A 57,671-nucleotide genomic window follows, 5' to 3' on the forward strand; every position below is an offset into this window, starting at 1 on the left:
TGGCTGCCGTTGCCGTATACCGGCAGCGGCTTACCGGCCAGCGCATTGATAATGGTGAGGGGAATCAGTTTTTCCGGGAAATGGTAAGGCCCGTAGTTGTTGGAACAGTTGGTGACCACCACTGGCAGTCCGTAGGTGCGCAGCCACGCGCGCACCAGATGGTCGCTGCTGGCTTTGGTCGCCGAATAAGGGCTGCTCGGGGCGTACGGCGTGGTTTCGGTAAAGAAATCTTCCGTGCCGTGCAGATCGCCAAACACCTCGTCAGTGGAGATGTGGTGCAGGATGAAGCCCTTCTTGCGCTCATCCGTCATGCCGTTCCAGTAATGGCGCGTCGCCTCCAGCAGCTGGTAGGTGCCGACAATGTTGGTTTCGATAAAGGCGATTGGCCCGTCAATCGAGCGGTCCACGTGACTCTCTGCCGCCAGATGCATGATGCAGTCCGGCTGGTACTGCGCCAGCACGCGATCCAGCGCGGCGCGGTCGCAGATATCGACCTGCTCAAAAGCAAAGCGCGCATCCTGCTCGACCGGTGCCAGCGACGCCAGATTGCCGGCATAGCTCAGCTTATCCACCACCACCACCCGGTGGTCGGTATTGGCAATCAGGAAGCGCACCAGCGCGGAGCCAATAAAACCGGCGCCGCCGGTGACTAAAAACTGTTTCATCGCCAGACTCCTTTGGTATCCACAATCCACGACTGCGTCACCTGTTCAGGGGTGACGGCGCGGAACTGCGCATGATCGACCAGCATCACCAGAATGTCGGCGTGTTGCAGGGCATCAGCCAGCGACACCAGCGTAGCGCGTTCGGCGAGCTGCGGCGGAATATCCGCCACATGCGGCTCGACCACCCAGGTGCGGCCGCTGTGCCAGCCCGCAATACGCTGCGCCACCGACATCGCCGGGCTTTCACGCAGGTCATCGATATTAGGTTTAAATGCCAGACCGAAGCAGGCGATGGTCACGTCCGTGGCACGCTTGCCGCTGGCCGTCAGGCACTCGGCCAGCGCCTGTTTAACCTGATCCAGCACCCAGCCCGGCTTGGCATCGTTAACCTCACGCGCGGTCCGGATCAGCCGTGCCTGCTGCGGGTTTTGCGCCACGATAAACCACGGGTCGACCGCAATGCAGTGGCCGCCAACGCCCGGTCCCGGCTGCAGGATATTGACGCGCGGATGGCGGTTCGCCAGCGCAATCAGTTCCCACACGTTGATCCCCTGTTCGGCGCAGATCAGCGACAGTTCGTTGGCAAAGGCGATGTTCACATCGCGGAAACTGTTTTCCGTCAGCTTGCACATCTCTGCGGTGCGCGCGTTAGTTTCCACACACTCGCCGCGCAGGAAAATGCGATACAGCTCGCTGGCGCGCGCCGAACAGGCCGGCGTCATGCCGCCAATCACCCGGTCATTTTCCAGCAGCTCGACCATCACTTTCCCCGGCAGCACGCGCTCCGGGCAGTAAGCGATAAACACGTCAGGCTGCTCGCCATGCTGCGGGAAGCGCAGATCCGGGCGCGCCGCCGCCAGCCATTGCGCCATCTGTTCAGTAGCGCCCACCGGCGAGGTTGATTCGAGGATCACCAGATCGCCGGCCTTCAGCACCGGCGCAATCGACAGCGCAGCCGCCTGTACGTAGCTGAGATCCGGCTGATGATCGCCGACAAACGGCGTCGGCACGGCAATCAGAAAGGCGTCGGCAGCTGCAGGCTGGGTGGTGGCGCGCAGGTTGCCGTTGTGCACCGCTGCACGTACTACGTCGCCCAGCTCAGGCTCGACGATATGAATTTCGCCGCGATTAATGGTTTCCACCGCGCGCGCATTGATATCCACGCCGATGACCTGTTTCCCGTGCGAAGCAAAAACGGCTGCCGTCGGCAGCCCAATGTAGCCCAGTCCGATAACGGAAATGGTTGAAAAACGCATAGTTAAACTCTGTGTTGTTTAAGTGCCTGCAGGATGCGCGCGCAGGCATGGCCGTCGCCATACGGATTGTGCGCGCGGCTCATCGCCTGCCACGCCTCGTCGTCCTGCAATAGCAGGCTGACTTCAGCAACAATTTTATCCACGTCGGTGCCGACCAGCTTCACCGTACCGGCCGCGACCGCTTCCGGCCGCTCGGTGGTTTCGCGCATCACCAGCACCGGTTTGCCCAGCGACGGCGCCTCTTCCTGGATGCCACCGGAATCGGTAAGAATCAGCCAGGCGCGATTCATCAGCCAGACAAACGGCAGGTACTCCTGCGGCTCAATCAGAATGATATTGTTGATACCGCTCAGAATTCGGTTCACCGGCTCGCTGACGTTAGGGTTGAGGTGCACCGGATAGACAATTTGCAGCTGCGGATGCTGACGCGCCAGCTGCGCCAGCGCGCTGCAGATGCGTTCAAAGCCTTCACCAAAGCTTTCGCGCCGATGGCCGGTAACCAGAATCAGCTTTTTACCGGCCTCAAGGAACGGGTAACGTGCCGCCAGGCGGGCATTGAGATCGGCATCATCCAGCACGCGATCGCGTACCCACAGCAGCGCATCGATCACCGTATTGCCGGTGACGAAAATGCGCGCATCGGGCAGATTTTCGCGCAGCAGGTTTTGCCGCGAATTTTCTGTCGGCGTGAAGTGATAGCTGGCGAGATGACCGGTCAGGGTGCGGTTGGCCTCCTCCGGCCACGGCGACATCAGGTTACCGGTCCGCAGACCCGCCTCAACGTGGCCCACCGGAATCTGGTGGTAAAACGCGGCCAGGCTGGCGGCAAAAGTGGTGGTGGTATCGCCGTGCACCAGCACGACATCCGGCTGGAAGTCTGCCAGCACGGTCTTCATACCCTGCAAAATGCGGCTGGTGATCTCGGTCAGCCCCTGTTCGGGCCGCATAATATTGAGGTCATAGTCGGGCTGCAGCCGGAACAGGCGCAGGACCTGGTCAAGCATTTCACGATGCTGTGCCGTCACGCACAGGCGCGATTCGAAGGCAGCATCCTGCGCCAGTGCCTGCACCAGCGGAGCCATTTTGATCGCTTCAGGGCGCGTGCCAAATACAGTCAGAACTTTCACGCGGATTCTCTTAGTGACGGTTGGCGAATGTTGCACGCGGACGACGCACCAGCGCTACGCCGGCACCCACCAGCGCACCGATCGCGCCCCACATCACCATCATAAACAGGCGACGTGGGCTATCGCGGCTGACCGGCTCTTCCGGCGTGCGCAGGTAACGGTAGGTCTGGAACGGTTTATCCAGGCGCGGCCCGGCCTGCAGTGTGTTGAGCATCGCCCTGTTTTGATCATAGCTTAAATCGTAAGCAGGTCCGCTGGCTTGCAGGGTATCCAGCTGCGCCTGCAGCATCTGCTGCCCCAGCAGGAAGCGATCGCTATCCGGCAGCGCTTCACCGCTGACCGGCGCGCGGTTCTCTTTAATGCCCTGCTGGCTGGCCACTTTCAGCGCCTGCTCGATGCGCTGGCGACGGCGATCAAACACTGCCTGTGCCACTTCCTGCTGACGACTGACCTGCGCCTGCAGCTGCACGCTGCGCGCCTGCCACGCACCTTTGAGCTCATCGTTGAGATGGCGCGCGGCGCGTTCGCTGGCATAGGCAATGTACTGCCGCAGCAGATTGTTGGCGTCGCCGGCGGTCTCCGCGATCAGCTTAATGTTATCCAGCGTATTGTGAGTGGTATCAGCCGGGGTGAACTGAATGTTGGTGATCAGATCGTCGAGCAGCGCGGCATCATTATGCGCATTACCGCTTTTGCGGCTCTTATAGTAATCAGTCTGCAGCCAGAAATCGCGACGCGTATCCCACGACGCCAGCTGCATGGTGAACTCCTGATAGACCTCATCCATCACCGTCGGCGCTGGCGTATTCAGGCTGACGGTCTCGTTGCGCACATCCAGATTATTGAGGAACTGCTGCTGCACAAAGAATGCGCCCAGCATATTCACCGTCGGCCGATCGGTCACCGCCGTGGCGCTCCAGGATTGCTTCATTAACATGGAAGCCAGCCACGCCAGCAGCGCAAACAGCAGCGCCAGGCCAATAATCCAGCCTTTGCCGCGCCACAGCGTGCAGCCGAGGCCGCGTACATCCAGTTCGTTCTCCACAACGACAGAGGTCATAACAAAAGTGTCCTTATCCGGGTACTTATCTGGGTAATTATTTTTTCTCTTCGCCGCTGCTTTGCCAGCGACGTTTGATACGACGGATTTTGCGCGCGACGCGCCATGCATGTTTCAGGCAATAACCGTAAAGGAGGAAAGCAGCGAGGAACAGCGCCAGCATGACCCACTCAGGAATAAATGCCAGATATTCGCCCAGCACGCCGATCCCGGCCAGCAGCGCGGCGGCCACGGTAATCAATAAAAAGGCCTGGCGGGAGGTAAAACCGGCCCGCATGATCAGATGATGGATATGCTGACGATCGGCCGAGAACGGGCTCATGCCCTTGCGCAGGCGACGATACATGATCGCCACCATGTCCATCAGCGGAATAGCAATCAGCCACAGGGCGGTAACTGGCGTGATGGGATGGCTGAGGCCCTGCGTCGTTTCCAGCAGAATCCAGATGATGGTGAAGCCGATCATGGTACTGCCGGCATCACCCATAAAGACTTTATAACGCCGGCCTAAAAAGCCGAGATTAAGCAGAATGTAGGGAATGGTGGCGGCGATCATCGCGAAGCACCACATCGCCAGGCTGGTCTGTCCGTCAAAATAGAGGATGATGCCCATCGCGGCGAAGGTGACGCAGGATAAGCCACCCAGTAGACCATCAATACCGTCCACCATATTGAAAGCATTGATCGCTGCCCATACCGCGAACAGCGTCAGCACATAGCCGAAAGGCCCGACGATTAGCTCGACCGGACCAATGATAAACCCCAGGCTCAGTAAATAGAGTTTTGCCCCGACCATCATCACGATGGCAATCGCCGCCTGAACCACGGCACGGATTTTGACGCTGATATCAAAGCGGTCATCGAGCGCGCCGACCAGCACCAGTACCCCGGCGCAGAAGAGGTACAATACGGCGTGCGGCAGGTAATAATTTGAGATGGCAAAGGCGAAGCAAATCCCCGCATACACGGAGATACCGCCGACTAACGGAATGGCGCCATGGTGTCGTTTTCTGGAATTCGGCGTGTCCACAAGCCCAATTTTTTTAGCCGCTTTACGAGCAAAAAACAGGAACGCTAAAGAAAAAAGAAAAACTAAACCAAGCTCAGTACTCATAGTGAGTAAATTCACGTTAACGCTCTCAGCTAAAATCATGGACAACAATAAGCAATTTTCCCGCCATTGCTGTATATCCCTGGTCTGAATTCTGTCGCAGCGCGTGCGTTTGCTGAAAAAACCGCCGCTTTGCTGCCTCAGTCAATATGTCTGCTTCCTGACAGGCATAATCCTAATGCCCACAAATGAAAAACGCCACGTTAAGACGTGGCGTTAGTCATAAATCCTGGCAATTTGTGCCGTTAGCCGGCTGGCTCAGGCCGTTACCGGCGGCAACAGATTACGAGCGTTTCATCATATCGAAGAATTCGTCGTTGGTTTTGGTCATTGCCAGTTTATTGATGAGGAACTCCATCGCGTCGATTTCACCCATCGGATGGATGATTTTGCGCAGGATCCACATCTTCTGCAGCTCTTCCTGAGAGGTGAGCAGCTCTTCTTTACGCGTACCGGAACGGTTGTAATCGATAGCCGGGAACACGCGCTTCTCAGCGATTTTACGTGACAGGTGCAGTTCCATGTTACCTGTACCTTTAAACTCTTCGTAAATCACTTCGTCCATCTTCGAACCGGTATCAACCAGCGCGGTGGCGATGATGGTCAGGCTGCCGCCCTCTTCCACGTTACGTGCCGCACCGAAGAAACGCTTCGGACGATGCAGGGCGTTGGCGTCAACACCACCGGTCAGGACTTTACCCGACGCCGGCACTACGGTGTTGTAGGCGCGCGCCAGACGGGTGATGGAGTCCAGCAGGATGATAACGTCTTTTTTGTGCTCGACCAGGCGCTTAGCCTTCTCGATCACCATCTCTGCAACCTGCACGTGACGCGAGGCCGGTTCGTCAAAGGTAGACGCGATAACTTCGCCTTTCACCAGACGCTGCATTTCGGTTACTTCTTCCGGACGCTCGTCAATCAGCAGCACCATCAGCACGCAGTCAGGATAGTTGTACGCGATGCTCTGCGCGATGTTCTGCAGCAGCATGGTTTTACCGGCTTTCGGCGGTGCGACGATCAGACCACGCTGACCACGACCGATTGGCGATGCCAGATCCAGCACGCGCGCCGTCAGGTCTTCGGTCGAACCGTTACCACGCTCCATGCGCAGACGGTTGTTCGCGTGCAGCGGCGTCAGGTTTTCAAACAGAATCTTGCTACGGGCGTTTTCTGGCTTGTCATAGTTAACTTCGTTAACTTTCAGCAGCGCAAAATAGCGTTCACCTTCTTTCGGTGGGCGGATTTTGCCAGAAATGGTGTCACCAGTGCGGAGGTTGAAGCGGCGGATTTGGCTGGGAGAAACGTAGATATCATCGGGACCGGCGAGGTAGGAGCTGTCTCCGGAGCGGAGGAAACCAAATCCATCCTGCAGTATCTCCAGCACACCATCACCGAAGATGTCTTCGCCGCTCTTCGCGTGTTGTTTCAGGATGGCGAAAATAATGTCCTGTTTGCGCATACGCGCCAGGTTTTCCAGCCCCATATTTTCGCCGAGAGTAATCAGCTCAGAAACCGGCGTATTCTTTAATTCGGTAAGATTCATAGTGATGGGTTCTTAAACTCGGGGTAATTCTCGAAATGTTTGTCGTGAATGGTATGGCAAAAATTCCATGCCTGTTAATGGCTCTTTTTCAACGCTGCTCGACGGTTATCGTCAGATGTGGCGATAGGAAGCGAGGAGACGGTCGAAAGGTGATGCCGAATGTGCTAGCCGTCAGATTGCCAAACCACGAAAACGTTCAATGCGAGCTGGGTCTGACAAGGGAAAACTTTAGATGCAAACTACAAGGTAAGTGCGTAATGCAGTGAGGTCAACTTAACACGCCTGAAGGGAGACGTCCAGCAGTGGCGAAAAAATTCACCACTGCCGAACAAACACCGCGCCGGGCTTAGGCCAGGTTAGCGTTCAGGAACTCTTTCAGCTGACCTTTAGACAGCGCACCCACTTTGGTCGCCGCCACTTCGCCGTTCTTGAACAGCAGCAGGGTCGGGATACCGCGAATACCGTATTTTGGCGCAGTACCTGGGTTTTCATCAATGTTCAGCTTGGCGATGGTAAGCTTACCGTCGTACTCTTCTGCGACTTCGTCGAGAATCGGGGCGATCATTTTGCAAGGACCACACCATTCAGCCCAGAAATCTACCAGCGTCACACCGTCGGCTTTCAGCACGTCAGTGTCGAAACTGTCATCGGTCAGGTGAACGATTTTATCGCTGCTCATGTTTAACTCCAAAGATTATGCCTGGCGAATTGGCGTAAAATATACCAACGTAGGTTGACTTTATTTCATCGGATACGCTTTCGTAAAGCGATAGTAAGCTGATATTCTACCACACTATGAGCAAAACACACTTAACAGAACAGAAGTTTTCCGACTTCGCCCTGCACCCACAGGTAGTGGAAGCCCTTGATAAGAAAGGCTTTCATAACTGCACGCCGATTCAGGCGCTCGCGTTGCCTTTTGCGCTTTCAGGGCGTGATGTCGCGGGTCAGGCGCAAACCGGTACCGGCAAAACGATGGCGTTCCTGACGTCAACGTTTCATTATCTTCTTTCTCATCCTGCTGCTGAAGGCCGCCAGGTTAATCAGCCACGCGCGCTGATCATGGCACCGACGCGTGAGCTTGCGGTGCAGATTCATGCCGATGCCGAGCCGCTGGCGCAGGCCACCGGTCTGAAGCTGGGCCTGGCCTATGGCGGCGACGGCTATGACAAGCAACTGAAAGTGCTGGCAGACGGCGTCGATATTCTGGTGGGCACCACCGGACGCCTGATTGACTACGCCAAACAAAATCACATCAACCTCGGCGCCATTCAGGTCGTGGTACTGGATGAAGCGGATCGCATGTTCGATCTCGGCTTCATTAAAGACATTCGCTGGCTGTTCCGCCGCATGCCGCCGGCCACCCAGCGCCTGAGTATGCTGTTCTCGGCCACGCTTTCTTATCGCGTACGTGAACTGGCGTTCGAGCACATGAACAACGCCGAATACGTTGAAGTTGAGCCCGAGCAGAAAACCGGCCATCGTATTAAAGAAGAGCTGTTCTACCCTTCGAACGAAGAGAAGATGCGTCTGCTGCAAACCCTGCTGGAAGAAGAGTGGCCGGATCGCGCCATCGTCTTCGCCAACACCAAGCACCGCTGTGAAGATATCTGGGGCCACCTGGCTGCCGATGGTCACCGCGTAGGCCTGCTGACCGGCGACGTGGCGCAGAAAAAACGCCTGCGCATTCTGGACGACTTCACCAAAGGTGATGTGGATATCCTCGTTGCCACCGACGTCGCCGCGCGCGGCCTGCACATCCCGGCAGTTACGCACGTCTTCAACTACGACCTGCCGGACGATCGCGAAGATTACGTGCACCGCATTGGCCGTACCGGTCGTGCTGGCGCCAGCGGTCACTCCATCAGCCTGGCCTGTGAAGAGTACGCGCTCAACCTGCCGGCGATTGAAGAGTACATCGGTCACGGTATTCCGGTGAGCAAGTACAACAGCGACGCCCTGCTGAGCGACCTGCCGCCACCGAAACGCCTGCAGCGTAACCGCTCGGGCAACGGTCCACGTCGCGGTGGCAACAACAGCAACCGTCGCGGCGGTGCCCCGCGCAACAACAACCGTAAACGTTCGGGTTAAGCACACATGCTAAGCGCATCGTCACTTTATGCTGCGATTGATTTAGGTTCTAACAGCTTTCATATGTTGGTGGTGCGCGAAGTGTCCGGCAGTATTCAGACCGTCGCGCGAATTAAACGCAAGGTGCGTCTGGCGGCAGGTCTTGATGCGGCCAACCATCTCTCGGCTGAGGCGATGCAGCGCGGCTGGCAGTGCCTGCGTCTGTTCTCCGAGCAGTTGCAGGACATTCCCCCGGAACAAATCCGCGTGGTGGCAACCGCCACGCTGCGCATTGCCAGCAACGCGCAGGATTTCCTGACTCAGGCGGAACAGATTCTCGGCTGCGCGGTGAACGTCATCAGCGGTGAGGAAGAAGCGCGCCTGATCTATCAGGGTGTTGCGCACACAACCGGCGGCTCTGACCAGCGGCTGGTGGTCGATATCGGCGGCGGCAGCACCGAGCTGGTGACCGGCGAAGGTGCGCACGCCACGACGCTGTTTAGCCTGTCGATGGGCTGTGTGACCTGGCTGGAGCGCTTCTTCAGCGATCGTCATCTCGCCAAAGAGAACTTTGCCCAGGCCGAACAGGCCGCACGTGAAATGATTCGTCCGATTGCGCCGGCACTGCGAGAGAAAGGCTGGCAGATTTGCGTGGGCGCGTCCGGCACCGTTCAGGCGCTGCAGGAGATCATGGTGGCGCAGGGCATGGATGAGCGCATCACCCTGAGCAAACTGCAGCAGCTTAAGCAGCGTGCCATCCAGTGCGGCAAGCTGGAGGAGCTGGAGATTGAAGGGCTGACGCTGGAGCGTGCGCTGGTGTTTCCCAGCGGCCTGTCGATTCTGATCGCCATTTTCCACGAGCTGAGCATTGAGAGCATGACGCTGGCCGGCGGCGCACTGCGCGAAGGGCTGGTGTACGGCATGCTGCATCTGCCGATTGACCGCGATATTCGCAGCCGCACGCTGCAGAACGTTCAGCGTCGTTTCGCCATTGATGTTGAGCAGGCGGGCCGCGTGCGCCAGCTGGCAGAGAGCTTTTTCCGTCAGGTGAGCAGCAGCTGGAAGCTGGATCAGCGATGTCGCGATTTACTCCTCAGCGCCTGTTCAATCCACGAAATTGGCCTGAGCGTCGATTTCCGCCAGGCACCGCAGCACGCCGCGTATCTGATTCGCCATCTCGATCTTCCTGGTTTCACCCCCGCGCAGAAAAAAATGCTGGCCTGCCTGCTGCAGAACCAGAGCGGCAGCATTGATCTGGCGCTGCTGACGCAGCAAAACGCCGTGCCGCCGCGCATGGCGGAGCGGCTGAGCCGTCTGCTGCGGCTGGCAATCATCTTCTCCAGCCGGCGGCGCGACGACACGCTGCCAGCGGTGCGTCTGCAGGCGGATGATGATGCGCTGCATCTGACGCTGCCGGCAGGCTGGCTGGCTGCGCATCCGCTGCGCGCCGAGCTGCTGGAGCAGGAGAGCCATTACCAGTCGTATGTGCACTGGCTGCTGACGATTTCCTGATCGAACCTGCTGCTGCTGCGTTGAAAAGCTCCCGGCAACTGCGCTTTTACGCGAGTAAACTTCGCTTTGCCGGGCGCTTTGCCTCTGCGGCGCGCGCAACAGATTTCGCCACAGGCCAGGCTTGCGGCTGTGACGAAACCATTACCCCTTCTTCGCATTCTCCAGCATCGCACGTAAGCCGGCGACGCGCGTTTGCCCGGTTTTCACCCGCTCTTCAGCGCTGATCACCTTTTTCTCACGCTCCCACGCCACATCATCCTGCGGCAGTTCCAGCAGGAAGCGGCTTGGTTCCGGACGCACCAGCTCGCCGTACTGACGGCGCTCGCGGCACAGGGTAAAAGTCAGCTCTTTCTGCGCGCGGGTGATGCCCACGTAGGCCAGGCGACGCTCCTCTTCGATATTGTTCTCATCGATACTGCTCTGATGCGGCAGCAGCCCCTCTTCCATGCCCACCAGATAGACATAGGGGAACTCCAGGCCTTTCGAGGCGTGCAGCGTCATCAGCTGGACCTGATCGAGCTCTTCGTCGCTCTCGCCGCGCTCCATCATGTCGCGCAGGGTAAAACGCGTCACCACCTGCGCCAGCGTCATCGGCTCGTTAAGTTCGTCGCCCTCCAGCATTTCGGTCATCCACTGAAACAGCGTATTGACGTTCTTCATGCGCATTTCCGCCGCTTTCGGGCTGGGCGAGGTTTCGAACAGCCAGCTTTCGTAGTCGATGCCGCGAATCAGGTCGCGCACCGCATTCACCGGTTCACGCTCGGTGAGCTGAACGATGTCATTCAGCCAGTGGGTAAAGCGCTGCAGATGCTCCAGCCCGCGCCCGGAAAGCGTCTGTTCCAGCCCCATATCAAAGCTGGCGTTAAACAGGCTTTTGTTGCGCAGATTGGCCCACTCACCCAGCTTCTGCAGCGTCGCGGGGCCGATCTCGCGGCGTGGCGTGTTCACGATGCGCAGAAACGCGCTGTCATCTTCCGGATTGGTCAGCACGCGCAGATAGGCCAGCAAGTCCTTGATTTCCGGCCGCGAGAAAAACGACGTGCCGCCGGAGATGCGATAAGGAATACGGTTCTGCATCAGCAGCTTTTCAAACACGCGCGACTGATGGTTACCGCGATAAAGAATCGCGTAATCTTTGTACTGGGTTTTATTAATAAAGTGATGGGCAATCAGCTCGCCCGCCACGCGCTCGGCTTCGTGATCTTCGTTGTTGGCGCTCAGCACTTTCAGCTCGCTGCCCTCGCCCAGCTCAGAGAACAGCCGCTTTTCAAACACGTGCGGATTGTTGGCGATGAGGATATTGGCGCATTTAAGAATACGCTGCGTCGAGCGGTAGTTCTGCTCCAGCTTCACCACTTCCAGCGCCGGAAAATCCTCTTTCAGCAGCACCAGGTTCTGCGGCCGCGCGCCGCGCCACGAGTAGATAGACTGATCGTCATCGCCGACCACGGTAAAGCGCGCCCGGGCACCGACCAGCAACTTCACCAGCTCATACTGGCTGGTGTTGGTGTCCTGATACTCATCCACCAGCAGATAGCGGATGCGCTGTTGCCAGCGTTCGCGCACCTCCTGATTCCGCTGCAGCAGCAGGGTCGGCAGCAGAATCAGATCGTCGAAATCCAGCACGTTACAGGCTTTCAGATGCTGATCGTACAGCGCGTAGCAATGGGCAAAAATCTGGTCGCGCTGTGATTTGGCGAGGCCGGCCGCGCCCTGCGGATCAACGAGGTCGTTTTTCCAGTTGGAGATGGTGGAAATCAGCTGCTGCAACAGGGTCTTATCTTCTTCCAGCCACTGTTTGGTCAGGTCCTTAAGCAGCGCCAGCTGATCCTGATCGTCGAACAGCGAGAAGGTCGATTTCATGCCCAGCGCCTTGTATTCGCGCTTGATGATCTCCAGGCCCAGGGTGTGGAAGGTTGAGATCATCAGGCCGCGCGCCTCTTTGCGTCCCAGCGTTTGCGCCACACGTTCTTTCATCTCGCGCGACGCCTTGTTGGTGAAGGTCACCGCCGCGATATGGCGCGCCTGATAGCCGCATTCACGGATCAGATGGGCGATTTTATTGGTAATCACGCGGGTTTTACCGGAACCCGCACCGGCCAGCACCAGACAGGGACCGGTGACAAATTCGACAGCACGTTGTTGGCCGGGATTAAGACGCATAACGTAATTTCACTCAACAATTCGTTTAACAGGGACGATCCCCTAAATAGTTCGAATTGCAGGAAGGCGGCAAGTGGGTGAGTCTCCGGGAGCTTACAATAGTAAGTGACCGGAGCGAACACACGCAGCCAACGCATCTGCAATTTGAAGTATGACGGGGATATAATGCGTCGCACATTATACATAACGGGAACACCATCATGGCGAAAACCGCGGCGGCTTTACATATCCTGGTGAAACAGGAAGCGCAGGCGAAAGCGCTGCTGGCGCAGCTGGAAAAAGGCGCGAACTTTCAGCAACTGGCAAAAAAACACTCGACCTGCCCGTCCGGGCGTAACGGGGGCGATCTGGGGGAGTTTCGCAAAGGGCAGATGGTGCCGGCGTTTGATAAAGCGGTGTTCACCTGCCCGCTGCTGCAACCTTACGGACCGGTGAAAACCGCTTTTGGCTACCACATCATCAAAGTGCTGTGGCGTAACTGATCACTTTTTGCTTTTCATCTGCTGGAGTACGTTGCTGCACTGATTGTCATCGGTGTCGCTCGGTGAAATCAGCGCCAGCAGTGCGGCCGCCGGCGCGACCACCGCCCCCAGCGCGACGGCTGCGGCACCGCGCGCCAGCAGCGGACCGGCTTTGACTCCGGCATCCGGATTTTTGAAGGTGCCGCGCACATACAGCGGCGAACGCAGCGTAATGATACGAATGCCCTTGCTCTCCGGATTGATCGACAGATCCAGTCGCTCATTAGCAAAGTTAGCGTTGCCGGTAACGTTGATCACCGCGTTCTCGGTATCGAACACGAACAGCCGCGGCGTCGCCAGTCCCTGTCTAATATTCAGGTCGGTCGCGGCACAGTTGATGCGCACCTCATCGTCGCCAAACAGTTTACCCACCACATAGTTACCGACGTTCAGCCCGGCGATTTCCATCAGGCTGCGGCTGATCAGGCCATCGTTCATCAACAGTTTCAGCTCACCGTTGCTGGTGCCCAGCAGGTCGGCCACCGAATTGCCGGTGCCGGTCAGGCTGGCATCCCCGTTGAGCTGGCCGAGACTACGCTGCATGGCGGTGACATCCGGGAACAGCTGACGCAGTTGCAGCTTGCGCGCATGCAGGTCGGCGCGGCCGCGCATCGGTGAGCGATCGCCCTCCAGATGGATGGTCGAATTAATGCTGCCGCCGGCCATGCCGAAGCGCAGCGGATCCAGCAGCAGGTCGCCATTTTTCAGCTGCAGATGGGTATAGAGATCGCTGAGCGGCAGCTTGCTGCTGTGCTCGATACGCTTGCCGCTGAACTTCACGTCAGCGTCCATCACATCCCAGTTTTTGGTATCGAACTTGTCATGTGGCAACACGCGATCCGCCGGCTGGGTGCTGGCCTCACCGCGCTGCGCTTTGGCCTGCGCCGTTTTTTCACTGCCCTTGCCGGAGTTAACCCCAATCAGCGGCCCAAGGTCCGCCATACGCAGCTGGTTCGATGTCAGCTCGCCGCTCAGCGTCGGACGCGGTTTACCCTGACGGTAGCTGAGCGAACCGTGGATATCGCTGTCACCAATATGACCGTTGAATTTTTCGTAGCGGAACAGCGGCCCTTTCTCTTCATTGAAACGCGCAATCAAGTGGCCGTCAGTTTCATACGGTGGCGTGTCCGGCAGCAGCACGCCGGTTAAGCCGTACAGATTTGCCAGCGTGTCACCGGAGAAGCGCAGCCGCACATCCAGCCCGCCGAGATTGAGCGGATCCTGCAGGGTGCCATCCACGCGCACACGTGTGGTGCCATTGCGTACGTCGAGCTGCAACGGGAACGGCGTGGTTTTGCTGCGCAGCGACAACATACCGCCAATCTTACCGTCACCATCGAGTTTCTGGTTGTTGTAGGTCCCGCTTGCCTGCCAGCCAAACACAAAATCGCCGGCCCCTTTTTGCTGGTCGTTACCGCCCGCGACCTGCGCGTACGGCACCGGTTTGCCCAGCGGATTGATCTTCACCGTGACATCGGCTTTGTTGATGGCGTCGCGATAGCGCAGCTGTCCCTGATCGAACAGGATATTATCAAGGCGGAATGACCATGCCGAAGGCGGCGCGTTGGGGTCGCTGTTTTCGCTGCTGGCGAGGTTGAAGGTCCAGTTATTTTTCTTATCGGCGGTCTGCACCAGTCGCGCATCCGGCTGCTGCATCTTAATCCACGGCAGGTAAATCTCTTTGTGCAGCAGCGCCAGCGGCGCCAGCGTGGCTTCCACCCGCTGCAAATGCACCATTGTCACTTCCGGCACGCTGGGCGGATTACCGAGCATGACATCGTCAGCGTGCACCTGCGGCCACGGCACCCAGCTGCGCCAGCCTGGCTCTTCGCGATTGCGCACCCAGGCCACACCAAGATCGCCGCGAATAGCGAACGGTCGGTTCAGTTCTGCCGAGACTTTCTGGTTGATGGTTGGCTTCAGGCGGTTCCAGTCAAAGGTGGCGATAATCACCACGACCACCACAACCAGCAACAATAAAATCCCGACCACCCAGCTAATTATTTTTCCTGTACGCGACATTTTGCCTCCTCCTTGCCCTTCCACGTCTCCTTAAAGATAGTCGAGACGCGGCAGAACGGAATTACGGAAGCTCAAGTACCAGGTTTTCCAGCTGGTTAAACGGCAGCGGACGTGAAAAATAATAGCCCTGTGCGGCCAGGGCGGGCGAGTTGCGTACCTGCTGCCACTCCTCCTCGTTTTCCACCCCTTCGACGATCACGCCGTTACAGTAACGATTGATCAGCGCCAGCAGCATGGAGAACAGCGAGCGGCCCTCATCACTGGCGCGCAACAGCATAAACAGCTCGCGCGAAAGCTTGATGTAGTCGTAGCGCAGTTCGGTCAGCGCGGAGAAGTTGGCCATGCCGGACCCAAAGTCATCCAGCCACAGCGGGCCCAGCTCCGGCATCTGCGCCACCATCTCTTCCTGCGGCAGCGCGTGGTGCTCGGTCAGTTCGAAGCGCACCCACGGCAGTTGAACGATCAGCGCGCGCACGGGCGCATGCTGCTGAATGGCCAGTAACGTGGGTCCATCAATATTGACGGAGGCCACCAGCTGACGCTGGCTGAAGAAGGAAGCCCACTGTAATAACAGTTCAAGCTGCTCCTGGACGATGTCGAGACGCTGGGTAATGGTCAGCGCCTCGAAATAGTCTTCGGGTGACACGTTTTGCTCAGGTGCGGCGGGATGCACCACGGCGGTAAGCAGTTCAATAGCCAGTAAGCGGCCAGAAACCTGGTAAATCGGCTGGAAAGTGTAGCACCGTTGGCACTGCTGCCAGTAGAGACGGGTTTCCTGTTGTTGCTCAAGTTCGGGAGAAAAAGGCAGCCGATGACTCAAATTCTTCATCACCATGGTGTTTTCCTGGTTGGTATTGAGTGCCTGCAAATAGCATCTCAGTGGCAAGTATCGGCTCTCCCCTGGATAACTTTATTGGTCTGCGCAGCCACACGAGCTGTTGAGTCTAGCAGCGTGTCTGCGGCTTAATCGGCAAAACAACCCCCGGTTTGGCCGCTAAATCGGTGCAGAAGCGCGGTTTTACGCCTTAAGGCAAATTAAAACAGCGTTTTAAAAAGCATTGACGACTGCCATACCAGACGCGAGACTAGAGCGCAGCATTCACTACAGGCCAAACACCATGACGCAGAAAACCATCGCCATTATTGGCGAATGCATGATTGAGCTGTCCGAAAAAGGTGAGAACATCAAACGCGGCTTTGGCGGCGATACGCTGAATACCGCGGTCTATCTGGCACGGCAGAGCGATCCCAGCCAGCTGCGTGTGGAGTATGTCACCGCGCTGGGCACCGACAGCTTCAGCGACCAGATGATCGCGGCCTGGCAGCAGGAGCAGGTGCACACGCAGCTGGTGCAGCGCCTGCCGGACAAAATGCCCGGGCTTTACTTCATCGAAACCGATGCCCACGGCGAGCGCACCTTTTGGTACTGGCGCAGCGATGCTGCCGCGCGCTTCTGGCTGGATAGCCCGCAGGCCGGGGCCATCTGTCAGCAGCTGGCGCATTACGACTATCTCTACCTGAGCGGCATCAGCCTGGCGATCCTACCTCAGGCCAGCCGCGAAAAGCTGATGGCGCTGCTCAGTGCCTGCCGGCAAAACGGTGGCACCGTGATTTTTGACAACAACTACCGGCCGCGTCTGTGGGCGGATAGCGCCAGTGCGCAGCAGGCGTATGCGGCGATGCTACGCCACACCGATATCGCCTTCCTGACGCTGGATGATGAACACCTGCTGTGGGGCGAACAGCCGCTGGCGGACGTGATTGCGCGCACGCGCACCGCCGGCGTGCAGGAGATTGTGATTAAACGTGGTGCCGACTCCTGCCTGGTGGCGCGCGGCGACGATCCGCTGCGGGATGTTGCGGCCATCAAACTGGCTCCGGCGCAGATTGTCGATACCACCGCCGCAGGTGACTCCTTCAGCGCCGGTTATCTGGCGGTGCGCCTCGCGGGTGGCAGCGTGGAGCAGGCCGCAGCGCGCGGCCATCTCACCGCCAGTACGGTGATCCAGCATCGCGGCGCGATTATTCCGCCCAGCGCGATGCCAAAAACCGTTTAACACCGCACACGATTGTCGCGCCGCGCTGCCTGCTGCGCGTCGCGACAATTTTCCCTCTGCCCTGACGGCAAATTGATTATTACGCTGAAAAATATCACCGCGAAAATTTGGCTTAATGACGCAGATTCGCCGGGCAATTTTTATTAATGACGCATCCCATCCAGCCTCCTCTCTGCCTGACGCTCACCACTTAAATGCCGCTAATCAGACTGATTTAAATTCAATGCATTACGATGATAAACCCGACCGCCAGGCATAGTCCGAAACTGGCGACGCCGGCGGTTTTCGGCTGGACGATCGCGCGAAAAAAGACCATGTTTTAATCAACCACAGCAGGAAGCTGTCAGGTCGACCGCGAACACAATAACGACAACATGACTCGCTCAGGACAGATTTATGCACACAGAAATTATCAATATCTGGCCGCACGGCGACGCGCCAGGCGCGAGTGACTCGCGCGCTCAGCCGCAGATCGTCGATTTGGCCAGAGAGTTCGAACCTTACGACCGCGCCGCCACCGGCGTGCGCTGTCCGGAGATGGCGATCTGGCATCCGGAAACCTCAAACGGTATCACCCTGCTGGTGGCACCGGGCGGCGGGTATCAGCGCGTACTGATCGACCGCGAAGGCAGCGCCCTCGCCACCTTTTTCACCTCGATGGGTTACACCCTGGCGGTAATGACCTATCGCCTGCCGTACGACGGCCATCATGAAGGACCGGATGCGCCGCTGGCCGATGCCCAGCGTGCGGTGCGCGTGCTGCGCGAGCGCTCACAGCGCGGCCTGAACGGTAAGTACATCGTGATGATGGGCTTTTCCGCCGGCGGGCACGTGGCCGCCAGCCTTGGCACCCGCTTTGGCGAAAAAATCTATCCGCTGCAGGATCAGGCCGACAGCCTGTCACCGCGGCCTGATGCGATGGTGCTGCTCTATCCGGTCATCAGCATGCGCGACGGTCTGGCGCATGAAAGTTCACGCACCCGCCTGCTGGGCGCGTGGCCGGATCAGAAAAGCATTGATGCTTATTCGCTGGAGACGCGCGTGCACGGCCAGACGCCGCCGACGCTGCTGATCCACGCCGCTGACGATGAGACGGTTTCCGTTAATAACAGCATGGTGTTTTTTAGTGCCCTGCGTGAGCACAAGGTGCCGGCGGAAATTCACTTTTATCAGAAAGGCGGCCACGGCTTTGGGATTCGTGGCGTGGCGGATCTGCCGCTGGCCAGCTGGCCGATGCTGGTGACCGAATGGCTGCGCGCAAAGACCTGATGCCCCTGCTACGTTGAACCGCAGCGCCGCTGGCGGCGCGCGTTCATCCCGGTCGCTTACGTAAGCTCCTGAGGATGAACACCCGTGCCGCCTTGCTGCAGCGCACCTTATTGCGGGGATTCATGCGCCCTGTGTCATGACGAGGGTTGAGCCGGATCGGTCGCGCTCGCGCTGCCATTATTTTCGGGTTTAGCCTCATCCGGGGTAGCGGCGGCGGCGGGCGCATCCGGAACCTTCATCACCTTGTCCCAGCTGTCCTGCAGCATCCTGACGTTGGTTTCGGGCTCGCCCTGCGGCTGAATCAGCACCATGGTCAGCTCCTGCGTTAACTGCTGGCGCAACTCCTGGTTGAGCTGGTCGCGCGTTAACTCACTGAGAAACGCCTGACGCAGTTTCTGGTACTGCTCCGGCGCGATATCCACCACGGAATTCTGCTGCGAGCGCAGACGTTGCCCCATCAGAATATCGGTGTCGGTGCGCGCGTAGGTGGCAAACAGTTTGTTCAGTTCCAGCAGCTTTTGCGCCATCAGCGCATCAAACTCCTCCTGCGGCAGACCTTTGTCACGCACGGTGGCCAGTTCACGCGCCACCTGGTTCAGGTTCTGCGCCAGCGACGCGTTAGGCGAATCCATGTTAATGGCGCACTGCGCACGCTGATACAGCACGCGACAGTCGAAGCCAACCTGCACGTTTTGCGCTTTGCTGTCGGCCAGCGCGCGCTGGACGTGCCAGAACAGCGCTTCGCGCGCCAGATCGCTCTGCCAGTAGCGCTGCAGATTCTGCGAGTCGCGGATTGGCTGCCATGGCGTATCCCACACCAGCGACAGGCGATCCTGCATCATGCCGCCGTTAACCAGGTTGATTGGCTGATGCGGCAGCGGCGACAGCGTGGGCAGCGCCGCGGGTGCCACCCGTTTGCCTTGCAGTGGCGAGAACGCTTTGTTGATCTGCTCCGCCATGCTGCGGCTATCCACGTTGCCCACCACGTACAGCGTCATGCCGTCCGGCGTGTACCACTGCTGGTAAAACGCATTAAGCTGCGCGATATCCACCGGCGCACGCGGCTGTTCGCCCGGATCATGCGCCAGCATGGTCGACCCTTTCAGGCGATAGCGCCACCACACATCCTGCGTATTGGGCGGCCAGGTCGCGATGGGATCGGTGGCGGTCAGTGCGGTCGACACCACCTGCTCATTGATGGTCATTTTACCGGCGGTGGCCGCCAGCCAGCTGAGCGCCTCTTTCAGCAGCTCCGGCCGGTTGTTCGGCAGGCTGAGATTGTATTGGGTGAAATCATAAGACGAGATGGCCGGCGGCAGCGGTCGCTGCGGATCCATCGCCTGTTGCCACAGTGCGCGCTGCTGATTGGTATCCAGCGCGGTGTTATGCACCATCGCCAGACGCGGTAAAAGATGGCTGAACCCTGTTTGCTGGGCGCTTTCCACCAGCGAACCGGTATTAACTATCAGGCGCAGCTCGATGCGATCGCTCGGACGTTGTGGTGTGGTCAGCAGCTGCCAGCTGAAACCATTGTCCAGTTTGCCTTCCTGCCAGGCGGGATCAGGCTGAAGTGTTTCGGCGTGGACGCCGAAGCCAGATGCCGCAAGCAGCCATCCGCCAACCAAAAGCCGAATTCTGGTGCCCTGCATGTGAACCCCTACTCAAACAGATAAACGCTCGTGCGCGCCATAGGCGGCCGCTTTTCAGCGAACCACGGCGGCAGGCTGCCGCCACGTTTATTCAACGACAGACTCTTTGACCACAGGAAGGCCAGGATGTCGCGCGACGAGGAAAAAAATCGGGAAAAAAATCAATGGGGTTATTATGCAAATGCCCGCTGTCAGGGCAAGCGACAGCGGGCATTTCACGACAAATTAACGCAAATAGAGGGTTACGCGCTGGTCTGTGAAGCGTTATTGACCTTTTTCGCTGAAGAAAGCGTCGCTTTCATCTGCGCTTCATCGAGCTGGCCGACCCACTTCGCCACCACCACAGTCGCCACACCGTTACCCACCAGGTTGGTGAGCGCACGGGCTTCCGACATGAAGCGGTCAATGCCGAGAATCAGCGCCAGACCGGCCACCGGCAGATGTCCCACCGCCGACAGCGTTGCCGCCAGCACGATAAAGCCACTGCCGGTCACCCCTGCCGCGCCTTTGGAGGAGAGCAGCAGCACCACTAACAGCGTGATCTGGTGGAAGACATCCATGTGGGCGTTGGTCGCCTGAGCGATAAACACCGCCGCCATGGTCAGGTAAATCGACGTGCCATCGAGGTTGAACGAGTAGCCAGTTGGAATCACCAGCCCGACCACCGATTTCTTACAGCCCAGCTTCTCCATCTTATCCAGCATGCGCGGCAGCGCCGACTCGGAAGAAGATGTACCCAGTACAATCAGCAGCTCTTCTTTGATGTAGGCAACAAACTTAAAGATGTTGAAGCCGGCCCAGCGGGCAATAATGCCCAGCACAATCACCACGAACAGTACGCAGGTGATGTAGAAGCAGATAATCAGCTGACCGAGCTGCACCAGCGATCCGACGCCATATTTACCGATGGTGAACGCCATGGCGCCGAACGCACCAATCGGCGCCAGACGCATGATCATGTTGATCACGCCAAAAATCACCTTCGAGAAGCTCTCGATGACGTTGAACATCACGGTGCCGGCGTTACCGAGGCGATGCAGCGCAAAGCCGAACAGGATAGCGAACAGCAGCACCTGCAGGATGTTACCGCTGGCGAAGGCACCGACCACGCTGTTCGGGATCACGTCCAGCAGGAAGGCAATCACGCCCTGCTGCTCAGCCTGCTGCGCGTAGACCGCAACCGCTTTGGCATCCAGCGTCGCCGGATCGACGTTCATTCCCGCGCCCGGCTGGATCACGTTGACCACCACCAGACCGATAATCAGCGCGATGGTGCTGACAATTTCGAAATAGAGCAGCGCTACTGCGCCGGTCCGTCCAACTGCTTTCATGCTCTCCATGCCGGCAATACCGGTCACCACCGTACAGAAAATCACGGGGGCGATGATCATCTTGATCAGCTTAACGAAGCCATCGCCAAGCGGCTTCATTTGCGCGCCTAACTCAGGGTAGTAGTGGCCTAACAGGACGCCGATGCCGATGGCAACCAGCACCTGAAAGTAGAGGCTTTTGAACAGTTTCATAACAGGTGTCCAGGTATAGACGGCATTCACCGCCATTGTTATGGAGAAACGCATGCGGCAAGCCGCCTGGAAGCGTATGACCTTACCGATGGCGAGGAAAATAACACTCTGTTAACAGGATTAGTATACCCTTACATTCCTTACAAAAGTTACAAAACTCTAACTATGAACTGAAACGCTTCAGCACCCCATAACGGTGCAATTCTGCAAGGAAAATCAATAAATAAGGTGATTATTCAGACGGTGACGAGCTGGCCAGCCAGCGCTGGTTAAACACCGATAACGGCAGGGCTTCAGCATATAAGTAGCCCTGCCCAATGGTAATTCCGCGCGCCAGCAGCCAGTCGCGCTGCTCGGCAGTTTCGACGCCTTCGGCTATCACGTCGAGGTGGATGATATCGGCAATCGCCGCCACGATGCGCACCATGGTGTCATCATCCGGCAGCGCGGCGACAAAACTGCGATCCATTTTTAGCTTATTAACCGGCAGCGCTTTGAACTGATGCAGGTAGTTGAGGTTGGAGTAGCCCATGCCGAAATCATCCAGCGCGACCGCCACCCCGGTTTGCTGCAGCGAGCGCAGCAGCGCCATCGCCTGTTCAGCATCGCCAATCTGCGCGGTTTCGGTGATCTCCAGCACGAAGTTACCCGGCGCAATGCGATGGCGCTCCAGTAGCCCCTGCAGATGGCTCACCACGCTGGCATCGCGCAGCTGTACTGCGGAGATATTCACGCTAAGCGGAAGATTGATGCCGTGGCGCTGCCAGCCAGCGATAATGCGGCACGCCTCTTCAAATACCCAGCGGCCGAGCGCGGAGATGACGCCAATCTCTTCGGCACTGGCGATGAACTCTTCAGATAAACCATAGCTGCCGTCCGGCATTCGCATGCGCAGCAGCGCTTCTGCGCCGGCCAGCTCGCCGGTGGCCATATTGATTTGCGGCTGCAGATAGAGCGCAAACTGGCCATCCTGCAGACCCTGCAGGATGTCGTGCTCCTGGGTTAAGCGCTTCTGCGCCCGCTCGGTCAGCGCCGGGTCAAAGAACAGAATCTGGTTTTTACCCTGATGGCGCGCCGACATCATCGCCGACGTGGCACGCGCCAGCTGTTCGCCAGCGGACACGCTGTTGTCATCATGCAGCGCCAGGCCAATGCTGGCGTTGGGGCGCAGCTGCAGCTGATACAGGTTCACCGGCTGATTGATGCGTAGCATCAGGTTGCGCGCCAGCCGCATGGCGCGAAACGGGTTGTGCGCACGCTTCATCAATAGCGCAAAGTCGCTCGGTCCGGTCTGTGCCAGCAGCGTATGGTCATCAATGGTGCTGCGGATTTTTTCCACCAGCGTCAGCATCAGCGTATCGCGCTGCTCATCGCTCAGGACGCCATTGGCTTCCTGCAGGGTTTCGATGCGGATCACCATCAGCCCCCACGGCTGCTGGCTGTGGCGATGGCGGATGTGCTGATCAAGCAGCGCCAGAAACAGCGCGCGGTTGGGCAAATCGGTCACCGCGAAATGGGTGGTCAGCCGGCTCATCTCATCGTGAATCGACTCCAGCACCTGCTGATTGCGGTTGTAGCTGCGAATCAGCATGCCGATCTCATCGTCGCGATGATTGTGCGGCAGCGCCAGCTTATGAGTGAGAATGGCGGGCGGCGGCAGCTCCTGCAGCTCACGCGAAATATTACGCAGCGGATGCACGATCAGCCGGTTGATACACCAGCTGATCGCCACGGACAGAATCAGCGCCAGCAGCAGATAGGTGGTGATCATGGTGGATAGCGTGCTGAGCAGGAACTGATAAACGCGCGACGAATCAGCCTGCAGCACCAGATAGGCAATCGGCTTCGGCAGCCCGCTGCGCTCGACCGAATAGAGCGGCAGCGTAATCTGCACCGGCAGTTCGAACAGCCGGGCGACAAAGCGCGGCACCGGTTTCTCCGGCGCGAAGTCGGCGTGCAGCGCCTGGAAGGCGTTCGGCAGCACCACATCGGCGCGCGACAGAATGCCCGCCGGCTTAAGGGTATTCAGAATGCGTTCGGCCTGCGGGATATCGGCTTTGAGCACCGCTTCGGACAGCGGCTGACGCACGGTATGCGCGACGTTCTCCATCTGCTGGGCGTAATCCACCCTGCGCTGCTGCACAAAATGGAATAACTGGATGACGATAAAAATACAGATGGTGACCAGCGCCACGGCGGACACGGTGGCCATCTGCTTTATCGTTAACGAACGACTGACGCGCAACAAAACCTCTCCTGGCCGCCGGGGGCCGTGACAGTTGCCGGAATGCGCAGCAAGTATATCCCAGGTCAGCATTTTTTTGCGCCGGGATAAAGGCGAAAATCACGCAACTGCCCCGCTTTGCGCGCGGTTTCAGCATTTTGTCAGCCATTAGCGGCGCAGAGACAAAACGGTGCGCGCCAGCCCGCACCGTTTGCCGCTCAGGTTTTACTGCGGATAGGCTACCCAGTCGCCGCCGTTAAGGCGAATCCACGGTTTGCCCTGATACATCATCACGACGGCGTTATCATTTTCCGACACCACTGGCGTCTGCGGCAGGTTATCCGCCAGCACCGACATGTTGACATTCGGTGCGTTAAACACCTGACCGTCCACCACCCGCGACACCAGCTCGGAAATCGCCAGCAGGCTGACAGGTGTATCGATGGTCAGCGGCTGGCCCTGATGCGGCGCTTTCATGCCAACAAATTTAATGCCAACCGGCACGTGGGTGATGCCCGGGCTCGGAATGTCGCGCAGCCCGGACATCTGCATTTTATCCCCCTGCAGTGCCGCACCGTGCTCCGGCACCACCAGCACCATCACCCGGCGTCCCGACTTCTCCAGATTGGTCAGGAAGCTATCGAGCTGGTCGAACAGCACCCGTGCGCGCGGCTGCCACTCGGCGGTGCGGGTGCTGCCCAGCTCGCGCGTACCGTCGTGCAGCGGAATCAGGTTGTAGAAGGTGGCGCTGCGCGCATCGCTGCTTTTGCTGCGGTCATCAAGCCAGCGCTGCATCAGCTGCCCGTCGTTGTACACCGGCGAACCATCAAAAGACGTCAGCTCCGGCGCAATCCCGGCCTGCGACATCAGCGGCGCCTGCATGTTGCCGTCCTCGCGCAGCTCTTTCAGGTAGTTACCGAACACGCCGGTATGGTCCATCATCAGCTGCTGCTTAAAGCCCAGCTTCGCCAGATTATCAAACAGATAGCAGCGCTGGTCGGTGGCTTTATACAGGTTACTGTGTGAGGTCTGGCCGCAGCTGGCGCGCAGCAGGCGAATACCGGCCGGGCCGCTGTAGCCGGTGGCGGAGTTATAGTTGTTCAGCACGATATCAAAGTGCTTCCACAGCGGATGGTCACGCAGCTGCGCCACATCAATGTCCGACCACGCCAGCGAACAGATGTTGATCACCAGAATATCGAACGGCTGCGAATCGGCGGGCAGCGCATCCGGGAAATGCGTAACGCGCTGGCGTTCGCTGTCGTAAAAGCGATTCAGCCACGCGGTGAGGTTGGCGCTGGTGGGCGGCGCGCTTTGATCGAGTCCCGCCGCGGCCGGGCTGGCGGCCGGTTTGTCATTCAGCGCCACCGGCGGTGCGGCGGCTTTGCTGGGCAGCAGGCTGACCGCCGGGCCGGCGAGCGTCAGCACGTTCAGCCAGATCAGCGCCAGTGACACCAGCACGGTGACGCGAATCCACTGCGCCACGAACAGGTAAATCACCAGCAGCACAAAGGCCGCGCCGATCATCTCCCAGTTAATAAAGCGCTGCAGCAAATCCAGCAGATAGGCCGGCGAGAATCCCGCCACCTGGCTGCCCTGGCTGAGCAGCGAGTTCAGACCCGGCAGCCAGGTATCGTGCCAGAACAGCGCGAAGCCAATCGGCAGCGAAACCCACTGGCGCAGACGATGCAGCCGCGCTGACGGCAGCGGAAACAGCAGCCACGCCAGAAACACCAGATTACTCAGTGCATGGAAGTTGAGATAGCCGTACCACAACAGACCAAATTTGATCAGAAAGTAAAAGTTCCAGCCGCCGAGGCCGCGCCAGCGCGCCGCGTGCAGCGTCGAAGGTGTGTTATCCATGTTTATCCGTTTTGGTCGATTGGCGTTGCCACTGCCCTTCCGATTTGAGGGCGCGGGCAGGTAACAGGCGCATCAGCAGGCTGGTGCTGCGCTGCGGCAGCCAGCGTCGCCACAGCGATTTCAGGAACAGCAAAATCAGTAACAGCAGGATCGCCACCTGCACACCATCCATCAGCGTCATACGTGCGGCTCCCCGAGGTCGATGATGATCGGCTGCGGCGTCTGAGGGCCGCGCGGCGCGGCCGCTGCCGGCGCAGCAGGTTGCGCAGCGGCCGGTACCGTGAGCGGTTCGAACTGCGACACCGGCGTCAGCTGCCGCACTTTATTCACCTCCGACAAAATCTGATTGTCGGCAAACCACACCATGCGGTTGCTGAACAGCTCGTCGTGCGGCAGGGAAAATATCGATTTCAGGGCAATGTCCAGGTCGTTAAAGCGGCAGGAAGAGAGGAATAAATAGAGCCGATCGTCAACCAGCGTCACCAAATCGCCAAAACGACGCGGTTTACATAGCGTCAGTACCTGCGGCGGCGACAGCTGCGGCACCGGGCGCAGCGCCACCATCAGCCCTTTGTCGTTTTCCGGCAGCAGCGTATTGTTCATCAACTGCTGTACCGCCGCACAGAAACGCTCCAGCGGCAAATAGCCTTTCTGCTGCAGCGGCTGTAGCGCCTGCACCAGCGCCGGCAGATCGGCCGGCACGTGGCGGGTAAACTGCTGGCCCTGCACGCCTTCCAGTGCAGTCAGCAAGCGCGACAGCGGCGCCGCCGTCGGGACAATGCTGTTAACGCCGCACGCCAGCAGCAAACGCTCATCGCTGTAGCGCAGGCTGGTGCCAAGTTCCCGCACCACGATTTTCAGCGCGTTGCCGCGCGATCGTCGCAAACCATGGACCATGCTCGCCAGAGTCGGCACATCCTGATTATGGGCCAGGCTAAAGATGACCGTGGCGGCGTTGGCCTGCTGCGCGCGCGCATACACGCTCTCGTTATCGCTGAACAGTTGCCACTGCGCGGAAAGCGGCGGCGCCCCTTCCAGCACATCCTGCTGGGCCAGAAACTGGTTTTCATCATTGAGGCTCAGCGGCTGTGACGCGGCAGCTTCAGCCTGCGCAATAAACTGATTATCGATACAGTTCAGGCGGATAGCGCGGTCGGCCAGCAATTTATCGGCGGAGTACCACCAGTTAATTCGATATTGCCAGCTATCCTGCTGAAATTCTAAATGGGCGACACCATCAAGCTGACGAAAATAACGCTGCAGATGATTTCGCAGGGGAATAATTGCAGTTCCGCAGGTGATCATTAGCAGCGTCATTTGTTTTTTTAACAGAACCCGGCGCAAGCCTTTTAACCACACGGTCAGTTCATCCGGGGATAATTTGCTCCACAGCGCCGCCTGACTATAAAACATGACCAGACCGCTACGTTTATTCATTACGCGCGCCATATCGCTGGCCAGATGTTGCAGGCTGGCTTTATTGGCAGGCAGCGAAAATAAGGGAATACGCGCCGGACCGCCGGGCGGATCGGGCGTTAACAGCGCCTGCGGGGGTTCATCCGCGCTCACCAGCGTGGCCGCCTTTTGCTGGCTAACCACCTGACGTAACAGCGTTCGTGCGTCTTCGGGCCGCTGGCAGGTTATCCAGTAAAATCCCGGCGACTGCAGGGCGATTAATTCCTGTTGTACCTGCTGCAGGCCAAGCGTATAAAGATTTTTCATATTAGCGTCGCGATCTGTACAATCCAGGCTAGTTTAATATAGACGGCAACGATTGGAACTGCTGAAATAAAAAAAGCTGCGCACGCGCCAGACTGTTTGAACTTTGCCGGGCCAGAAATCGCTGGCTGCGGTTTTATACGCGACAAGAAAAATATCACCCCTCTTTATCCGTTGTCGTTTCTTTGGTGGCAAAAAAGTAATGAAAACTGAAAATGCTTTTTCACTGATCGCTGTCGGCAGCGAAGATCAGGATGATATTAACGCCCTGAGTGACGCCTTTTCACTGAAGGCGTTTCGCTATATTGATATTGCCCGTGAAGCGCGTCTGCAACAGTTGCTGTCGCGCTGGCCGTTGTTGCAGGAATGCACGCAGGGACCGGAGTCACCACGCTAATGCCGGTTCTCGCCTTACAGGGGCTGCGCGGCGGGTGTGGCGCGACGGCACTCAGTGCCGCGCTGGGCTGGGCGCTAAACGCGCTGCAGCAGTCGGTGCTGCTTATCGACCTTTCGCCAGCCAATCAACTGGCGGCCCACTTTAATCTGCCGCTCGACACGCCGCACGGCTGGCTGCGTGCGCAGCTGGATAACCAGCCGTGGCAGCACAGCGCGCTGCGCTATCAGCCGGGGCTGGATTTTCTGCCGTCTGGCACGCTCACGCATCAGCAGACCTTATCCTTAAACGCAGCGACAGCGGAAATTGCACAACCGCTGCTTAAGGCTTTGCCGGCCCTGAAACAGCGCTATCAGTGGATTATTTTCGACCTTCCGGCGGATCTGCTGCCGTGGCAGCTGGCGTTCATCCCGGCCGCCGATCGGCTGCTTCAGCTGTTAACGCTGGATGCCAACTGCCAGCTGCGCCTGCACCGCGCGCACTTTTCGCCGCAGACGCTGTTTCTGATTAACCAGTTCAACGCCAACAGCCAGCTGCAGCAGGATCTGCATCAGCTGTGGCTGCGCTCGCTTAAGAACCTGATTCCACAGGTGATTCATCGCGATGAAGCGCTGGCGGAAGCGCTGATGATGAAACAGCCGGTGGGCGCCTGGCGTCCGCATGCGCTGGCCAGCGAAGAGATCAATACGCTGGCCAACTGGCTGCTGCTGCATGTCGCCGGAGGTGGCGCATGAATGCGCTGCGCTGGCTGCTGGTGCCGCAGGCCTCGCAGGCATTGCAGCAGCGCGCGCACCTGGCGCGTCAGCACGGCGCCGGGCGGTTAACGGTCGCGCTGCATCTGCTGTGGTGCGTGCTCGCCTGGTCGCTGCTGCGGCTGGAAACGCCGGCGTGGCGGCGCGTGCTGCAGCAGCGTCAGCGCTACTTCCCGCATATCTCTCCGCTGCGCCCGCGTCCGCTGGATATTGTGCGCTATGCACTCCAGAGCCTGTGGCTGCTTATCATGCTGCCGCTGGACGGCAGCGCGCGCAGCGAGCGTAAACGTTTTAACGCCTTTGGCTCGCTGTTCCGCTGGCGCCAGCAGCTGTATCAATGGCTGGCGCAGCTGCCGGCGCGGCTGGAGCACAGCGGCGTACCGCAGCGCAGCGAACGCTGGCTGCAGCGCCTGCCACGGCGCGTGCGTCAGTTGCTGTTCATCGTAGTGGCGATCGCCGCCAGCCTGCTGGCGCTGCTGTGCATCTCGCAGCCGTTTGATATCACCACCCAGTTTGTGTTTGTGCTGCTGCTGTGGGCGCTGGCCATGCTGGTGCGCCGTATGCCGGGCCGGCTGGTGACCATCATGCTGATTGTGCTGTCGCTCACCATCTCCTGCCGCTATCTGTGGTGGCGCTATACGGAAACCCTTAACTGGGACGATCCGCTCAGCCTGACGTTTGGCCTGCTGTTGATTGGCGCGGAAACCTACGCGTGGACGGTACTGGTGCTGGGCTATTTCCAGACGCTGTGGCCGCTCAACCGCCAGCCGGTCTCCATGCCGCCGGAGATCGCCAGCTGGCCCAGCGTCGATATTCTGGTGCCGACCTACAACGAGCCGCTCAGCGTGGTCAAACCCACCATCTATGCTGCGCTGGGCATCGACTGGCCGCAGGATAAACTCAACATCTATATTCTTGATGACGGCACGCGCGAGGAGTTCCGCGAGTTTGCCGCCAGCGTGGGCGTCAATTACGTGGTGCGGCCCAGCCACGAACACGCCAAGGCCGGCAACATCAACCATGCGCTGAAAACCACCTGCCGCAGCGAATACGTGGCGATTTTTGACTGCGACCACGTGCCGACGCGCTCATTCCTGCAGCTCACCATGGGCTGGTTCCTGAAAGATCACCGGCTGGGCATGCTGCAGACACCGCACCACTTCTTCTCGCCAGACCCGTTTGAGCGCAACCTCGGCCGCTTCCGTCAGACGCCGAATGAAGGCTCGCTGTTTTACGGTCTGGTGCAGGATGGTAACGACACCTGGGATGCCGCCTTTTTCTGCGGCTCCTGCGCAGTGCTGCGCCGCAGCGCGCTGGATGAGATTGGCGGTATCGCGGTAGAGACGGTAACCGAAGATGCGCACACCTCGCTGCGACTGCACCGCCGCGGATACACCTCGGCCTACATCCGCATTCCTCAGGCTGCCGGGCTGGCGACCGAAAGTCTGTCAGCGCATATTGGCCAGCGCATCCGCTGGGCACGCGGCATGGTGCAGATCTTCCGTCTCGATAATCCGCTGTTTGGCAAAGGGCTGAAGCTGGTACAGCGGCTGTGTTACGCCAACGCCATGCTGCACTTTCTTGCCGGTATCCCCCGGCTGATCTTTCTGCTGGCGCCGCTGGCGTTTCTGCTGTGCCATGCCTACATCATCTATGCACCCGCGCTGGCCATCGCCATCTACGTGCTGCCGCACATGGTGCATACCAGTCTGACCAACTCGCGCATCCAGGGGCGCTGGCGCCACTCGTTCTGGAGCGAGGTGTATGAAACCGTGCTCGCCTGGTACATCGCCCGCCCCACCACGGTCGCGCTGTTTAATCCGCACAAAGGCAAATTCAACGTGACCGCCAAAGGGGGCCTGGTAGAAGAGCGCCATCTCGACTGGGTGATCACCAAACCCTACATGCTGCTGGTGCTGCTGAACATTGCCGGTATCGGCATGGGCTTCTGGCGCATGGCGCACGGCCCGGCCAATGAGCTGCTCACCATCTGGGTCAGTCTGGTGTGGGTGGTTTACAACATGATTATTCTCGGCGGCGCGGTGGCGGTGTCGGTGGAAGCGCGTCAAATCCGTGAAGCGCACCGCGTGGAGATCGCCATGCCGGCGGCGCTGGCACGCGCCGATGGTCATATGCTGCCGTGCACGCTGCGCGACTACTCTGACGGCGGCGTGGGCGTCGAACTGCGCGAGCCGGATGCACTGCGCGAGAACGAAAGCGTCTCGCTGCTGCTGCGGCGCGGACAGCAGGAGTTCAGCTTCCCGTGCCAGGTACAGCGCGTATTTGGCCGCCGCGCGGGTATCCGCCTGCACCAGCTCTCCACCCGCCAGCACATCGAATTTATTCAGTGCACCTTTGCGCGCGCCGATACCTGGGCGCTGTGGCAGGACGGTTTTCCGGAGGATAAACCGGTGCAGAGCCTGGCGGACATTATGCTGCTCGGCTTCAAAGGCTATTTGCGGCTGGCGGAGTATGGTCCGGCACCGCTGCGCCGCCTGTTCCGTGGCCTGACCGCCGGACTGCACTGGCTGGCAACGCTGTTGCCGCACAACGTCCGTCCGCGACCGGCAACGCTCAACACTGATTTTACCTAAGCTGATGATATGACCATGACGAGAAAACTGAGTTGGTTCACCGCCCTGCTGCTGGGCACGGCGTCTCTGGCGCAGGCGGCACTTCCGGCGGCGCTTCCTGATGCACCGCCTGCGGCAACCTCTGCGCCGCTGCCCGACGTGAACCAACCGCTCGATGCCAGCGCCCCGCTGCGCGATAGCCAGCTGCTGTTTACCCAGGTGGCACCGCCGCCGGGTAGCATGACGCTGCGCGGCACCGTCCCTACCAGCCAGATTGAGTTCGGCGTGCGCAGCGACGAGGTGGTCACGCGCGCGCTGCTGACGCTCAACTACCGACCTTCGCCGGCGCTGCTGCCGACGCAGTCGCAGCTCAAGGTGTATCTCAACGATGAACTGGTGGGACTGGTCACCGTCACCGCCGATCAGCTCGGCAAAGAGAACCAGACGCAGCTGGCGATCGACCCGCGCTACATTAGCGACTTCAACCGCATCCGCCTGGAACTGGTCGGCCACTACGCCAACGTGTGTGAAAATCCGGCCAACAGCACCATCTGGCTGGATATCGGTAAAGCGAGCAAACTGGACCTGACGCTGCAGAAGCTGCCGCTGAAAAACGATCTCTCCCATTTCCCGGAGCCATTCTTTGACGCGCGCGACAACCGGCCGCTGCAGCTGCCGATGGTCTTCAGCGGCCAGCCGGATGTGCAGCAACAGCGTGCGGCAGGCCTGCTGGCCTCGTGGTTCGGTAGCCAGGCGCAGTGGCGCGGCCAGTCCTTCCCGGTGCTGTATAACCAGCTGCCGGAAGGACAGCATGCGGTGGTGTTCGCCACCAACGATCGCCGGCCTGACTTCCTGCAAACGCTGCCGCCGGTGGACAAACCCACCGTGGAAATGGTCAGCCAGCCGGACAATCCCTATCAGAAGATGCTGCTGATTCTCGGCCGCGACGATAACGATCTGATCACTGCAGTAGAGGGCATTGCGCAGGGCGAACTGCTGCTGCGCGGCGAGCGCGCCACCATCGACAGTGTGAAACTGCTGGCCCCGCGCCAGCCGTACGATGCGCCAAACTGGGTACGCACCGATCGCCGCACCACCTTTGGTGAACTGACGCAGTATCAGAACCAGCTGCAGGCTGATGGCCTGCAACCCAACCCGATTAGCCTGACGCTCAACCTGCCGCCGGATCTGTTCCTGGTGCGCGCACGCGGCATTGATATGGACCTGATCTATCGCTACACCTCACCGGTGCAGCAGGACGGCTCACGGCTGGCGGTGCATCTCAATAATCAGTTCATGCAGGATTATCCGCTGACCAGTAAAGATGGCGCGGGCCAGCAGCTGATGCGCATTCCGCTGATGCAGGGCCTGCAGGACAACAGCCGTCAGCTGACCATTCCGGCACTGCGTCTCGGTGTGGTGAACCAGCTGCGCTTTGATTTTGACTACGCCAATACCTTTATCGGCGGCACTGCCGATGGCCGCTGTGAAACCGTCACCCCCGTCGCGCATCATGCGGTGATCGACGATCGCTCCAGCATCGATTTCTCCGGCTATCGTCACTACATCGAAATGCCTTCGCTCGGCGCGTTTGCCAGCGCTGGCTTCCCGTTCAGCCGCTTCGCCGATCTGGCGCAAACCCTGGTGCTGGTGCCGGCAAAACCGGAGAGCGGCGAAGTCAGTACGCTGCTTGACGCGCTGGGGGCGATCGGCGCCCAGACCGGCTATCCGGCACTGCGCGTGCAAATGAGCGATGACTGGCGCAACGCCAAAGACCACGATGCCGATCTGCTGCTGATCGGCAGCATTCCGCCGGATCTGCAGGCGGACACGGCGATCAATCTGCTGGTGGATCGCACGCGCAGCACCCTCAACATGCCATCGCGCCCGGGCAGCGCGCCCAACGTGCCACTGTCAGCCAGCGAGCGCACCGCCGAAAGCCAGACCGGCATCAGTTCGCGCGGTCCGCTCGGCGCTCTGGTTGGCTTCCAGTCGCCGTTTCACGATCAGCGCAGTGTGGTGGCGCTGCTGGCTGACAGCCCGCGCGGCTGGGATTTGCTGAATGCAGCGCTGCGCGACAGCGGTAAGCGCGCGGCGATGTTCGGTTCCGTCAGCATCGTCCGGGAGTCCGGCGTCAACAGCGTGCGCGTGGGCGATACCTACTTTGTCGGGCATCTGCCGTGGTGGGAGCGGCTGTGGAATCTGCTGGCCACCCATCCGGTATGGCTGGCCGTGTGTGCCGTGCTGGTGGTGATCCTGTTCGCCCTGATGGCCTGGCGCCTGATGCGCATGGTGAGCCGTCGTCGCCTGGCTGAGCTGGATGACGATGAATAAGTTACCGCTTGCGCTGCTGATCGCCAGTGCGCTGGCCGGCAGCGTGGCGGCCGCGCCCGGTCCGCAGGTGGCGCCGGTAGCGTGGCTGCTGATGCAGATTCGTACCGGCGAATCCACCAACAAATACGATTTGGTGCAGCAGTCGCTGTACCGGCTGGAAAAAATCGATCCGGATAACCCGCAGGTGCTGGCGGCGCGCATTCGTATGGCGCTGCGTCAGGGCGATCAGGCCAAAGCGCAGCAGCTGTTCGATGCGTTGCAAAAGGCTGCGCCGGATGACGCCGCCACACGCGAATCTGCGGCAGGTTTGCGCCTGATGAGCCCCGAAGGGCGTCAGCAGCTGCAGCAGGCGCGGCTGCTGGCCACCGCCGGACGGCTGCCGGAGGCCAAAGCAGCGTGGGATGCGCTGTTTCACGGCGTCTTTCCCGATGTAAACACCGAACTGGAGTACTGGCGACTGGTGGCGCGCCTGCCGGGCCAGCAGCCGCTCGCCTGGCATCAGTTGCAGGCGCTGGAGCAGCGTTATCCGGGCAATATCGGCGTCGAGCTACAGCTGGCGCGCATGGCGTTTGATAATAATCAGCCGGATCAGGCGGTGACCCAGCTGCGTCAGCTGGCCAACCGCGACGGCGGCCGCGATGCCGCGTCTGAACTGTGGCTGCAGCAGATCCAGAACCAGCCGGTAAGCGAGCGCAGCGTTGCCAGCCTGCAGCAGTATCTGCAGGTGTTCACCAGCGGCGATGCGCAACAGCGCGGAGCGGATGAGCTGGCGCGTCAGCAAAAAATGCTGGCCGATCCGGCCTTCCGCCAGCGCATGCGCGGCCTGGCGCTGGTCGAGGCTGGCGGCGGCGCGGCGGCAATCGGCGCATTACAGGCGGCGCTGAAGGCCAATCCGGACGACGCCGAACTGCTCGGTGCCATGGGCCAGGCGCAGGCGCGTGCCGGTCACCGCGCCGCCGCCATCAGCTGGCTACAGAAAGCGATTCAGGCGGGCCAGGCCAGCACGCAAATCGGCAAGTGGCAGTCCCTGTTACAGACCAATCGTTACTGGCTGGCTATCGACAGCGGCGACGCGGCGCTGAAGCAGGGGGATTTGTCCGGCGCTGAGCGGCAGTACCGCAGCGCGCAGGCCATCGACAGCAATGACAGCTGGGCGCTCATCGGCCTCGGTGATGTGGCGCAGGCGCGTAAAAACAGCGCGTTAGCCCGACAGTACTGGCAGCAGGCGCTGCGCCTTGACCGCAGTAACGGCACGGCGCAGCAGCGCCTGAGCAATTTACGTATTGAGAGCCTGCTGGCCGACGCAGATACGCTGGCGCAGCAGCAGCAATGGCCGCAGGCGGTAGCGAAATACCGTGAGGCGGCTCAGGCGCGACCGGATGATGTCTGGCTGGCCTGGCGGCTGGCCAATGCGCTACGCAGCAGCGGTGACAACCAGGCAGGCGCGGCGGTAATGGCCGCGATGGTGCGCCAGCAGCCGCAGCAGCCAGCCGCGCTGTATGCCACGGCACTGTGGCAGTCATCCGGCGACGACGATGCCGCCGCGCTGGCCACGCTGCACCGTTTACCCACCGCCCGCTGGGACAGCAACATGCATGAACTGGCGGATCGCCTGGCGCAAAACCAGGCGTTCGGGCGTGCCGGGGAGCTACGCGCCCGCGGTGATGAAGCCGCCGCCATCCGCTTGCTGCAACAGCAGCCGGCCTCGCCGCGCCGCGACATTACGCTGGCCGACTGGGCGCTGGAGCGGGGCGATGCCACAACAGCGCTGGCCGGTTATCAGCAGGTGCTGCAGCAGGACGCCAGCAACAACGATGCCGCGCTCGGCCGCATCGAGGCGCTGCTGGCGCTGCAGCGCACCACCGAAGCGCGCGCAGCGCTGCACAGCCTGCCAGACAGCGTGGCGCAGCAGAGCCTGAACAGCGGCCGGCGCGTGGCGCTCGCCTGGCAAAACAGCGGCGATCTCTTCAAAGCGCAGCAGCTGTTCAGCGCGCTGAAAACCCGCGCCGCCGCTGTCGCGCCGTCACAGGAAAAAGCGCTGGTGCTGCGTGATGCCGCGCGGCTGGAGAGACAGCAGCGCCAGCCCGCGCTGGCACAGCAGGATTACCGCGCGGCGATGGTCGCCAGCGGCATCACCCCTGCGCTGCCAGACGATAACGCCCGCTATACCCGGCTGACGCGCACGCAGGCACAGGACGACTGGCTGAAGCGCAGCATTCGCAGCGACGCCGCTGATCTGTATCGCCAGCAGGACACCACTGTGACGCTGGAACAGGACTACTCGCGCGATAAGGGCAACGGTGGCACCTCTGACTTTACCGCCCATACCACCATGCTGCAGGCGGAAACCCCGCTGGCCGATGGCCGCAGCTTTGTGCGCGTTGATCACGTACAGGTGTCTGCCGGGACGTTTTCCACCACGGATGGCAGCCACAGTGAACTGTTCGGCAGCTGTAACGACGCCAACGCCGGGGGCTGCCGGCGCGATTTCACCCAGCGGGACGAAGGCACCGCGCTGGGCGTCGGCTGGCACAACGATCGCTGGTCAGCCGATATCGGCACCACGCCGCTCGGTTTTACCGTCACTAACTGGGTCGGCGGCGTAAGCTGGAAAACTGACATCGACGATCTCGGGGTGACCTTTACCGCTTCACGTCGCCCAATCTCCAGTTCGCTGCTGGCTTACGCCGGCGCGCGCGATCCGGCCACCAACGGCGGCAGAAACTGGGGCGGCGTCGTCGCGACCGGCGGCGGCATCGGCCTGAGTTACGATCGGGGCGGCGCGCACGGGGTGTGGGCCGATCTCAGCGCCCATCAAATCAGCGGTGAAAACGTGGCGGACAACAGCCGCGAACGGCTGATGGCAGGCTATTACTACAAGCTGATCAATAGCGACAACCAGCGCGCCACCATCGGCCTGAACAGTATGCTGTGGCACTATCAGAAAGATTTGAGCGACTACACCTTTGGCCAGGGCGGCTATTACAGCCCGCAGCGCTACTTCTCGTTGGCGGTGCCGCTGACCTGGCGTCAGCGCACCGAAAACTGGTCGTATGAACTCGGTGGCTCGGTGTCGTGGTCACAGTCAACCACTAACGCTCAGGCGCGCTACCCGGTGAATCCCGGCTTTACGCTGGCCAGCAATCCGCCATCGGATAGCAGTTCAGGGCGCGGTTTCGGTTATACACTGCAGGCGCTGGTAGAGCGGCGCATCACGCCGCACTGGTCGCTGGGTTTAGCCATGGACATTCAGCAGGCGAAAGATTACACCCCAAGCCACGGGCTGCTGTATGTGCGCTACTCAATGGCCGGCTGGAACGGCGACATGGATATGCCACCACAGCCACTGGAACCGTATGCGGATTTTAAATAAGCACACGAAAATGAAAAGGTCGCCATAAATGGCGACCCTACAAGATAGTTGCGTGGTTTTTACAGGGTGCGCTTTGATGCGCTCCGGTATAAATCCCGACGGGTGCAGGTAGCGTTCGGCTATCGCTTCTCCTGATAAGCCAGCCAGGTCAGCAGTTGCAGGCTGGCGGAGAAATAGTTTTGCTCCGGCGCCAGGCGGTCGCTGAGGTAGCCGGTTTGGTTGAGCGTCAGGTCGCGCACCGCGGTCAGGCCACCTTCCATATTGTAAGGTGCCGGGGTATTGGCCAGCACATCAAACCACGCTGGCGTGGTGTCGCGCGCGTAGCCCTGCCAGACGCGCTGGAAGGGCACCAGCCGCAGGCTTTGCGGATCGTACCACCAGATATTCAGCGGAATACGAATCGCGTCATAGCTGAAGCGGTTGGAATAGCCGACCGCCGGCGCGACGGAGCCATCGGCGTTCAGCGCCACCCAGTCCAGCGGCAGGCCGGTTTTGCCAAACTGCATGTCGCCCAGCAGCGCAAGGCCATCATCAATCAGCGTGTTCCACACGCGCAGATGGCTGTGCTGCGCAAACTCCTGCCATGCGGCGAACAGGAAATAGGAAGGGTTAAGCACCACATAGCTGGTTTTATTGAAGCCCTGCGCGCCCGGCAGCATGACCTTGCGGCCGGCGTAGTCGATCACCGTTAGTTTGATGACCGCGCGCTGAATGCGATCCGACGCCTGCTGATAATCACCGCCCCACTTCTGTGCCGCGCGCTGCAGCGCCCAGGCGATCAGCACATCCCCGTCCGAGGCATCATTTTTATCGGCGATGGGATCGGCTGCACCCGGCGTATAGCGCCAGTAGAACAGGTCATTCTGCGGATTGCGCAGATGGGTACGCGTCCACTGCCACAGCAAATCAAAGGTGGCGCGATCGTTATACGCCACCGCCAGCAGCATGCCGTAGCCCTGGCCTTCGGTGTGGCTGACGTTGTTGTTGGCCGTATCGCTGATGCGGCCGTCGCTGCTCATAAAGCGGCTTTTGTAACTGCTCCAGCCATCGGCCGCCGCCTGAGCACTGAAAAATATCACCATGAAACACAGCATCCACTGACGCCAGAACCGCATCACTCTCATCACAGCTTCCTATTGGTATCGATAATGCAGCGTGCCGCCGTCGATTTTTTCCAGCGTCAGCGGTACCGCCGCGCTGCCACCCTGCGCACGTAGCCACTGCGCGTACACGCCGGCCAGCACTGCGCTCAGCGCCAGCTGCCAGCGTTCTGCATCAAGCTGGCTGTCGCCCTGCGGCAGGGCATGGTGCTCAAGCATAATCGCGTTCTGCTGCGGCTGCAGCTGAACAAAGCCCCAGTTAAAGCGCGCCAGCTGAAGATTAATTTCGCGCTCCAGATCCTGCACGGTGCGCGCCTCCGGCAAAGGATAGCGCGTTGCCAGCAATTCGCCCACGCCGTTGAGGAAGGCTTCCGCCTCCGCGCCAGCGTTATCCAGCATGCTCTCAATCATCACGCTGACCAGATCAAACCAGCCCGGCTGATACGGATGGCTGATGCGTGCGCCCGGTTGCTCACTCATTAGTTGTCTCCAAACAGATAACGGAAGTACAGATTGGCTGTGCTTTCGTTGTAATCGCCAAAGGTGTCATAGCCGAGCTGGCCGCCGATGGTGACATCTTTATTAATCTTATAATCGGCACCGGCGTGCAGGTTATAGCCGATACCGTTTTTGCTCTCACCGCTGTAATAGGCACTTTTGACAAAGCCCTGATCGGCGAGGCTTTGCAGCTGGGACTGCAGCGACGGATCGTTGGGGAAATATGCGCTCTTGTCCTGGCTGTACGACTGATAGCCGACCGAACCGCCAACGTTGACTTTCAGGTCATCAAACTTGCGGCTGAAGTCGACAGGGAACGATACCGCGGCATAATTCTGCGGACTGAAATAGCCGCCCTGACCGTAGCTGAAGTAACTCAGGTTTTTGGAGAAATCCATCCACGACAGGCTCATGCCGACCTTCAGCTCGCGGTCGTCGTAGTGGTAAGGCCGCACGTAAGCGCCCGCCGTGGCCTGTACGCTGTTGTTGCTCGCCACGTTCTCGCCCAGATAGCTGTAAGCGCCGCCGCCGACGTAGAAACCCGCGTCGCCGTTATCGAAGCTCAGCATGGCGTTGCCGCCGTTTTTGGTGACGCGCCCCCAGCGCTTGCCGCTGGTCTTGTCCTCCACGCCAACGTACGACAGCAGACTGTCGGTCATGGCGCGGCGTTCACCGGTGAGGATCAGCGTCAGGAAATCGGTCAGCTTCGGTGACCACTGCACGCCGCCCACCAGCGTACTGAGATCCTGGCCGAGCGGCGTGCTGCCGAGGTCGATTTTGTAGCTGTCGCCCTTCAGCGCCATATTCAGTTCCACGCCGGTGGCCTTTTGCGAATCGGTCGATGAAGACGGCGTGTCGTCTATCTTGGCCGCGCCGGATGCCACCACATTGCCCTGCACCAGCGCGTTGCTGCCGAAGCGACGCCACGCATCACCGGCCGCACTGCCAGCGGTGAGCGACACCGGCGTCATCGTAAAGTCGAAGCGCGACTCGCCGAACGGCACGGTCGAGAAGGTCAGCGGCGCTTTGGCTTCGGTCAGCTTGCTGAGCCCCGATTCGCCGTCGCGTCCGCGCACCTGCATCTGTCCCTGTACCCAGGTGCCGGTTTTCTCCTGCAGATTGTCCATCATCTCGTCAATCTGGCGCAGCGTCTGGCTCTGCCGTACCGCCGGCGTGGTGCTCGCCAGCGTGACGTCCTGCGCGCTGCTGCTGGTGGCCGGTGCCGTTTGCCACGGCATCACTGTGCCATAGCTGGAAGGCGAACCGGACACCGGCGAGGTGCTGCGGTTGATAAACGGATTGTCCGCCAGCGCCAGACCGCCAACGGTCGGCACGCTGCCGCTCTGTGCGCCCTGCAGACCAATCAGCTGGCCGCGCGCGCTGCGCAGGTAGCTCATCGCCTGGCTGTGCTCGCCGTTAGCTTCCGCCACGCGCGCCAGCAGTAACAGGCGATCCGGCGTCTGCTCATTGCGCAGGCCGCGGGTTAAGGTGTTCGCTTTGTCGACGTCGTTCTGCGCCAGCGCCACATCAATAGCACCGGTGCGCGCATCCTGAGTGGGCGTATCCTGCGTCAGCAGATAGTCATACACCACGCCCGCTTCTTTGTTCATCTTGCCGGACTGATACAGACGCGCCATGGCAAACATCAGATCGCGGTTCTGCGGATCGTGCTGCAGCGCGCCCACCAGCTTGTCATAGGCGGCGGCGTACTGCTTCTGCTCGCGCAGGCGATCGACTTCATTGATGAGATAACCGTTGCGGATGCCGGCCAGCTGCGTGGGCGTACTGCGCGCCTGCAGCTCCGGACTGCTGAGGAAGCTCTGCGCTTCTGTCGTCAGTCCCGCCTGATTCAGTACCGCCACCTGCGCGGCGTAATCACCGGCGTTGCCCTGCACGCCGCGCTGCATGTTGCCGCGCACCACCGTCACCGCCGTGGTGAGATCGCCGGCTTTGGCCAGTTTCTGTGCCAGATTACCGGCATCGACCGGATTGGCGGGCGGCGTGGCGGCCAGCGCGCGCAGCGTATTGGCCGCTGCCGCGTCAGAGCCCTGCGCCAGATAGCGATCGGCGGTGGCCATTTGCAGATTGAAATTCACGCGCTGCGCCAGTTCGCGCATCTCGCTGTTCTTGCTGCCGTTGGGAATGCGCGCCAGCAGCTGGCTGGCCTGCTGCCAGGCACCGCTCTCGCTGGCGTTGAGCGCACCGGCATACAGCTCGCTGGTGCTGGCACCGCTGCGCAGGGTCGGCTGCATGACGTTGGCAGCCAGTAAACTATCGCCCTGCGCGCGGTAGATGCGCGCCAGATCGAGTCGCAGCCAGCCGTCGCTGGGATAGCGCTGAATGGCGCTGTTCAGCGTGGCGATGGCCGCACTGCGGTTGCCTGCCGCCAGCTCGCGTTTTGCCTGCGCACGCAGCGGATCGCTGCTGTTACCGCGCGGTGCCACGCTCTGGCGCACGCTGTCGGGCAATGATGCCAGCAGGGTATTGGCTTCGGCGCTGCGGTTTTGCTGGCGCAGCACGTAAAACAGCCCTTCTTTGGCGCTGCGGTTATCGGCATCGCTCTGCAGAATGGCCCGGTAGGTTTGCTCCGCCTGCTGCAGCTGATTGCTGCGGCGCAGCACATCAGCGCGGAACAGCTTCGCCGATATGCCTTTTTCGCCCTCGGCCTGCGTCAGCGGCTCACTCAGCGCCAGCGCCTGCGCGCTGTCACCGTTTTTCAGCGCCTGCTGGGCATTCGCCAGCTGCGCGTAAAAGCGGGCGTCGGCCGCCTGCTGCTGACGCTGCTGGCTCTGATCGCCGCCCAGCTGTGCGGCGCGCGTCAGATAATCGGCGGCTTCGGCGTAGCGTCCGGCGCGCTGCGCCACGTAGCCCATACCGGCCAGCGCATCGGCGTCCTGCGGGTTGGCCTGCAGCACTTTTTCAAAGTTGTTCTGCGCACCGCTGACGTCGCCGCTGTTCAGCGCGCTAAAGCCCGCGCCCTTCTCCGCGCCGCCGACATTTTTGCGGTAGTAATCCACCACGGCGCTGTCCTGCGGATGGCGCTGCTGCCAGGTCTGGTACAGCGCGGCGTCCGACGCCTGCGGCGCCAGCCACAGCAGCGCCTGACGCAGCGAGCGATCGGCCTCTTTATTACCGTCCGCCATGCTGGCCAGCACATCAATGCCCTGGCGGCGCGTCGCCTCCTGATAGGTCAGCGCTTTGCCCAGCGCCAGCTGAGCGCCGGTATCCTGCGGATGGTCGGCGGCAAACTGCCGCAGCGCCTCCACCGCCTGGGGCAGCAGCGTGCGGTCGCCGGCCATGGTCAGATAATATTCTGCCGCCACGCTCGGCGGCGGCTCGTTGCCGCTGAAGGTGTTACGCCAGGTTTGCAGCGCGGCGGCGATGTTACCGCTGCGCGCCTGCTGACGCGCCAGCGACAGCTGCGCCTGCGGAATGCTCTGCAGCTGTCGCGCGTTGTCCAGCTCCGTCAGATGCGGGTCGTTGGGCGATACCGCACTCAGGCGGGCGCGCCACTGTGCCGCATCAGCCGCGCTGCCGCTTTGCTGTGAATAGAGCGCCAGCAGATACAGCGCCTGGGTATTGTTCGGCTCCACCATCAGGATTTTTTGCAGCGAGGCTTTCGCCAGATCGTCATGCGCTTTCTGATGCCAGTAGGCCGCCTGGTCGAACAGTGCCTGTAACGCCGGATTGGTGCTCTCCGCCGCCAGCAGCGGCTGTGAGAAGGCCAGCGCGCCGCCCAGCAGCAACGCCTGACGAATACCGGCACTTATCAGCTGTTTTTTCATTATTTTTATCCTTACTTCCGGCCGGAGTGGCTATCGTCTTTCGGGTGGAGACGGCGCCACGCGTGGCGCTTCAGCATCACCCAGGCCGCACTGCCGATCAGCGCCGACAGCAGCAGCGCCGCCAGCGCCATCAGTACCGAGTGCTGGTTGGCATACCACACCACCATCATGTACCACGGCATTTCACCGCTCGGGAACTGCGGCCCGACGCGGAAGCTGCGGATACCATTCTCATCGGTGATGATGGCGGTATCACCGCGGATGCCGGCGTTGATGCGCGCCGAATTCAAATCATCGTGCAAACGCAGCAGCTGCTGATCGCTGGTGGCGACCGTCATCACCACCAGACGATCGGCGCTCCACGGTGAGCGATAGCTGACAAAGCCGCGCCACGCTTCATTTGAGGAGAAGTAGCGATCGGCATCCAGCTGCTGGCGAGACCAGTCACCGGTCAGCCAGCCGCGCAGCTTATCGACGGTGGTCGGCTCTTTGACGCCCAGCGTGTTGCCGCTGGTCTGGTAAGCGGTGCCGGCCAGCATCTGCTGCGTGAAGGCGCTGTGCTGCATGGTGCTCACCGCCAGCACATCGCTGTGCTGCAGGCGCGTCAGATTGGTGCCACCGTTCGGCAGACCAAACAACACCTGGTTCTGCACCAGCGGCACGCCGGTAGCGTTACCGGCGCGCGCGGCCATGTCCAGTAACGTGGCGATCTCGGCATCACCCGGCGCCTCCGGCAGCAGCAGCGTGGTCTGCGAAAAATCCGCCAGCCGCGAGAACGGGAACGAGGCACCGACGAAGTACGACAGGTTCGGCAGCATGGTGAAGTGGCGCGTGTGGCTCAGATCGATCCACGAATCCTCTTCGATACGACTCTTGATGTTGTTGTTGAGCAGCACGCCGCACGGCGCATCCGCCTTTGGCTTGATATTGAAGTAGAGCGCCAGCTGGTTGTCGCCGTAAATCAGGTATGGCTCCAGCTTCAGCGTGTACTGCTCCTGGCGTGCATCCCCGCCCAGCCGGTGCCAGGCGCTTTCCAGTAGCCCGACTTTGTTCACCGTCAGGTTGCGCAGGAAGGTGCCGTTCAGCGTGACGTTAAGAAACGAATTGTTTTCATCGATCCAGCTTTCCGACGGGAAACGGTAGTGCAGATTGACCGGAATTGCGTCGCCGTCCCACAGGAACAGATCCGGTGCCGCGCGGAAGTTAACCCGCAGCGCATCGTGCCAGATACCGGTGGTGGTCAGGCTCTGATCTTTACGCAGCAGCTCGCTGAGACGCACCGGGCGGCTGGTGTTGATCCAGCGCGGTGCGTCGTACGGTTTGCGCGTGCCAATCGGCTGCGGCGGTACGTTCAGGCTGCTGGCATCGGTGACCAGCGGCTGCGTGGTCAGGCGGTTGGCCGCCTGACGCAGCTGGGCATCATCCGCACCGACCACCAGCAGCAGTTTGTACACCGGATTGTTAGGGTTATCGATCACCTGCAGCAGCGGACCACGGGCTGCGGGCAGCGTCACGCTGCCGATTTTGTCACCCGGATGGCCGATCAGGATACCGTTGTGCTCGGGCAGATCGCCGCGCACCACCGGGAAACGGATGCCACGGTAATCCGACTGAATGCCGAGCCAGGAAGCCACCAGCGCGGCGGCGCTGACGCTATCCGGCGAAACGTTAGCGGCAAAACCAAAGGTCACGCTGGCGGGCGTCATGCGCTGCACATCAATAAACGGACGCGGGAAGTTGCGCAGGCTGGTGCCGATGTTGAGCTGCTGGCCTTCAAGGCTGAGCGTGGTTTTCGGCAGAATGGTGACCTGATACTGCTGCGCGCTCTCTTTTTCGCACAGCAGCTTGTCGGCATCGTTGATTTTAAAGCTGAGGTTATTACTGGAAACCACCATCGCCGCCGGAATATCCAGCTGATAGTCGCTGACATCGCTGTCGCTGGCACCCAGCGGCAGCGTGCCGAGCGGCTGGCCGTTGAGCATCAGTTGCAGCGACGTGTTGCGCGCCGCCAGCGCGGCAGAGACGCGCAGCGACAGGTTGAGCCGCGCATTAGTGATCACCTCATCGCCCGGCAGGGTAAACAGAATACCGGACTGCAGCTGGCCGCCGGTCAGGGTGATGCCGCGTGGCTGTCCCATCTGCGCCACCGAAATGGTGCTACTCACCGGCTGGTTTAACAGCGCGCCAGCGGGCTCAGCGGCAGCCGGTGCCTCCGCAGCCACCTGCGGAATGACGATGTCAGGCGCAGCCGATGCTGCTGGCGTTGCTGATTCTGCCGGCTGTGCTGACTCTGCCGGCTGTGCGGGTGCTGTATTTTCCTGCACCGGCGCTGCATCGCCCGGCGTGTAAGGCGCGTCGCCCGCGGCCTGCTTCAGCTGCGGATCGGCACTGCCATCCAGCCCCTGCGGCGGCGGTACGTCGGAGAGCGCGGCACTGTCCTGGGTTACCGCCGGCGTCTCTGCCCAGGCAGGGGCGAGCAGCAGCGTGGTGGTCAGCGCGCTGGCCAGCAGCGTGTACGTCAATGTTTTCATGCTGCGCTGTCCTCTTTGGCCGTTGCCTGGCCATCACGCTTGCGCGCCTCACGGCGGTCTTTCCAGCTCAGCCAGAACAGCTCAAAGACGGTACGGATGATGGTGCCGAGCGACACCAGCGGATTGTCCTGCTTATATTCCGGCTGGATCCACGCATCGGCCCGCGCCAGCACCACGCGCACCAGTTCACGGCGGCGCGCCAGCGGCATCGCGCCAAAGCGCAGGCGAATGGTCTCCTCATCACCGGAGATCTTGCTCACCGGAATGGTGATGGCACCCGATTTCAGCAGCAGATCGATCTCTTCGATTTCATCGTGCTCATGCCGGTTGTCCGGCGCATCCAGCTGCGCGCCGCCCATCGACAGATCGCTGGTTTGCGTGCGCGAAGAGATGCCGCTGGCATAGTGAATCACCGCCGGGATCTGCACCTCGATACGAATGGTTTTACGCACCTGTTTGGTTTCACGCGCCACGGCAATCGCAGCCATCAGGATGATCAGGCTGAACACCGCCCAGCCGACGTTGAGCGCAATCACATACGGGTCCACCCCGAAGTAATCATGCGCCACGGCGCGCACCACGCCGGCCACGATGCCAATCGACAGCAGCGCGGCAACGATGACGTGAGGCCGCACGATGTGGAAGTCAAAGAAGCCCTGGTCCAGCAGGCCACCTTTATCCGTCACGTTGAATTTACCGTGCTTTGGCGACAGCAGGGTCAGCAGCGTCGGAATCACCAGGTGGAAGCACATCACGGTTTCGTAGATTTCACCCCAGAAGGTGTAGCGGAATTTGCCGTTCATGCGCGAGTTAACGTACAGCGACATCACCAGATGCGGCAGTACGTAAGCGAAGATGAGTGACGCCGACGAGTGGATAATATTCAGGTTAAACAGCAGGTAAGCCAGCGGCGCGGTGAGGAACGCCACGCGCGGCAGGCCGAACTGGAAGTGCAGCATGGCGTTGAGGTAGCACAGACGCTGTTGCCACTTAAGCCCACGGCCCAGCAGTGGATTGTCGACGCGGAAAATCTGCGTCATGCCGCGCGCCCAGCGGGTACGCTGAATCACGTGCAGACCCAGACGTTCGGTCGCCAGTCCCGCCGCCAGCGGAATTGCCAGGAACGCCGAGCCCCAGCCGAGACGCTGCATTTTCAGCGCGGTATGCGCGTCCTCGGTGACGGTTTCCACCGCGAAGCCGCCAATCTGTTCCAGCGCGCTGCGGCGGATCACCGCACAGGAGCCGCAGAAGAACGTGGCGTTCCAGTTGTCGTTGCCCTGCTGCACCGGACCGTAAAAAAGCGAGCCCTCATTCGGGATGCTGCGCGCGGCGCGCAGGTTACGTTCGAACGGATCCGGCGAATAAAAGTAGTGCGGCGTCTGCAGCAGCGCCAGCTTCGGATCTTTCAGGAACGGACCGACGGTGGCCTGCAGGAACGTGCGCGTCGCCACGTGGTCGCAGTCAAACACGCAAATCAGCTCGCCTTTGGTGATTTTCATGGCGTGATTGAGGTTGCCGGCTTTGGCGTGGCGGTTATCGTCGCGGGTGATATAGCCGACGCCAACATCGGCGGCAAATACCGCGAACTCGCTGCGTTTGCCATCATCCAGCAGGTAAACTTTGATCTTATCGCGCGGGTAGTCGATACACTGCGCCGCCAGCACGGTATCCCGCACTACGTCGAGGCTTTCGTTATAGGTCGGCACGTAGACATCGACCGTCGGCCACAAGCGGGTATCATCCGGCAGCGGTTCGATGGTGCGTTTTAATGGCCAGCTGGTTTGCAGGAAGCCGAGAATTAAGATCAGCCACACGTACAGCTCGGCCAGATATAAGCCGATACCGAGAATCGCTTCAATTTCGGAATTAAATTGCAGCGTTTCCGTGGTGCGCCACCAGATATATCGGGTCGACATCAGCGCGGAAAGAAAAACCATCACAATGGTTATTTTACGGCTTTTACTGAAGCCCAGTAAAAACATCATGCCAATACTGATCAAACCAAAAATATACTGTTTCTGGCTGTCCATAGGCGTGATGACGATTACCGCAGCGACCGGTGCAAGCACCAGCAGCAGCAGGTAAAACCCGAGTTTACTCATGATTCACCCTGAAGAAGCTGTGTTGTTATTATTTGAACCAGGCCGCTGGCGGCCGGGCTTGTTAATAATGACTGCGGATCGGTGCCTGAACTTCGCCGTTGCCTACGTTGATATTCAGGATATTCGCCACCCGTTTTGCCACCAGTTCAATATCAAACGCCGCTGCTGAAGCCGGGCTGAAATCATAGATTGACTGCTGCGAGGCATTGGCCTCAGCCACGCTTTCATCGCGGTGCACCACGCCGAGTAAATTATCGCCCAGCCGCTGCTGCATAAATGCGGTCACTTCACGGCTGATATTCCGGCGATTATCACTTTGGTTGAGCACGAAATAATGACCGTGCTGATTATTTAATGGCTGGCCAATCATGCGATGGTTTTCAATTTGCGGCAGCAGCGCCACCGAGGCGGTATCCGCCAGCATCACCACTAAATGCATATCGGCCAGCGCCTGCATGGCTTTCAGCGCCGGACCGGGTCCCGGCGGAAAATCTGCAATAATTACCAGACCCGGATAATTCAGGACGGTATCCAGGCCGCGTTTTAAGAAATGGGCATCGTGCGCCAGGTTGTGTTCGAAGCGCTCACGCTGCGCTTCAGTCACCTCACCGTAAGGCATGACAAAGATGTTGCTGCCGGTGGTGAGGATCGACTGACTCCAGTCAGCCTGCTCTTCCGAGCGCGCCACAAAGCCGCGGCTGTCGTGCAGCGGTACGCCAAAATGCAGGCGCAGCGCATTTTGTACGTCAAAATCGATCGCCAGCACTTTGCTGCCGGCACGCGCCAGACTCCAGGCCAGGTTGGCCGCCATGGTGGTTTTTCCTACTCCCCCTTTTGGCGAGCACACACAAACTAATGGCATAGCGCGATCTTCTCCAGTAACGGTTTGAGCAGTGTTTCTTTAGATAAATGAACCGGTTCCGCCGCACGTGAGCGGAACAGTGCGCCAAAGCGCGAGGGCGTAGCAGGCTCCGGCTGCGCCACGGCGGGCGCAGTGGCCGGTGCTGCGGCAGCAGGGGCAACAGCCTGTTCAGCAACCGGCGCGCTGACCGGCGGCGGTGGGAACAGTGAAGTGGCCGCCTGACGCGCTACGTGCGTGGCTGCCGGTGCCAGCGACGACACGGACGCGGCAGTGGGCGCGCTGCTTGCTGGCGGGAATAACGCGCTGCGCGGTGTTTCTGTGTCGGGTGCCGGCGCGCTGGCGGCGAGGCTCTGCAGCAGCGATGCCTTTTCACTGCGGGCGACGGGCGCCGGATTGAGAGCCTGCGGCGGCGCGACAAACTCATCGCCGCGAATTGGCTGCGGCTGCGGCAGATCGACGCGCTGGCCGCTACCCAGCTCCGGCTCATCATCCGTCGCCAGCTGACGGATGATCGCCCACTGGCTGTGATCGGCTTCCAGCGATTGCCCGGACATATCCTTAAAAGCAATGTCCAGCGTTTGCGTTTTTTCCTGGAAACGCTGCAGATCGTCGTAGTTCTTCATGATCAGAGCCTGTTAAAGCGGAGGGGTAATTTCCGCGAATATAACACACACGTTAAGACACGGTGAGAGAATTCTGATTATTAAAACCGCAGATTCGACAAAAGAGTTTTATCTGAAAGATTGAAAATATACAGATGCAAAAAGCATGCACTGATTAATTGAGCAGGATTAATAAAAATCGATTAACGGAAATAGCAGCCGGAAGATAATTAAGCTAATACACTGATAATAAACAACTTACTATTGAAATGTGCAGTTATCTCTGGCCGTGACGGCGCTCACACAATGCGGCACGGATTCAGAATTTGCCTTAACCTTTTCGCTGTCGTTCAGGACCAGTGATTTAAAGATTCAGTCGCGTAATACATTTCTGGCATCGCAGGCGATTAAGACACGTCAGGTTAATTTTACTCATGTATCAGGCCACCAATAACAAAGGCTCCCGCAGGAGCCTTTCGCACTGGCTGGCCGTAATTACGGCGTCGCCACCGGCTGATTCTCATCCTGGTCGACGGCGAAGCAGGCGATTTGTTGCTCACCATACTGCTTCAGTTTCGGCTGCAGCTGCACGCAGGTACCGAAACGACGGCGGCAGCGTGCGTTGAACGCGCAGCCCGGCGGCGGATTCAGCGGGCTCGGCAGCTCACCGGTCAGTTTGATGCGCTCGCGGCGTTCGTCCGGATTAAGGCGTGGCGTGGCCGACAGCAGCGCCTGAGTATACGGATGGCGCGGGTTGCTGAAGATCGCCTCTTTGCTGCCCTTTTCCACACAGCGTCCGAGGTACATCACCATCACTTCGTCGGCGATGTGCTCCACCACCGACAGGTCATGCGAGATGAACACATAGGACAGGCCGAGATCCTGCTGTAAATCCATCATCAGGTTGAGCACCTGAGCGCGCACCGAGACGTCGAGCGCCGAGACCGGCTCATCGGCAATCAGCACGTCGGGATCGAGCATCAGGCCGCGCGCAATAGCGATACGCTGGCGCTGACCGCCGGAGAACATGTGCGGATAGCGATCGTAGTGCTCGGTTTTCAGGCCCACTTTGGCCATCATCTCCAGCGTTTTTTCCCGCCGTTCCGCTTTGCTCAGCGCGGTATTGATCACCAGCGGCTCTTCCAGAATCTGGCTGATTTTCTTACGCGGATTGAGCGAGCCATACGGGTTCTGGAACACAATCTGGATTTTCTGCCGGCGCAGTTTTTGCGCCTGCGGATCGTGTTTCAGCAGATCCTGCCCGTGCCAGTACAACTCGCCGGCGGTCGGCGTTTCAATCATCGTCAGCAGGCGTCCGAGTGTGGATTTACCGCAGCCGGATTCGCCCACCACCGCCAGCGTTTTGCCACGCTCGAGGTTAAAAGAGACGCCGTCCAGCGCCTTCACCAGGCGCTCCTGGCCGAACAGACCCTTTTTCACCGGATAGTGCTTTTTCAGGTCAATCGCCTGCAGCAGGTAATCCTGCTTCGTGTTATCAAGACTCATAAGTCGGTCTCCCGGCATCATCCAGTGGGAAGTGACATTTGGACTGGCGGCCCGGAATATCGCGCAGCTCAGGTTCTTCAGTACGGCAGCGGTCGGTCACGTACGGGCAGCGCGGATTGAGCAGACAGCCGTTAGGACGGTCATACTTGCCCGGCACCACGCCCGGCAGCGACGCCAGCCGCGCTTTGTCGGCGGCAAACTCCGGCAGCGCACGCAGCAGCGCCTGCGTATACGGGTGACGCGGCGCTTTAAAGATATCCACCGCTTTGCCGCTCTCCACCACCTGACCGGCGTACATCACGATGATGTGCTGCGCCGCTTCGGCCACCAGCGCCAGATCGTGCGTAATCAGGATCAGCGCCATGTTTTCCTGCTTCTGTAACTCCAGCAGCAGTTCGATGATTTGCGCCTGAATAGTTACGTCGAGCGCCGTGGTCGGCTCATCGGCAATCAGCAGCTTCGGCTTACAGGCGATGGCCATGGCGATCATCACGCGCTGGCTCATGCCGCCAGACAGCTGATGCGGATAGACATCAAGCCGCGACGCCGGATCGGGAATGCCCACCTGCTCCAGCAGGTCGATGGCACGCTGACGCCGCGTGCGCTTGCTGCCGCCCTGATGCACCTTCAGCGCTTCCATGATCTGGTAGCCCACGGTGTAACACGGGTTGAGGCTGGTCATCGGGTCCTGGAAGATCATCGCCACTTCTGCGCCCACCAGCTGGCGGCGCTCTTTTTCGGAGATGCGCTGCAGGTCGCGCTGATTGAACTCCAGCTTCTCTGCTTTCACGCGGCCGGGATAGTCAATCAACCCCATGATCGCCAGCGAGCTGACCGATTTACCGGAACCGGACTCGCCAACAATCCCGACGACCTGGCCCTGTTCTACCTGGTAGCTGATGCGGTCAACCGCACGGAACGGTGCCTTTTCGTCGCCGAAATGCACCGACAGTTTTTCTACATTTAATAACGCCATCTCGGTGCCTCTTTACTGCTTGAGTTTCGGGTCGAGTGCATCACGCAAACCATCGCCCATGAGGTTAAAGGCCAGAACCGTCAGCAGGATGACCACTCCGGGGAAGGTCACGACCCACCAGGCACTCTGCGCATACTGCAACACGTCGGAGAGCATGGTGCCCCACTCCGGCGTCGGCGGCTGCGCCCCCATACCGAGAAAGCCCAACGCGGCCATATCCAGGATGGCGTTGGAGAAACCTAACGACGCCTGCACGATCAGCGGTGCCAGGCAGTTAGGCAGAATATTGATGAACATCTGGCGCAGCGTACCGGCGCCGGCCACGCTGGAGGCGGTTACGTAGTCGCGATTGACTTCCACCAGCACCGCTGCGCGCGTCAGGCGAATGTAGTGCGGCAGCGCGACGAAGGTGATCGCCAGTGAGGCATTGACAATCGACGGGCCAAAGATGGCCACCAGCACCAGCGCCAGCAGCAGGCTTGGCAGCGCCAGCATGATATCGACGAGGCGCATGATCACTGCATCCACCACGCCGCCGAGATAACCGGCCATCAGACCGAAAATCACCCCCAGAATCAGCGACAGCACCACCACCATGCAGCCCACCAGCAGCGACAGGCGCGCACCAAACATCAGGCGCGACAGGATGTCACGGCCGACGTCATCGGTGCCGAGAATAAATTTCCAGCTGCCGCCTTCCTGCCACACCGGCGGGTGCAACAGCGCATCGCGGAACTGCTCAGCCGGGGCATGCGGTGCCAGCACATCGGCGAAGATGGCGATCAGCAGCATCAGAATGATGTAAACCAGGCCGATAACCGCGCCTTTGTTACGTTTAAAATAGTGCCAGAATTCCTGAATCGGGGTCATCGGCTTCGGTGCAGCGGTGACGCTTGCGGGATCAACAGCAGACATGATTCCCCCTTATTTCTTATGACGGATGCGCGGATTCACCACGCCGTACAACAGATCAACCAGCAGGTTGACCAGAATGATCAGGATTGCCACCAGCAGCACGCCGCCCTGCACCACCGGATAATCACGGCGCTGCAGTGCTTCGATCAGCCAGCGGCCGAGTCCCGGCCAGGAGAAGATGGTTTCGGTGAGGATGGCGCCCGCCAGCAGCGTGCCCACCTGCAGACCGATCACCGTGACCACCGGCAGCATGGCGTTACGCAGCGCATGCACCACGATCACGCGCATGCGCGTCAGGCCTTTGGCGCGCGCGGTGCGGATGTAATCTTCACCCAGCACTTCCAGCATCGAAGAGCGCGTCATACGCACAATCACCGCCAGCGGAATGGTGCCCAGCACGATGGCCGGCAGGATCATGTGCATCACCGCATCTTTGAAGTCGCCCTCTTCGCCCCACAGCAGCGTATCAATCAGCATAAAGCCGGTGAGCGGATGGCTGTCGTCAAGGAAGATGGTGTCGCTGACGCGGCCAGAGACCGGCGTCAGGTTGAGCTGCACCGACACCAGCATGATCAGCATGATGCCCCACCAGAAGATCGGCATTGAGTAGCCGGTCAGCGAGATGCCCACGGCGGTGTGATCGAAAATTGAGCCGCGTTTCACCGCCGCCAGCACGCCGACCGGAATACCCACGGCAACGGCGAAGATCATGGCGCAAATGCCCAGCTCAAGCGTGGCTTTAAAGCGCGGCACGAACTCATCCCACACCGGGATGCGGCTTTTCAGCGAGATGCCGAGGTCGCCATGCAGCACGCCGTTGATGTAAGTGATGTACTGTTTCCACATCGGCTGATCGAGACCAAACTGGGCCATCAGCTGCGCATGACGTTCGGGGGAGATACCGCGTTCACCGGCCATGATCAGCACCGGGTCGCCGGGGATCAGGTGAACGAAGGCAAAGGTCAATAGTGTAATACCGATGAACGTCGGGATGACAAGGCCCAGACGTCGGAGTATGAATTGCAGCATAAGCCGGATTCTCTGTCATTTTCCGTGGCGCTAACGCCATGGACTACATTGCTCACAATCCGCAGCCGGCACAGCCGGACGCGACGCAAGAAGCGCTTCAAAATCCCCGTCATACTTCACGCTGCAGCAGCGTAAGGCTGTAAGGGTTTATAAGAAATTAGCCGGAAATAAAGTGCGGAGTACGGGCGGCGAAGGTGCCGCCCGAGGGCCAGCATGGCTGGCCCTGACCGCGATAATCCGAAAGGTTATTCCTGGATGTCGACGTTTTCGAAGTGATGTTTACCTAATGGATCAACCACGTAGCCACTCACTTTCTTGCTCACTGGTTCGTACACGGTTGAGTGCGCGATGATCAGTGCTGGCGCCTGGTCATGCATGACCACCTGCGCCTGCTTGTAGAGCTCAATACGTTTGTTGTGATCGGCTTCAGCACGCGCTGGCTGAATCAGATCTTCAAACGGCTTGTAGCACCAGCGTGAGTAGTTGGAACCGTCTTTCGCTGCCGCGCAGCTGAACAGGGTGGCGAAGAAGTTATCCGGATCCCCGTTATCACCGGTCCAGCCCATCATCACGGTCTGGTGTTCACCGGCTTTGGCGCGCTTCAGGTACTCGCCCCACTCGTAGGTAACGATTTTGGCTTTCACACCGATTTTCGCCCAGTCAGCCTGAACCATTTCCGCCATGCGACGGGCGTTCGGGTTGTACGGACGCTGTACCGGCATCGCCCACAGGTCGATGCTGAAGCCATCCGGCATGCCGGCTTCTTTCAGCAGCTCTTTGGCTTTGGCCGGATCGTAAGCGTAATCTTTAACATCGTTGTTGTAGCCCCACATGGTCGGTGGGATCAGGTTTTTCGCTGCCTGACCGGCGCCCTGATAGACCGCATCAATGATGGCTTGTTTGTTCACCGCCATGGTCAGCGCCTGACGCACTTTGACGTTATCCAGCGGTTTTTTCTCGGTGTTGAAAGACAGGTAACCGACGTTCAGTCCTGGCTGTTCCATCAGGTTGATTTTGGTGTCTTTCTTCATGCTGGCGATGTCAGCCGGGTTTGGATACGGCATCACCTGACACTCGCCTTTCTGCAGCTTGGCGTAGCGCACCGAGGCGTCTGGCGTGATGGAGAACACCAGGCGATCGATTTTTGGCTTGGTGCCCCAGAAGTCCGGGTTGGCTTTGTACAGAATGCGTGAATCTTTCTGATACTGCTGCAGCACGAACGGACCGGTGCCCACCGGGTTGAGGTCCAGTTTTTCTGGCGTGCCGGCTTTCAGCATGTTGTCGGCATACTCTTTCGACAGGATTGACGCGAAGTCCATGCCGAGGTCGGCGAGGAATGGCGCTTCCGGACGGGTCAGCGTAAAGCGTACGGTGTAGTCATCCACTTTTTCGATTTTGGCGATCAGCTTCGGCATGTCCATGCCTTCGAAGTATTCGTAGCTGCCGCCGGAGACACCGTGGTACTTGTTGTTTTTATCGAGCTGGCGCTCGAAGGAGAAAACGACGTCATCAGCGTTGAAGGTGCGGGTCGGCTTGAAGTCTTTGGTGGTTTGCCACTTCACGCCCTGACGCAGATGGAAGGTATAGGTTTTACCATCTTCGCTGACGTCCCATTTTTCTGCCAGGCCCGGCTGCAGCTCGGTGGTACCGGTTTTGAACTCAACCAGACGGTTGTAGATCGGTACTGAGCTGGCATCGTAAGTGGTGCCGGATGTGAACAGCTGCGGGTTGAAGCCTTCCGGCGAACCTTCTGAACAGTAAACGAGGGTTTTCGCCTGAACGCCCGCGGCCACGGTCATAGCAATCAGGCTAAGACCGACCTTCAGCATCCTGGATTTGGCCAGGGAGTTGATCATGTTTTGCTCCATTGTGATGTGATGTTGTGTGCGTCGCCCGACCTCTGATTTTTTTATGCGGTTCGGGCAGGTCAGTTATGTAATGACCAAAATGCGAGCGGTTATTGTTGTAGCGCTGACGCCGTGGAACCTGCCAGCGCTGGCCGTCTCTGCATCTTATTGACGCATCAATTTGTCAACAGTTGCAATGAACGTCAATACAACGTGGGGTTATTTACACAGAGTGTGAGTAAGTGCAAGCAACGATAAAAAACAGTGTTTGCACGCTAAGCCAAAATTTAAAAAGGTGATAAAGCGCGCAATGCCGTGTGATTCTCTGGCAATAGCGCCTGATGACAGTGATTATCACCGTTAAAAAACGTCTTAAAGTTGTCGGTAAATGTTGAATATCTGAACGATTCCCCGTGCGTTATGACGTTCAGGCAGCGAAATATGCTGGCGTAATGGCATAAGAAATCAGCAAAAAGCAAAAGCCGGTCATAAGCAGAATGTGTCGCGAATTAAGAGAGGTGCTTTGATGCAGCAAGGGATGAAGAGCGGTGTTGAAGGATAATACGGTTTATCCCGGTGATGATTAATGGAACGCGTAAATTGATGACTTTGCTTGATCGCTGCCGGGATGTGAGTCTGGTTCAGGGAAGGTCATCAGATCGCAAAGGCGGCGTAAATACATCCCTGTAGCCTCGACCGCCGCATCCATGCGGCGGACGCTTTGCTCTCCTGATGGCCTTCCCTTCCCTTTTGGCATATGTACCGCTGCAATCAGTCATGCCACGCTAAACGGCAGTCAGTAAACCTTCAGCCATCGCCGAAGCCGGATAAAGGGTGGAATGCGGGGCCGTGGAGTAAAGCGTCACACGCCATGGATGGCGTGTGCCGAGCGATCAGGGACGAGACAGCGTCTTTACGGAGCGGTCCCGTATTTCACCCTGAAACTGCAAAAACGACAGACGAAAAAAAACCTGCTTTTTGCAAAGCAGGTTTCTTAAATGATGGTCGGCGAGAGAGGATTACGCTTCTCTGCGAGAAGCGCCCTGCGGGCCGTTGCTGACGCAACGTTGTCTCGCTTCGCTCGGCTCAAACCTCCTTCGGAGGTTCTCATCCTCTTTTGCTGCGAACGAAAAAAGCCCGCTTTTTGCAAAGCGGGCTTTTCGAATATGGTCGGCGAGAGAGGATTACGCTTCTCTGCGAGAAGCGCCCTGCGGGCCGTTGCTGACGCAACGTTGTCTCGCTTCGCTCGGCTCAAACCTCCTTCGGAGGTTCTCATCCTCTTTTGCTACGAACGAAAAAAGCCCGCTTTTTGCAAAGCGGGCTTTTCGAATATGGTCGGCGAGAGAGGATTCGAACCTCCGACCCACTGGTCCCAAACCAGTTGCGCTACCAAGCTGCGCTACTCGCCGATGGGGGCGAATATTACTGCCGTGACTTTAGAGCGTCAATCCCTTTTCCCGAAAATCCGCCTGATTGCCTGGAAAGCAAGCAGTGCCTTAAACACCTGCCTGCTCAATAAGATCCAGGCACGAATTACAGCGCTTTCGCACTGCTGGCAGTGGCAGGTGCCTGGCACCAGTTATTCGCTGCTTTAATACCGCCATCCGGCGAGGTATAACCCAGACACCCTAAAATGGTGTCGAACAGCTCAACGTGACGATGGGTTTTGCCGACGCGCTGCTGCGCCTGTAAGCGCTCAAAGTTGCTGCGGTTAGTCGGGTCCTGCAAATACTTATCGGACGCCCAGACAATCATCGGCACGCGGAACTGCTCCGGCGGCGCCATCTCGCGCGGCGTACCGTGCAGGTGCATATTTTCGCTGATCGACTCGCCGTGGTCGGCGGCATAGAACACAATCGCTTTCTTATCACGCAGCTGATCCAGCACGCTGTCCAGCATGGTATCAACATACAGAATCGAGTTGTCATAGGCGTTAATCAGCTGGGCTTTGCTGCACTTATCGTCCACGCCAATACACTCAGGCTGATAGCGGGCAAACTCGCGCGGATAACGCTGCGAATAGAGATAGTGCGAACCTTTCGTGTGCAACACCACCAGATGCTTGCCTTTCGGGAAGCGCTGCAGTGAAGCCTGCAGTTCCGGCACCAGCAGCATATCGTCCACCGCTTTGCCCTGATTGCGCTTCTCAGAACCAATCTGCTCGCGGAACGAGAAGTTATTCACATCGGCGTTGTCGTAGAACCACACTTCGCTCTGCATGGCGAACAGCTCGGAGGTGAAGCCCAGCTCTTTCATCACCGCAAAAATGTTCTGCTCTTTCAGCGTACGGCCAGGGTTATCCATCGTGCCGCCCTCGCGCACAAACATGCAGCGCAGCGACAGCTTGGTGGCGGTATCACAGGATTCACCGCGGAATGCCACCAGATTCTTCTCTTTCGACAGCTTCGGCGTGGTATCGCGGTTATAGCCCAGCATGCCCATGTGATCCCAGCGCGTGGTCTCGCCAATCACAAACACTACATAGGTATCGTCAATGCCAGGCGGCGCCACATAGGTAAACTTCTTCGCCGGATCGAGCAACTCCTGGCTGTCCAGCTTCTCGTCCACCTTAGTCCAGGCGAACAGGCCCAGCGCCGCGATCCAGTTCGAAGGCAGATAAGAGTGCGCCACTACGCCGCCATAGCTTGGCAGATCGATATTGGTGAGCTCTTCATTGGCTTTTTGCAGCTTGTCGAAGTAGCGAATCGGCAGCCATACCAGCGCCACGCTCAGCAACAGGATCACTGTAGGTTTCAGGCGCTGACCGGGGGTTTTCAGCTGTTCAATCAGCGTCAGGCTCAGGTTATTGCGCCAGATCAGCAGCAGCGGCAGTGCGCTCACCAGCACCATCCACAGCACAAAGTGCAGCCCGATAACCTCTTTAGAGAGATCGACATCGGTGGTCATGACCGACGCCACGATGCCGTAACCGATCACCACGTTAAAGAACGCCATGTAATAGGCGGCGGCCACCGAAATCACCACCAGCAGGCTGGCGATCACGCGATAAAACCATTTGCCACCCAGCGACAGCAGTCGCATCAGGAAGAAGGTCAGCAGTACGGCCGCGGTCACTTCCGCCGCGGCGGATAACCAGTTGGTGACGGTGGATTTCGTTAAGAAGCCGTCAAAACGGCG

The 57,671-nt window shown here is 59.5% G+C and carries 39 protein-coding genes, 1 tRNA gene and 2 other RNA genes (2 of these 42 cut by a window edge); 10 read left to right on the forward strand and 32 right to left on the reverse strand.

Going from position 1 to position 57,671, the window contains the following annotated elements; genetic code table 11:
- The 7 genes from rffG to trxA form a co-directional block, all read right to left on the reverse strand.
- Positions 1-665: the 5' portion of a dTDP-glucose 4,6-dehydratase gene (rffG, locus tag AC6I79_RS19195; protein ID WP_159378058.1), read on the reverse strand. The gene continues 412 nt to the left of window position 1, outside the view; the window shows 665 of its 1,077 coding nt (coding positions 1-665); it begins with the start codon at positions 663-665; the stop codon falls past the left edge of the window.
- A complete protein-coding gene (wecC, locus tag AC6I79_RS19200) occupies positions 662-1,921 on the reverse strand; it encodes a UDP-N-acetyl-D-mannosamine dehydrogenase (protein WP_498027479.1) in 1,260 nt (419 codons plus the stop codon). Before wecC ends, rffG begins: the two co-directional genes overlap by 4 nt.
- Before the next feature lie 2 nt (positions 1,922-1,923).
- Positions 1,924-3,048, reverse strand: coding sequence for a non-hydrolyzing UDP-N-acetylglucosamine 2-epimerase (gene wecB, locus AC6I79_RS19205; RefSeq protein ID WP_058771055.1), 1,125 nt, complete (start codon positions 3,046-3,048; stop codon positions 1,924-1,926).
- Positions 3,049-3,058: 10 nt separating this feature from the next.
- Positions 3,059-4,108 (reverse strand): ECA polysaccharide chain length modulation protein, encoded by a 1,050-nt coding sequence (wzzE, locus tag AC6I79_RS19210; RefSeq protein ID WP_058771054.1) that lies wholly within the window; start codon positions 4,106-4,108, stop codon positions 3,059-3,061.
- Between the two features lie 37 nt (positions 4,109-4,145).
- Positions 4,146-5,222 carry a UDP-N-acetylglucosamine--undecaprenyl-phosphate N-acetylglucosaminephosphotransferase gene (gene wecA, locus AC6I79_RS19215; RefSeq protein ID WP_021506990.1) on the reverse strand — a complete coding sequence of 359 codons (1,077 nt, stop codon included), beginning with the start codon at positions 5,220-5,222 and terminating at the stop codon, positions 4,146-4,148.
- A gap of 280 nt (positions 5,223-5,502) precedes the next feature.
- Positions 5,503-6,762, reverse strand: a complete 1,260-nt coding sequence (gene rho, locus AC6I79_RS19220; protein ID WP_021506991.1) for a transcription termination factor Rho — start codon at positions 6,760-6,762, stop codon at positions 5,503-5,505.
- 346 nt (positions 6,763-7,108) lie between these two features.
- A complete protein-coding gene (trxA, locus tag AC6I79_RS19225) occupies positions 7,109-7,441 on the reverse strand; it encodes a thioredoxin TrxA (protein WP_021313352.1) in 333 nt (110 codons plus the stop codon).
- Between the two features lie 116 nt (positions 7,442-7,557).
- On the opposite strand from trxA, the gene rhlB reads away from it, so the two are divergent.
- Both rhlB and ppx read left to right on the forward strand, forming a co-directional pair.
- The gene (gene rhlB / locus AC6I79_RS19230; RefSeq protein ID WP_031279615.1) at positions 7,558-8,853 is read left to right on the forward strand and encodes an ATP-dependent RNA helicase RhlB; all 1,296 of its coding nucleotides are present in this window, start codon (positions 7,558-7,560) and stop codon (positions 8,851-8,853) included.
- Between the two features lie 6 nt (positions 8,854-8,859).
- On the forward strand, positions 8,860-10,344 hold the full coding sequence (gene ppx, locus AC6I79_RS19235; RefSeq protein WP_031279616.1) for an exopolyphosphatase: 1,485 nt from the start codon (positions 8,860-8,862) through the stop codon (positions 10,342-10,344).
- Positions 10,345-10,485: 141 nt separating this feature from the next.
- Here the strand turns inward: ppx and rep are convergent, their stop codons facing one another.
- Positions 10,486-12,507 (reverse strand): DNA helicase Rep, encoded by a 2,022-nt coding sequence (gene rep, locus AC6I79_RS19240; protein WP_021506994.1) that lies wholly within the window; start codon positions 12,505-12,507, stop codon positions 10,486-10,488.
- Between the two features lie 200 nt (positions 12,508-12,707).
- Between rep and ppiC the strand changes: the two genes are divergently transcribed.
- A complete protein-coding gene (gene ppiC, locus AC6I79_RS19245; protein ID WP_058758095.1) occupies positions 12,708-12,989 on the forward strand; it encodes a peptidylprolyl isomerase PpiC in 282 nt (93 codons plus the stop codon).
- On the opposite strand, the gene AC6I79_RS19250 is transcribed toward ppiC, so the two are convergent.
- Positions 12,990-15,050 carry an AsmA family protein gene (locus AC6I79_RS19250; protein ID WP_058775505.1) on the reverse strand — a complete coding sequence of 687 codons (2,061 nt, stop codon included), beginning with the start codon at positions 15,048-15,050 and terminating at the stop codon, positions 12,990-12,992.
- 61 nt (positions 15,051-15,111) lie between these two features.
- Positions 15,112-15,885 carry a cyclic-guanylate-specific phosphodiesterase gene (gene pdeH, locus AC6I79_RS19255; RefSeq protein WP_498027480.1) on the reverse strand — a complete coding sequence of 258 codons (774 nt, stop codon included), beginning with the start codon at positions 15,883-15,885 and terminating at the stop codon, positions 15,112-15,114.
- A gap of 283 nt (positions 15,886-16,168) precedes the next feature.
- On the opposite strand from pdeH, the gene kdgK reads away from it, so the two are divergent.
- Together kdgK and AC6I79_RS19265 are read left to right on the forward strand one after the other, a co-directional pair.
- Positions 16,169-17,107 carry a 2-dehydro-3-deoxygluconokinase gene (gene kdgK / locus AC6I79_RS19260; protein ID WP_222951412.1) on the forward strand — a complete coding sequence of 313 codons (939 nt, stop codon included), beginning with the start codon at positions 16,169-16,171 and terminating at the stop codon, positions 17,105-17,107.
- Positions 17,108-17,503: 396 nt separating this feature from the next.
- Positions 17,504-18,376 (forward strand): alpha/beta hydrolase, encoded by an 873-nt coding sequence (locus AC6I79_RS19265; RefSeq protein WP_058758092.1) that lies wholly within the window; start codon positions 17,504-17,506, stop codon positions 18,374-18,376.
- Between the two features lie 134 nt (positions 18,377-18,510).
- Here AC6I79_RS19265 and AC6I79_RS19270 read toward each other — a convergent pair whose 3' ends face one another.
- The 6 genes from AC6I79_RS19270 to bcsE all read right to left on the reverse strand — a co-directional run bounded on the left by AC6I79_RS19270 (position 18,511) and on the right by bcsE (position 27,357).
- A complete protein-coding gene (locus AC6I79_RS19270) occupies positions 18,511-20,025 on the reverse strand; it encodes a M16 family metallopeptidase (protein ID WP_058771050.1) in 1,515 nt (504 codons plus the stop codon).
- A 242-nt stretch (positions 20,026-20,267) separates the two neighbouring features.
- On the reverse strand, positions 20,268-21,548 hold the full coding sequence (locus tag AC6I79_RS19275; RefSeq protein WP_031279619.1) for a dicarboxylate/amino acid:cation symporter: 1,281 nt from the start codon (positions 21,546-21,548) through the stop codon (positions 20,268-20,270).
- 232 nt (positions 21,549-21,780) lie between these two features.
- A complete protein-coding gene (hmsP, locus tag AC6I79_RS19280) occupies positions 21,781-23,793 on the reverse strand; it encodes a biofilm formation regulator HmsP (RefSeq protein WP_262264955.1) in 2,013 nt (670 codons plus the stop codon).
- Between the two features lie 204 nt (positions 23,794-23,997).
- Positions 23,998-25,635: a cellulose biosynthesis protein BcsG gene (bcsG, locus tag AC6I79_RS19285; protein ID WP_125309552.1), complete on the reverse strand. Its 1,638-nt coding sequence runs from the start codon at positions 25,633-25,635 to the stop codon at positions 23,998-24,000.
- Positions 25,628-25,816, reverse strand: a complete 189-nt coding sequence (bcsF, locus tag AC6I79_RS19290; RefSeq protein ID WP_010617915.1) for a cellulose biosynthesis protein BcsF — start codon at positions 25,814-25,816, stop codon at positions 25,628-25,630. Before bcsF ends, bcsG begins: the two co-directional genes overlap by 8 nt.
- Complete coding sequence (gene bcsE / locus AC6I79_RS19295) at positions 25,813-27,357, reverse strand: cellulose biosynthesis protein BcsE (protein ID WP_159378053.1); 1,545 nt, start codon at positions 27,355-27,357, stop codon at positions 25,813-25,815. The genes bcsF and bcsE overlap by 4 nt, the downstream gene beginning before the upstream one ends.
- Positions 27,358-27,556: 199 nt before the next feature.
- Here bcsE and bcsR point away from each other — a divergent pair, with 199 nt between their 5' ends.
- Genes bcsR through bcsC form a run of 5 tightly spaced genes read left to right on the forward strand, consistent with a single transcriptional unit; the run spans position 27,557 to position 36,780 of the window.
- A complete protein-coding gene (gene bcsR / locus AC6I79_RS19300) occupies positions 27,557-27,751 on the forward strand; it encodes a cellulose biosynthesis protein BcsR (RefSeq protein WP_021507005.1) in 195 nt (64 codons plus the stop codon).
- Positions 27,751-28,482: a cellulose biosynthesis protein BcsQ gene (gene bcsQ / locus AC6I79_RS19305; RefSeq protein WP_104189225.1), complete on the forward strand. Its 732-nt coding sequence runs from the start codon at positions 27,751-27,753 to the stop codon at positions 28,480-28,482. Before bcsR ends, bcsQ (AC6I79_RS19305) begins: the two co-directional genes overlap by 1 nt.
- A complete protein-coding gene (gene bcsA, locus AC6I79_RS19310; protein WP_058758087.1) occupies positions 28,479-31,094 on the forward strand; it encodes a UDP-forming cellulose synthase catalytic subunit in 2,616 nt (871 codons plus the stop codon). The genes bcsQ (AC6I79_RS19305) and bcsA (AC6I79_RS19310) overlap by 4 nt, the downstream gene beginning before the upstream one ends.
- Positions 31,095-31,109: 15 nt before the next feature.
- Positions 31,110-33,407 (forward strand): cellulose biosynthesis cyclic di-GMP-binding regulatory protein BcsB, encoded by a 2,298-nt coding sequence (gene bcsB / locus AC6I79_RS19315; protein WP_498027481.1) that lies wholly within the window; start codon positions 31,110-31,112, stop codon positions 33,405-33,407.
- On the forward strand, positions 33,394-36,780 hold the full coding sequence (bcsC, locus tag AC6I79_RS19320; RefSeq protein WP_498027482.1) for a cellulose synthase complex outer membrane protein BcsC: 3,387 nt from the start codon (positions 33,394-33,396) through the stop codon (positions 36,778-36,780). Before bcsB (AC6I79_RS19315) ends, bcsC begins: the two co-directional genes overlap by 14 nt.
- A 119-nt stretch (positions 36,781-36,899) precedes the next feature.
- Here bcsC and AC6I79_RS19325 read toward each other — a convergent pair whose 3' ends face one another.
- The 16 genes from AC6I79_RS19325 to eptB form a co-directional block, all read right to left on the reverse strand.
- Positions 36,900-37,904: a family 8 glycosyl hydrolase gene (locus AC6I79_RS19325; RefSeq protein ID WP_031279620.1), complete on the reverse strand. Its 1,005-nt coding sequence runs from the start codon at positions 37,902-37,904 to the stop codon at positions 36,900-36,902.
- Between the two features lie 9 nt (positions 37,905-37,913).
- Complete coding sequence (bcsD, locus tag AC6I79_RS19330) at positions 37,914-38,360, reverse strand: cellulose biosynthesis protein BcsD (RefSeq protein ID WP_058758083.1); 447 nt, start codon at positions 38,358-38,360, stop codon at positions 37,914-37,916.
- Positions 38,360-42,163 (reverse strand): cellulose biosynthesis protein BcsC, encoded by a 3,804-nt coding sequence (locus tag AC6I79_RS19335; RefSeq protein ID WP_498027483.1) that lies wholly within the window; start codon positions 42,161-42,163, stop codon positions 38,360-38,362. The genes bcsD and AC6I79_RS19335 overlap by 1 nt, the downstream gene beginning before the upstream one ends.
- A gap of 11 nt (positions 42,164-42,174) precedes the next feature.
- Positions 42,175-44,694 carry a cellulose biosynthesis cyclic di-GMP-binding regulatory protein BcsB gene (gene bcsB / locus AC6I79_RS19340; protein WP_498027484.1) on the reverse strand — a complete coding sequence of 840 codons (2,520 nt, stop codon included), beginning with the start codon at positions 44,692-44,694 and terminating at the stop codon, positions 42,175-42,177.
- Positions 44,691-46,796 (reverse strand): UDP-forming cellulose synthase catalytic subunit, encoded by a 2,106-nt coding sequence (bcsA, locus tag AC6I79_RS19345; RefSeq protein ID WP_021507015.1) that lies wholly within the window; start codon positions 46,794-46,796, stop codon positions 44,691-44,693. The genes bcsB (AC6I79_RS19340) and bcsA (AC6I79_RS19345) overlap by 4 nt, the downstream gene beginning before the upstream one ends.
- A gap of 61 nt (positions 46,797-46,857) precedes the next feature.
- Positions 46,858-47,658, reverse strand: a complete 801-nt coding sequence (bcsQ, locus tag AC6I79_RS19350) for a cellulose biosynthesis protein BcsQ (RefSeq protein ID WP_031279622.1) — start codon at positions 47,656-47,658, stop codon at positions 46,858-46,860.
- On the reverse strand, positions 47,649-48,281 hold the full coding sequence (gene bcsO / locus AC6I79_RS19355; RefSeq protein ID WP_059010818.1) for a cellulose biosynthesis protein BcsO: 633 nt from the start codon (positions 48,279-48,281) through the stop codon (positions 47,649-47,651). The genes bcsQ (AC6I79_RS19350) and bcsO overlap by 10 nt, the downstream gene beginning before the upstream one ends.
- A 474-nt stretch (positions 48,282-48,755) precedes the next feature.
- Positions 48,756-49,766, reverse strand: a complete 1,011-nt coding sequence (dppF, locus tag AC6I79_RS19360; RefSeq protein ID WP_021507018.1) for a dipeptide ABC transporter ATP-binding subunit DppF — start codon at positions 49,764-49,766, stop codon at positions 48,756-48,758.
- Positions 49,756-50,742 (reverse strand): dipeptide ABC transporter ATP-binding protein, encoded by a 987-nt coding sequence (gene dppD / locus AC6I79_RS19365; RefSeq protein WP_021507019.1) that lies wholly within the window; start codon positions 50,740-50,742, stop codon positions 49,756-49,758. Before dppD ends, dppF begins: the two co-directional genes overlap by 11 nt.
- 12 nt (positions 50,743-50,754) lie before the next feature.
- Positions 50,755-51,657: a dipeptide ABC transporter permease DppC gene (dppC, locus tag AC6I79_RS19370; protein WP_021507020.1), complete on the reverse strand. Its 903-nt coding sequence runs from the start codon at positions 51,655-51,657 to the stop codon at positions 50,755-50,757.
- Positions 51,658-51,666: 9 nt separating this feature from the next.
- On the reverse strand, positions 51,667-52,686 hold the full coding sequence (dppB, locus tag AC6I79_RS19375; protein ID WP_021507021.1) for a dipeptide ABC transporter permease DppB: 1,020 nt from the start codon (positions 52,684-52,686) through the stop codon (positions 51,667-51,669).
- Positions 52,687-52,931: 245 nt separating this feature from the next.
- A complete protein-coding gene (dppA, locus tag AC6I79_RS19380) occupies positions 52,932-54,542 on the reverse strand; it encodes a dipeptide ABC transporter periplasmic-binding protein DppA (protein ID WP_325970500.1) in 1,611 nt (536 codons plus the stop codon).
- Positions 54,543-55,535: 993 nt separating this feature from the next.
- A non-coding RNA gene (locus AC6I79_RS19385) (RtT sRNA) lies at positions 55,536-55,665 on the reverse strand.
- Positions 55,666-55,700: 35 nt separating this feature from the next.
- Positions 55,701-55,830: non-coding RNA, RtT sRNA (locus AC6I79_RS19390), on the reverse strand.
- A 35-nt stretch (positions 55,831-55,865) separates the two neighbouring features.
- Positions 55,866-55,942, reverse strand: a tRNA-Pro gene (locus AC6I79_RS19395).
- A 124-nt stretch (positions 55,943-56,066) separates the two neighbouring features.
- Positions 56,067-57,671 carry the 3' portion of a kdo(2)-lipid A phosphoethanolamine 7''-transferase gene (gene eptB, locus AC6I79_RS19400; protein ID WP_104094238.1) on the reverse strand. It continues 90 nt past the right edge of the window, so 1,605 of the gene's 1,695 nt are visible here — the last part of the coding sequence; the start codon falls outside the window, past its right edge; the stop codon is at positions 56,067-56,069.

It is taken from the genome of gamma proteobacterium symbiont of Scutellera amethystina (assembly GCF_059730845.1).

Coding starts and splice junctions, on each gene's coding strand:
- bcsQ (WP_031279622.1), bottom strand. CDS start 47,658: ATGCCATTAGTTTGTGTGTGCTCGCCAAAAGGGGGAGTAGGAAAAACC.
- wecC (WP_498027479.1), bottom strand. CDS start 1,921: ATGCGTTTTTCAACCATTTCCGTTATCGGACTGGGCTACATTGGGCTG.
- bcsR (WP_021507005.1), top strand. CDS start 27,557: ATGAAAACTGAAAATGCTTTTTCACTGATCGCTGTCGGCAGCGAAGAT.
- bcsG (WP_125309552.1), bottom strand. CDS start 25,635: ATGGATAACACACCTTCGACGCTGCACGCGGCGCGCTGGCGCGGCCTC.
- trxA (WP_021313352.1), bottom strand. CDS start 7,441: ATGAGCAGCGATAAAATCGTTCACCTGACCGATGACAGTTTCGACACT.
- AC6I79_RS19325 (WP_031279620.1), bottom strand. CDS start 37,904: ATGAGAGTGATGCGGTTCTGGCGTCAGTGGATGCTGTGTTTCATGGTG.
- dppF (WP_021507018.1), bottom strand. CDS start 49,766: ATGAGTCTTGATAACACGAAGCAGGATTACCTGCTGCAGGCGATTGAC.
- wecA (WP_021506990.1), bottom strand. CDS start 5,222: ATGAGTACTGAGCTTGGTTTAGTTTTTCTTTTTTCTTTAGCGTTCCTG.
- bcsQ (WP_104189225.1), top strand. CDS start 27,751: ATGCCGGTTCTCGCCTTACAGGGGCTGCGCGGCGGGTGTGGCGCGACG.
- rho (WP_021506991.1), bottom strand. CDS start 6,762: ATGAATCTTACCGAATTAAAGAATACGCCGGTTTCTGAGCTGATTACT.
- AC6I79_RS19250 (WP_058775505.1), bottom strand. CDS start 15,050: ATGTCGCGTACAGGAAAAATAATTAGCTGGGTGGTCGGGATTTTATTG.
- AC6I79_RS19265 (WP_058758092.1), top strand. CDS start 17,504: ATGCACACAGAAATTATCAATATCTGGCCGCACGGCGACGCGCCAGGC.
- bcsB (WP_498027484.1), bottom strand. CDS start 44,694: ATGAAAACATTGACGTACACGCTGCTGGCCAGCGCGCTGACCACCACG.
- bcsD (WP_058758083.1), bottom strand. CDS start 38,360: ATGAGTGAGCAACCGGGCGCACGCATCAGCCATCCGTATCAGCCGGGC.
- AC6I79_RS19275 (WP_031279619.1), bottom strand. CDS start 21,548: ATGAAACTGTTCAAAAGCCTCTACTTTCAGGTGCTGGTTGCCATCGGC.
- AC6I79_RS19270 (WP_058771050.1), bottom strand. CDS start 20,025: ATGCAGGGCACCAGAATTCGGCTTTTGGTTGGCGGATGGCTGCTTGCG.
- bcsA (WP_021507015.1), bottom strand. CDS start 46,796: ATGAGTAAACTCGGGTTTTACCTGCTGCTGCTGGTGCTTGCACCGGTC.
- pdeH (WP_498027480.1), bottom strand. CDS start 15,885: ATGGTGATGAAGAATTTGAGTCATCGGCTGCCTTTTTCTCCCGAACTT.
- kdgK (WP_222951412.1), top strand. CDS start 16,169: ATGACGCAGAAAACCATCGCCATTATTGGCGAATGCATGATTGAGCTG.
- bcsB (WP_498027481.1), top strand. CDS start 31,110: ATGACGAGAAAACTGAGTTGGTTCACCGCCCTGCTGCTGGGCACGGCG.
- bcsE (WP_159378053.1), bottom strand. CDS start 27,357: ATGAAAAATCTTTATACGCTTGGCCTGCAGCAGGTACAACAGGAATTA.
- wzzE (WP_058771054.1), bottom strand. CDS start 4,108: ATGACCTCTGTCGTTGTGGAGAACGAACTGGATGTACGCGGCCTCGGC.
- AC6I79_RS19335 (WP_498027483.1), bottom strand. CDS start 42,163: ATGAAAAAACAGCTGATAAGTGCCGGTATTCGTCAGGCGTTGCTGCTG.
- rep (WP_021506994.1), bottom strand. CDS start 12,507: ATGCGTCTTAATCCCGGCCAACAACGTGCTGTCGAATTTGTCACCGGT.
- bcsC (WP_498027482.1), top strand. CDS start 33,394: ATGACGATGAATAAGTTACCGCTTGCGCTGCTGATCGCCAGTGCGCTG.
- bcsO (WP_059010818.1), bottom strand. CDS start 48,281: ATGAAGAACTACGACGATCTGCAGCGTTTCCAGGAAAAAACGCAAACG.
- bcsA (WP_058758087.1), top strand. CDS start 28,479: ATGAATGCGCTGCGCTGGCTGCTGGTGCCGCAGGCCTCGCAGGCATTG.
- rhlB (WP_031279615.1), top strand. CDS start 7,558: ATGAGCAAAACACACTTAACAGAACAGAAGTTTTCCGACTTCGCCCTG.
- ppiC (WP_058758095.1), top strand. CDS start 12,708: ATGGCGAAAACCGCGGCGGCTTTACATATCCTGGTGAAACAGGAAGCG.
- bcsF (WP_010617915.1), bottom strand. CDS start 25,816: ATGACGCTGATGGATGGTGTGCAGGTGGCGATCCTGCTGTTACTGATT.
- dppC (WP_021507020.1), bottom strand. CDS start 51,657: ATGTCTGCTGTTGATCCCGCAAGCGTCACCGCTGCACCGAAGCCGATG.
- dppB (WP_021507021.1), bottom strand. CDS start 52,686: ATGCTGCAATTCATACTCCGACGTCTGGGCCTTGTCATCCCGACGTTC.
- ppx (WP_031279616.1), top strand. CDS start 8,860: ATGCTAAGCGCATCGTCACTTTATGCTGCGATTGATTTAGGTTCTAAC.
- dppA (WP_325970500.1), bottom strand. CDS start 54,542: ATGATCAACTCCCTGGCCAAATCCAGGATGCTGAAGGTCGGTCTTAGC.
- dppD (WP_021507019.1), bottom strand. CDS start 50,742: ATGGCGTTATTAAATGTAGAAAAACTGTCGGTGCATTTCGGCGACGAA.